General features: G+C 58.9%; 56 protein-coding genes and 10 pseudogenes (2 of these 66 only partly in view). 18 read left to right on the top strand and 48 right to left on the bottom strand.

Going from position 1 to position 55,801, the window contains the following annotated elements; translation table 11 throughout:
* The 6 genes from ACSMDR_RS07400 to ACSMDR_RS07375 all read left to right on the top strand — a co-directional run.
* Positions 1-76 carry the final stretch of a LysR family transcriptional regulator gene (locus ACSMDR_RS07400; RefSeq protein ID WP_436467794.1) on the top strand. It extends 824 nt beyond the left edge of the window, so the window shows 76 of its 900 coding nt (coding positions 825-900); the start codon falls outside the window, past its left edge; the stop codon is at positions 74-76.
* Between the two features lie 66 nt (positions 77-142).
* On the top strand, positions 143-439 hold the full coding sequence (locus ACSMDR_RS07395; protein ID WP_436467793.1) for a lysozyme inhibitor LprI family protein: 297 nt from the start codon (positions 143-145) through the stop codon (positions 437-439).
* Positions 370-735, top strand: a complete 366-nt coding sequence (locus ACSMDR_RS07390) for an MliC family protein (protein WP_436467792.1) — start codon at positions 370-372, stop codon at positions 733-735. The genes ACSMDR_RS07395 and ACSMDR_RS07390 overlap by 70 nt, the downstream gene beginning before the upstream one ends.
* A gap of 104 nt (positions 736-839) precedes the next feature.
* Positions 840-1,487, top strand: a complete 648-nt coding sequence (locus ACSMDR_RS07385) for a DUF2057 domain-containing protein (RefSeq protein ID WP_436467791.1) — start codon at positions 840-842, stop codon at positions 1,485-1,487.
* A 106-nt stretch (positions 1,488-1,593) separates the two neighbouring features.
* Positions 1,594-2,031 (top strand): HIT domain-containing protein, encoded by a 438-nt coding sequence (locus ACSMDR_RS07380; protein ID WP_436467790.1) that lies wholly within the window; start codon positions 1,594-1,596, stop codon positions 2,029-2,031.
* Positions 2,032-2,130: 99 nt separating this feature from the next.
* Positions 2,131-2,835, top strand: a complete 705-nt coding sequence (locus ACSMDR_RS07375; RefSeq protein WP_005892496.1) for a DUF3334 family protein — start codon at positions 2,131-2,133, stop codon at positions 2,833-2,835.
* A gap of 97 nt (positions 2,836-2,932) precedes the next feature.
* On the opposite strand, the gene ACSMDR_RS07370 is transcribed toward ACSMDR_RS07375, so the two are convergent.
* Positions 2,933-3,919 (bottom strand): DUF2860 family protein, encoded by a 987-nt coding sequence (locus ACSMDR_RS07370; protein WP_436467789.1) that lies wholly within the window; start codon positions 3,917-3,919, stop codon positions 2,933-2,935.
* Positions 3,920-4,240: 321 nt separating this feature from the next.
* Here ACSMDR_RS07370 and arcB point away from each other — a divergent pair, with 321 nt between their 5' ends.
* The 4 genes from arcB (at position 4,241) to ACSMDR_RS07350 (ending at position 10,726) form a co-directional block, all read left to right on the top strand.
* Positions 4,241-6,556 (top strand): aerobic respiration two-component sensor histidine kinase ArcB, encoded by a 2,316-nt coding sequence (gene arcB / locus ACSMDR_RS07365; RefSeq protein WP_436467788.1) that lies wholly within the window; start codon positions 4,241-4,243, stop codon positions 6,554-6,556.
* A gap of 5 nt (positions 6,557-6,561) precedes the next feature.
* Entirely contained in the window at positions 6,562-7,935 is a 1,374-nt protein-coding gene (gene dgt / locus ACSMDR_RS07360; RefSeq protein ID WP_436467787.1) for a dGTPase, read from the top strand.
* A gap of 318 nt (positions 7,936-8,253) precedes the next feature.
* Positions 8,254-8,457 carry a YjiS-like domain-containing protein gene (locus ACSMDR_RS07355; RefSeq protein WP_005892507.1) on the top strand — a complete coding sequence of 68 codons (204 nt, stop codon included), beginning with the start codon at positions 8,254-8,256 and terminating at the stop codon, positions 8,455-8,457.
* A gap of 295 nt (positions 8,458-8,752) precedes the next feature.
* Entirely contained in the window at positions 8,753-10,726 is a 1,974-nt protein-coding gene (locus ACSMDR_RS07350) for a methyl-accepting chemotaxis protein (protein WP_436467786.1), read from the top strand.
* A gap of 607 nt (positions 10,727-11,333) precedes the next feature.
* Here the strand turns inward: ACSMDR_RS07350 and rfaH are convergent.
* The 11 genes from rfaH to ACSMDR_RS07295 form a co-directional block, all read right to left on the bottom strand.
* Complete coding sequence (gene rfaH / locus ACSMDR_RS07345; RefSeq protein ID WP_436467785.1) at positions 11,334-11,834, bottom strand: transcription/translation regulatory transformer protein RfaH; 501 nt, start codon at positions 11,832-11,834, stop codon at positions 11,334-11,336.
* Positions 11,835-11,934: 100 nt separating this feature from the next.
* Positions 11,935-12,735 (bottom strand): methionine ABC transporter substrate-binding lipoprotein MetQ, encoded by an 801-nt coding sequence (gene metQ / locus ACSMDR_RS07340; protein ID WP_436467784.1) that lies wholly within the window; start codon positions 12,733-12,735, stop codon positions 11,935-11,937.
* A gap of 27 nt (positions 12,736-12,762) precedes the next feature.
* Entirely contained in the window at positions 12,763-13,416 is a 654-nt protein-coding gene (locus tag ACSMDR_RS07335; RefSeq protein ID WP_436467783.1) for a methionine ABC transporter permease, read from the bottom strand.
* The gene (gene metN, locus ACSMDR_RS07330; protein ID WP_005892513.1) at positions 13,397-14,440 is read right to left on the bottom strand and encodes a methionine ABC transporter ATP-binding protein MetN; all 1,044 of its coding nucleotides are present in this window, start codon (positions 14,438-14,440) and stop codon (positions 13,397-13,399) included. The genes ACSMDR_RS07335 and metN overlap by 20 nt, the downstream gene beginning before the upstream one ends.
* Positions 14,441-14,691: 251 nt before the next feature.
* Positions 14,692-15,936 (bottom strand): tetratricopeptide repeat protein, encoded by a 1,245-nt coding sequence (locus tag ACSMDR_RS07325; protein WP_436467782.1) that lies wholly within the window; start codon positions 15,934-15,936, stop codon positions 14,692-14,694.
* 11 nt (positions 15,937-15,947) lie between these two features.
* On the bottom strand, positions 15,948-16,583 hold the full coding sequence (locus ACSMDR_RS07320; protein WP_005892518.1) for an energy transducer TonB: 636 nt from the start codon (positions 16,581-16,583) through the stop codon (positions 15,948-15,950).
* A 15-nt stretch (positions 16,584-16,598) separates the two neighbouring features.
* Positions 16,599-17,006: an ExbD/TolR family protein gene (locus ACSMDR_RS07315; protein WP_436467781.1), complete on the bottom strand. Its 408-nt coding sequence runs from the start codon at positions 17,004-17,006 to the stop codon at positions 16,599-16,601.
* 64 nt (positions 17,007-17,070) lie between these two features.
* A complete protein-coding gene (locus tag ACSMDR_RS07310) occupies positions 17,071-17,598 on the bottom strand; it encodes a MotA/TolQ/ExbB proton channel family protein (RefSeq protein ID WP_436467780.1) in 528 nt (175 codons plus the stop codon).
* A gap of 10 nt (positions 17,599-17,608) precedes the next feature.
* Positions 17,609-18,982: a MotA/TolQ/ExbB proton channel family protein gene (locus ACSMDR_RS07305; protein WP_005892529.1), complete on the bottom strand. Its 1,374-nt coding sequence runs from the start codon at positions 18,980-18,982 to the stop codon at positions 17,609-17,611.
* The gene (locus tag ACSMDR_RS07300) at positions 18,979-19,743 is read right to left on the bottom strand and encodes a DUF3450 domain-containing protein (protein WP_436467779.1); all 765 of its coding nucleotides are present in this window, start codon (positions 19,741-19,743) and stop codon (positions 18,979-18,981) included. Before ACSMDR_RS07300 ends, ACSMDR_RS07305 begins: the two co-directional genes overlap by 4 nt.
* 105 nt (positions 19,744-19,848) lie before the next feature.
* Complete coding sequence (locus tag ACSMDR_RS07295; protein ID WP_436467778.1) at positions 19,849-22,461, bottom strand: TonB-dependent receptor plug domain-containing protein; 2,613 nt, start codon at positions 22,459-22,461, stop codon at positions 19,849-19,851.
* Positions 22,462-23,203: 742 nt separating this feature from the next.
* On the opposite strand from ACSMDR_RS07295, the gene ACSMDR_RS07290 reads away from it, so the two are divergent.
* The 5 genes from ACSMDR_RS07290 (at position 23,204) to ACSMDR_RS07270 (ending at position 29,320) form a co-directional block, all read left to right on the top strand.
* Positions 23,204-24,229 carry an ABC transporter permease subunit gene (locus ACSMDR_RS07290; RefSeq protein WP_005892537.1) on the top strand — a complete coding sequence of 342 codons (1,026 nt, stop codon included), beginning with the start codon at positions 23,204-23,206 and terminating at the stop codon, positions 24,227-24,229.
* 109 nt (positions 24,230-24,338) lie between these two features.
* Positions 24,339-25,382 (top strand): ABC transporter permease, encoded by a 1,044-nt coding sequence (locus ACSMDR_RS07285; protein ID WP_436467777.1) that lies wholly within the window; start codon positions 24,339-24,341, stop codon positions 25,380-25,382.
* Positions 25,383-25,480: 98 nt separating this feature from the next.
* The gene (locus ACSMDR_RS07280; RefSeq protein WP_436467776.1) at positions 25,481-27,298 is read left to right on the top strand and encodes an extracellular solute-binding protein; all 1,818 of its coding nucleotides are present in this window, start codon (positions 25,481-25,483) and stop codon (positions 27,296-27,298) included.
* 13 nt (positions 27,299-27,311) lie between these two features.
* Positions 27,312-28,307 (top strand): ABC transporter ATP-binding protein, encoded by a 996-nt coding sequence (locus ACSMDR_RS07275; protein WP_436467775.1) that lies wholly within the window; start codon positions 27,312-27,314, stop codon positions 28,305-28,307.
* Entirely contained in the window at positions 28,304-29,320 is a 1,017-nt protein-coding gene (locus ACSMDR_RS07270) for an ABC transporter ATP-binding protein (protein WP_436467774.1), read from the top strand. The genes ACSMDR_RS07275 and ACSMDR_RS07270 overlap by 4 nt, the downstream gene beginning before the upstream one ends.
* Before the next feature lie 212 nt (positions 29,321-29,532).
* On the opposite strand, the gene ACSMDR_RS07265 is transcribed toward ACSMDR_RS07270, so the two are convergent.
* From ACSMDR_RS07265 to ACSMDR_RS07190, 16 genes and pseudogenes are all read right to left on the bottom strand, one after another.
* The gene (locus ACSMDR_RS07265) at positions 29,533-29,655 is read right to left on the bottom strand and encodes a hypothetical protein (protein WP_436467773.1); all 123 of its coding nucleotides are present in this window, start codon (positions 29,653-29,655) and stop codon (positions 29,533-29,535) included.
* A 326-nt stretch (positions 29,656-29,981) separates the two neighbouring features.
* Positions 29,982-31,433: an aminoacyl-histidine dipeptidase gene (locus ACSMDR_RS07260; protein WP_436467772.1), complete on the bottom strand. Its 1,452-nt coding sequence runs from the start codon at positions 31,431-31,433 to the stop codon at positions 29,982-29,984.
* A 1,140-nt stretch (positions 31,434-32,573) separates the two neighbouring features.
* Positions 32,574-33,719 (bottom strand): phage late control D family protein, encoded by a 1,146-nt coding sequence (locus ACSMDR_RS07255; RefSeq protein ID WP_436467771.1) that lies wholly within the window; start codon positions 33,717-33,719, stop codon positions 32,574-32,576.
* Entirely contained in the window at positions 33,719-34,210 is a 492-nt protein-coding gene (locus tag ACSMDR_RS07250; protein WP_436467770.1) for a phage tail protein, read from the bottom strand. Before ACSMDR_RS07250 ends, ACSMDR_RS07255 begins: the two co-directional genes overlap by 1 nt.
* 11 nt (positions 34,211-34,221) lie before the next feature.
* Entirely contained in the window at positions 34,222-36,669 is a 2,448-nt protein-coding gene (locus ACSMDR_RS07245; protein WP_436467769.1) for a phage tail tape measure protein, read from the bottom strand.
* The gene (locus tag ACSMDR_RS07240) at positions 36,666-36,797 is read right to left on the bottom strand and encodes a GpE family phage tail protein (protein ID WP_024943529.1); all 132 of its coding nucleotides are present in this window, start codon (positions 36,795-36,797) and stop codon (positions 36,666-36,668) included. The genes ACSMDR_RS07245 and ACSMDR_RS07240 overlap by 4 nt, the downstream gene beginning before the upstream one ends.
* Positions 36,798-36,805: 8 nt before the next feature.
* Positions 36,806-37,090 carry a phage tail assembly protein gene (locus ACSMDR_RS07235; RefSeq protein ID WP_436467768.1) on the bottom strand — a complete coding sequence of 95 codons (285 nt, stop codon included), beginning with the start codon at positions 37,088-37,090 and terminating at the stop codon, positions 36,806-36,808.
* 65 nt (positions 37,091-37,155) lie between these two features.
* Positions 37,156-37,674 (bottom strand): phage major tail tube protein, encoded by a 519-nt coding sequence (locus tag ACSMDR_RS07230; RefSeq protein ID WP_436467767.1) that lies wholly within the window; start codon positions 37,672-37,674, stop codon positions 37,156-37,158.
* A 9-nt stretch (positions 37,675-37,683) separates the two neighbouring features.
* Positions 37,684-38,862: a phage tail sheath protein gene (locus ACSMDR_RS07225; RefSeq protein ID WP_436467766.1), complete on the bottom strand. Its 1,179-nt coding sequence runs from the start codon at positions 38,860-38,862 to the stop codon at positions 37,684-37,686.
* A 194-nt stretch (positions 38,863-39,056) separates the two neighbouring features.
* Positions 39,057-39,341: a hypothetical protein gene (locus tag ACSMDR_RS07220; RefSeq protein ID WP_436467765.1), complete on the bottom strand. Its 285-nt coding sequence runs from the start codon at positions 39,339-39,341 to the stop codon at positions 39,057-39,059.
* Entirely contained in the window at positions 39,338-39,667 is a 330-nt protein-coding gene (locus ACSMDR_RS07215; RefSeq protein WP_436467764.1) for a hypothetical protein, read from the bottom strand. The genes ACSMDR_RS07220 and ACSMDR_RS07215 overlap by 4 nt, the downstream gene beginning before the upstream one ends.
* Positions 39,668-39,676: 9 nt before the next feature.
* Entirely contained in the window at positions 39,677-40,795 is a 1,119-nt protein-coding gene (locus ACSMDR_RS07210; protein WP_436467763.1) for a phage tail protein, read from the bottom strand.
* Positions 40,792-41,424, bottom strand: coding sequence for a phage tail protein I (locus ACSMDR_RS07205; RefSeq protein ID WP_436467762.1), 633 nt, complete (start codon positions 41,422-41,424; stop codon positions 40,792-40,794). The genes ACSMDR_RS07210 and ACSMDR_RS07205 overlap by 4 nt, the downstream gene beginning before the upstream one ends.
* Positions 41,421-42,325: pseudogene (locus tag ACSMDR_RS07200) on the bottom strand (baseplate J/gp47 family protein). The gene ACSMDR_RS07205 and the pseudogene ACSMDR_RS07200 overlap by 4 nt, the downstream one beginning before the upstream one ends.
* Positions 42,326-42,476: 151 nt before the next feature.
* Positions 42,477-42,569: pseudogene (locus ACSMDR_RS07195) on the bottom strand (GPW/gp25 family protein); the annotation flags it as partial.
* Between the two features lie 104 nt (positions 42,570-42,673).
* Positions 42,674-42,751 carry a hypothetical protein gene (locus ACSMDR_RS07190; RefSeq protein WP_436468219.1) on the bottom strand — a complete coding sequence of 26 codons (78 nt, stop codon included), beginning with the start codon at positions 42,749-42,751 and terminating at the stop codon, positions 42,674-42,676.
* A 38-nt stretch (positions 42,752-42,789) separates the two neighbouring features.
* Between ACSMDR_RS07190 and ACSMDR_RS07185 the strand changes: the two genes are divergently transcribed.
* Positions 42,790-43,209, top strand: a complete 420-nt coding sequence (locus tag ACSMDR_RS07185; RefSeq protein WP_436467761.1) for a hypothetical protein — start codon at positions 42,790-42,792, stop codon at positions 43,207-43,209.
* Here ACSMDR_RS07185 and ACSMDR_RS07180 read toward each other — a convergent pair.
* The 19 genes and pseudogenes from ACSMDR_RS07180 to ACSMDR_RS07090 all read right to left on the bottom strand — a co-directional run bounded on the left by ACSMDR_RS07180 (position 43,148) and on the right by ACSMDR_RS07090 (position 50,455).
* Positions 43,148-43,570 carry a phage virion morphogenesis family protein gene (locus tag ACSMDR_RS07180; protein ID WP_436468218.1) on the bottom strand — a complete coding sequence of 141 codons (423 nt, stop codon included), beginning with the start codon at positions 43,568-43,570 and terminating at the stop codon, positions 43,148-43,150. The two genes, ACSMDR_RS07185 and ACSMDR_RS07180, sit on opposite strands and share 62 nt — an antisense overlap.
* 24 nt (positions 43,571-43,594) lie before the next feature.
* Positions 43,595-43,915, bottom strand: coding sequence for a hypothetical protein (locus tag ACSMDR_RS07175; RefSeq protein ID WP_436467760.1), 321 nt, complete (start codon positions 43,913-43,915; stop codon positions 43,595-43,597).
* 4 nt (positions 43,916-43,919) lie between these two features.
* Positions 43,920-44,063, bottom strand: coding sequence for a phage tail protein (locus tag ACSMDR_RS07170; RefSeq protein ID WP_436468217.1), 144 nt, complete (start codon positions 44,061-44,063; stop codon positions 43,920-43,922).
* A 128-nt stretch (positions 44,064-44,191) separates the two neighbouring features.
* A complete protein-coding gene (locus ACSMDR_RS07165) occupies positions 44,192-44,314 on the bottom strand; it encodes a hypothetical protein (RefSeq protein WP_436468216.1) in 123 nt (40 codons plus the stop codon).
* Positions 44,312-44,405, bottom strand: a pseudogene (locus ACSMDR_RS07160) (hypothetical protein); the annotation flags it as partial. The pseudogene ACSMDR_RS07160 and the gene ACSMDR_RS07165, both read right to left, overlap by 3 nt.
* Before the next feature lie 71 nt (positions 44,406-44,476).
* Positions 44,477-44,800, bottom strand: a complete 324-nt coding sequence (locus ACSMDR_RS07155; RefSeq protein ID WP_436467759.1) for a hypothetical protein — start codon at positions 44,798-44,800, stop codon at positions 44,477-44,479.
* Between the two features lie 446 nt (positions 44,801-45,246).
* The gene (locus ACSMDR_RS07150) at positions 45,247-45,465 is read right to left on the bottom strand and encodes an N-acetylmuramidase domain-containing protein (RefSeq protein WP_436467758.1); all 219 of its coding nucleotides are present in this window, start codon (positions 45,463-45,465) and stop codon (positions 45,247-45,249) included.
* A pseudogene (locus tag ACSMDR_RS07145) lies at positions 45,377-45,952 on the bottom strand (N-acetylmuramidase domain-containing protein). The gene ACSMDR_RS07150 and the pseudogene ACSMDR_RS07145 overlap by 89 nt, the downstream one beginning before the upstream one ends.
* Before the next feature lie 411 nt (positions 45,953-46,363).
* Positions 46,364-46,690: a hypothetical protein gene (locus ACSMDR_RS07140; RefSeq protein WP_436468249.1), complete on the bottom strand. Its 327-nt coding sequence runs from the start codon at positions 46,688-46,690 to the stop codon at positions 46,364-46,366.
* A gap of 55 nt (positions 46,691-46,745) precedes the next feature.
* Positions 46,746-46,832: pseudogene (locus tag ACSMDR_RS07135) on the bottom strand (hypothetical protein); the annotation flags it as partial.
* Between the two features lie 9 nt (positions 46,833-46,841).
* Positions 46,842-47,071, bottom strand: a pseudogene (locus tag ACSMDR_RS07130) (TraR/DksA C4-type zinc finger protein).
* Positions 47,072-47,073: 2 nt separating this feature from the next.
* Positions 47,074-47,277: a tail protein X gene (locus tag ACSMDR_RS07125; protein ID WP_392445334.1), complete on the bottom strand. Its 204-nt coding sequence runs from the start codon at positions 47,275-47,277 to the stop codon at positions 47,074-47,076.
* Complete coding sequence (locus tag ACSMDR_RS07120; protein WP_436467757.1) at positions 47,277-47,732, bottom strand: head completion/stabilization protein; 456 nt, start codon at positions 47,730-47,732, stop codon at positions 47,277-47,279. Before ACSMDR_RS07120 ends, ACSMDR_RS07125 begins: the two co-directional genes overlap by 1 nt.
* 114 nt (positions 47,733-47,846) lie before the next feature.
* Positions 47,847-48,564 (bottom strand): annotated as a pseudogene (gene gpM, locus ACSMDR_RS07115) (phage terminase small subunit).
* Positions 48,565-48,673: 109 nt separating this feature from the next.
* Positions 48,674-48,817 (bottom strand): annotated as a pseudogene (locus ACSMDR_RS07110) (P2 family phage major capsid protein); the annotation flags it as partial.
* 38 nt (positions 48,818-48,855) lie between these two features.
* Positions 48,856-49,152, bottom strand: a pseudogene (locus ACSMDR_RS07105) (P2 family phage major capsid protein).
* Complete coding sequence (locus ACSMDR_RS07100; RefSeq protein WP_436468215.1) at positions 49,097-49,399, bottom strand: P2 family phage major capsid protein; 303 nt, start codon at positions 49,397-49,399, stop codon at positions 49,097-49,099. Before ACSMDR_RS07100 ends, ACSMDR_RS07105 begins: the two are co-directional and overlap by 56 nt.
* Before the next feature lie 85 nt (positions 49,400-49,484).
* A pseudogene (locus tag ACSMDR_RS07095) lies at positions 49,485-49,619 on the bottom strand (P2 family phage major capsid protein); the annotation flags it as partial.
* Between the two features lie 11 nt (positions 49,620-49,630).
* On the bottom strand, positions 49,631-50,455 hold the full coding sequence (locus ACSMDR_RS07090) for a GPO family capsid scaffolding protein (protein ID WP_436467756.1): 825 nt from the start codon (positions 50,453-50,455) through the stop codon (positions 49,631-49,633).
* Positions 50,456-50,603: 148 nt separating this feature from the next.
* Between ACSMDR_RS07090 and ACSMDR_RS07085 the strand changes: the two genes are divergently transcribed.
* Both ACSMDR_RS07085 and ACSMDR_RS07080 read left to right on the top strand, forming a co-directional pair.
* Positions 50,604-52,367, top strand: coding sequence for a terminase ATPase subunit family protein (locus tag ACSMDR_RS07085; RefSeq protein WP_436467755.1), 1,764 nt, complete (start codon positions 50,604-50,606; stop codon positions 52,365-52,367).
* Entirely contained in the window at positions 52,367-53,443 is a 1,077-nt protein-coding gene (locus ACSMDR_RS07080) for a phage portal protein (protein ID WP_436467754.1), read from the top strand. The genes ACSMDR_RS07085 and ACSMDR_RS07080 overlap by 1 nt, the downstream gene beginning before the upstream one ends.
* Before the next feature lie 1,083 nt (positions 53,444-54,526).
* Here the strand turns inward: ACSMDR_RS07080 and ACSMDR_RS07075 are convergent.
* A protein-coding gene (locus ACSMDR_RS07075) for a DUF6056 family protein (protein ID WP_436467753.1) crosses the window boundary here: on the bottom strand, positions 54,527-55,801 show its 3' portion. Its footprint extends 480 nt past the window's final position; only the last 1,275 of its 1,755 coding nucleotides appear in the window; its start codon lies off the right edge, out of view; it ends in the stop codon at positions 54,527-54,529.

The following is a 55,801-nucleotide window of genomic DNA, read 5'->3' as shown; positions in this document are numbered from 1 at the left end:
GGTGCCGCGCAAGATCAAGCTGTTCAAGCAACTGTTGCAGGCGTGGTTTTATGAGCGCCCTCACTATCTGGTTTGAGGGCGCGCAAGGTCGGGCGGCAAAAAGGGGCATAAGCTCTACGCACTCGGTGCGGGGAGATGAAAGGTGAACAGAGAGAAGCATGGCATGAAGCAGGTGCTGGCGGTGGCCGTTTTGCTGGCCAGTCCACAGGCAATGGCTGCCCCCTCATTTGATTGCCGCAAAGCCAATGACAAGGTCGAAGCCCTGATCTGTCAGGATGCAGGGCTCATGGCCCTCGACAACACGCTGGCCAAGGTCTACTCAAAGGCGCTGGCCGACATGGCGGCAGAGGACAAGCAGCGGGAAAAGCGATGCAGCGGGGCTGGATCAAGGGGCGCAACGAGTGCTGGAAGGCCGATGATCTTCGTCAATGCGTACTGACCAACTACCAGCAACGCATCACCGAACTGCAGATAAAAGGGGGTCAGATGATGGTGCCATCCCCCGTCATCTATCAGTGCGGTACTGTCCAGGTGAGTGCCTACTTCTACGCCGACACCGAACTGCCAAGTGCTGTCATCAACCAGGATGCCAATCCCCCTCTGCTGACCTATGGGGTGAGCAGTGGCAGTGGCGCCAGGTATGAGGAGCCGGATCTGAGCTTCTGGAACAAGGGGGATGAGGGAGTCCTGAGTCGCTATGGCGAAGAGGACATCCGCTGCACTGTGCGAAAATAGCCGCGATCCCCGGACATTGCGGCCCGCCTTGGGGCTGTTATCTGCTTGTCACAAAGGCTCGCTAAGGTAGCGGGCCATGAGTGCAACAGATAATGGATGACGAGATGAAAAGAGCATGGGGCCTTGCCCTGTTATTGGGCGCAGGGTCATGGAGTGCGGCCGCGCTGGCCGAGGTCAAGGTATCGGTACCCGCGCCGTTTCAGCTGCTGGCGGTGCAAGAGGGCAAGCTCCTGGATGAGCACAGCGCCACAGTGAAGGAGGGCGTCGCCCAGCTGCTGGTTCGCTATGACGGCGTGGAAGAGAGTCGCACCAGCAGCGACAACGACACCCATCATATTTCGCAGCCGCAGGTGGTGCGGATCGAACTCCACAGCGGTCAGCTGTTGCTTCTCCCCGAGGTCGCAGCCGCTGGGCTGAGCAGCGGTGAGCAGATGGCCGCTTTTGCCAAGGAGCCAACGCTCGATTTGCGTGATGGCCAAGGCCAGCCAGTCGCCTTTACTCAGGATGAGCTGGCCAGCAAGGGTCTGCAACTGGGCATCGATTGGTCCGAACGTTTGGCAGATTACAACCGTGATGGCGGCGCTGCGGCGCTGGCACTGGTTATTCCGGCCCTGGCCGCGGGAGGCGAGCAGGCAGGAAAACCTCAGTCCCAGGGTGCCACCGGTCTGGAAGCCCAGTTGCAACAGCTGTTCTTGCAGGCAGATCCGGCGCTGCGCAAGCGCTTCATCGGCTGGGCCGTGCCCCAGCTCTAGCAGTCAAGTGACTGCGCTTGCCATCGCGGGTCTCCCGCTTTCCTTGCCGAAGCGCTTGCAGTAAGGTGGGCACATTCCAGTGCCCCTTCATCGCGTCGAGGTTTTCATGTTCGAACTGCATCCCCGTCTGGCCGCCGATACCCTAGTGCTCGGCGATTTGCCCCTGTGCCGTGTCTTGCTCGCCAAGGAGAGTCAATACCCCTGGCTGATACTGGTGCCCAAGGTGGCGGGATTGCGGGAAATCCATCATCTGACGACCGGGCAGCAACAGCAGCTGATGCTGGAGTCCTGCGCCGTCGCGGCCTTGATGGAGCAGTGCCTCAACCCTGACAAGATCAATGTGGCGGCCCTTGGCAATCTGGTTCCCCAGCTGCATCTGCATCATGTGGCACGTTTCAGCGGCGACAAGGCCTGGCCAGGTCCGATTTGGGGGGCGCACCCCGTCATCGCCTATGAACCACAAGTTTTGGCCCGCGAGGCCGATACATGGCAGATGCAGCTCGCCACCCTCGCCAATTTCATCCCGGCCAATGCTGATGAGTGACACAAGAGGGTGCTGGCTCCCAGCTTGATGGCAAGGAGCAGTTCGCGCAGCCGAGTTGTGCTATAGATAAGCCCATTTTTCGCCGTTCAGGAAGAGACCATGATAGTAACGAGAGCCGATGACGATACCGTGTTGACCACGGAAGATGTACTACTGAGCCTGTGCAACTCGGTCACCAAGGTGTTGAGTGCGGCCAGCCAGAGTCAGGTGCGCTTCTCCGGCATGGTGCAGAAAATCAGCAAAACTTGCCTCAAGCCCGACATCGGCTGCTTCGTGCTGTTCGATGGTGGCTTCTCCGGCCTGGTGGTGATCAACTTCTCTGCCGCCGCGGCCATGGAACTGTACGAGAGTTACATGCTGAGCATGGGCCTCTCCAGGGAGGATCTCGCCATCTCCCACACCTCGGATGAGGTGAGCAACGTGATGGGCGAATTGATGAACCAGATTGTCGGCAACTTCACCCACAAGGTGGGCCGCGATTTGGAGACGCACATCACCCAGAACCAACCCAAGATGCTGGCCCTCAACAAGCAGGTCATGCTGAGCGTCGATACCAACCTGGACAACCCGGAATCGCGCCGGGTGACTTTCTTCACGGCCCGCAACAACATCTTCTATCTGGAGCTGGCCATGGACAAGGCGGAGTTCATTCGTCTGCACAACGAGGGACGGGATCAGGAAGAGCTGAGCCCGGACGAGCTGATTGCCCTCACCAAACAGGGCCAGGTGGCGCCGCCGAGCGCCGTACCCAAGGCCGCAACGGCCAACGATCATGACGATCTGCTCGACTCCCTCGGTCTCTGAGTTCCGGGTCTGCGAGTACTCGCCAGCATGAGCGGCAGGTTCATGTCTAATGCAAGAAGGCCACCCTGGGGTGGCCTTCTTGTTATGACGCCAGCGCTCAGAAGTTGTAGAGCAGACCGGCGCTCAGGGAGCTGGCGTTAGCGTCGTAGAAGCTGATGTCCGAGTCGGCCTTGGCGTAGCTGGCGCTCACCACCCCGGACAGGGGGGCGACCCCGAACAGCTGGTGCCAGAAGAAGGAGCCACCGAGGGCGAACTCTTTGGCATCGGCGCGTCTGCCAAAGATGGGCTGGACGGCATCGTAGTTGCGCTGGCCGAGATAGAGGTTGCTGACCAGGGACCATTGGCTGCCCTTGACGCCGTAGCTCAGCTGCACCCCCGTGCTGTCATAGCTCTCGGCGCGGCCATCGAGATCCGCCTGCTTGTAGACCAGGGCAGGCTCAAGCAGCTGACCCGGGGCAAAGCGCCACAGATAACCGAGTTCGAACGCATATTCATGGCCGTTGCGATCCAGCTGGTGGGCGACATCGTGGCCATAACGTTCGCCGCTGTGTTCGTTGTCGATATCAATCTTGCGCACCGTTGCCTTGCCGTTGAAATTCGAGCCCCAGATCTTGTCCCAGCTCAGACGCATGCCACGGGAGCTGCGATCCGTGGTCTCTCTGTCTACCCCGGTGGCGAAGGGATCTTGCCACTGTTCGGTGGGCAGGGCACTGAACACGTAAGAGCCGGCGATGATGCCCTTGTCACCTATCTGCTGGCGTACCCCTAACTGCTGGGTGAAGTCAAAACGCACCGCATCCTGGATAAGGTTGCCCAAGAACAGCTGGGTGCGGGTATCTGCGAAGGTGTAACGCAGATCCGCATTGATCAGGGGCGTCAGGCCATCGGAGCGCTCGGCCGAGCCCAGATTGTCGATGCGGTCATGACTGTCATGTCCCTTGTAGAAGTTGGATTCGTAGCTGCTGGCGTTGATGCCACCGAGCAGGAAGCCTGAGAAACCGGACTGGGCAGGGATCTCGATGATCTCGGCATGAAGGGGACCTGCGGCCAACAAGCCCAGTCCGAGCAACAGACTCTTGTGCATTTCTAACTCCTCAAACGAGAACATTTCAAACCTATAAGCGGCTGGCATTATAGAGCGGTGGTGGCCTGCTGTCTGCGCCAATGGCGGCTGTTTTGGCCAAGGCATGGCTTCGCATATTACTGAGTTTTTTGTCAGATGATGCTGCGGGAGCCGGGTCCGGGGTTACTAAGCGCGCTGACCAGGAGCAGAACCCTGGCTTGACGCCAGTGGGGCTTGGCTCACAAAGGCGAGGGGCGAGGCGCAATCCTCGCGAGGGAGGGCAAGCGTTCCTGCGTTGAGGCTGGTATTCTGGAAAGCGAATAACGGGGAGAAAACAACGAGATGAAGCAGATTAAATCCTGGGCCCAGTATTATGTGGATCTGATGACCAAGCTGGGGCTGGTGCGATTTAGCATGTTCCTGGCGGCGGCCATCATAGTGCTGGCGGTGTCCATCCAGATGGGGGTTACCCTCTTTCTGCGCGGCACCATCGACGTGGTCGATCTGGTGCGATCCGTCTTCTTCGGTCTGCTGGTCACTCCCTGGGCCGTATACTTCCTTTCCATCGTGGTGGATCAGCTCGAGGACTCCCGGCAAAGGCTGAGCCGCATGGTGCGCAAGCTGCAAGAGATGCGCGAGCGCGACCTTGAACTCAACAGCCAGCTGCAGGAGAACATCAGTCGACTCAACGTCCAGATAGCCGAGACCAACAGGGCCGAGACCCTGCGTCAGCAAGCTATCGAAGATCTGGAGAACGAGGTGTTTCAGCGGGAGAAGGCCCAGCTGCACCTGGGGGAGCGCACCGCCCTGCTGCGATCCTTCATCGACTGCTCCCCTGATCTTGTCTATTACCGCAACGAAGACGAGCAGTTCTCCGGTTGCAACACCGCCATGGAGCAGCTCACCGGCCGGGTAGAGGCTGAGCTCATCGGTCTCACCCCGTTCGATGTCTACAAGCTGGATATTGCCAATAAAGTGGTGGAGACCGACCGGCAGGTGTTCGCCACCAATGAGCCCATGACTTATGAGCAGTGGCTCGAGTATCCCGATGGTCGCAAGGCTTATTTCGAATTGCGCAAGGTGCCTTTCTTCGACCGCTTCGGCAAGCGGCTCGGCCTGCTTGGTTTTGGCCGCGACATCACGGAGCGCAAGCAGTATCAGGACAAGCTGGAGAAGGCGAGTCGTGACAAGACCACCTTCATCGCCACCATCAGCCATGAATTGCGCACCCCTCTCAATGGCATAGTGGGTCTGAGCCGCATGCTGATGGACACGCCGCTCTCCCCCGCCCAGCACCAGCAGCTCAATACCATTCACCTGAGCGCCGTGACGCTTGGCAACATCTTCAACGACATCATCGATCTCGACAAACTCGATCGACGCCGACTGGAGATAGTGCCGACGCCCATCGATCTGCCCGCCTTCCTCGATGAGCTGGAGACGCTGTCGCGCATCCAGGCCGAGCAGAAGGGGCTCTATCTCCATTTCGACCGGGATGGCGACATGCCGCAGTTCGTCATGGCCGATGGTACCCGCTTGCGTCAGGTGTTGTGGAATCTGGTCGGCAATGCGGTCAAGTTCACCGATGAGGGCGGCGTCACCATTCGCTGTCTCGCCCATGAGGCCGAAGCCCCGGGCAAGCTGGCACTGCACTTCGAGGTGGAAGATACCGGCATCGGCATTCCCCGTCCCCAGCAGGAGAAGATCTTCGCCATGTACTATCAGGTGGAGGGGCAGAAACATGCCACTGGCACGGGGATTGGCCTGGCCGTCTCTCGCCAGCTGGTGCAGTCCATGGGGGGCCAGCTCTATGTGGACAGCGATGTTGGGGAGGGATCCTGCTTTACCGCCGAGCTGGAGGTCGCCTGGGTCGAGCCGGTGAGCGAACCCGAGTCGCCCGACAGTGGTCTCACCCTCGACATACTGCTGGTGGAGGATGTCGAGCTCAATGTTACTGTTGCCTGCGCCCTGCTCGGTAAACTGGGGCATGAGGTCAAGGTGGCCCGTACCGGCAGTGAGGCCATCGCCATGGCCAACCCGGATGATTTCGATTTGATCCTGCTCGATATCCAGCTGCCGGACATGACGGGGTTCGATGTCGCCAGCACTCTGTTGAGCCAGTATGGCGACAGCCTGCCCCCCATGGTGGCCCTGACCGCCAATGTCACCGGCGATCGTCAGTATTATCTCGAGCGCGGCATGCAGGATGTGATCAACAAGCCCCTGCGTTCCCAGGCGGTGCGAGCCGTCATCGCTCACCTGTTTGCCGATCTTGCCGATGAGGAGGACGAGGCCGCCAGCGAGCAGATGCAGCAGAACGACTTGTTGGATCTGGGCTTTTTGACTGACTACGCCGACACCGTCGGCAAGCCTGTTCTGCTGTCGAGCGTGGACTTGTTCGAGAAGATGATGCCCGATTACATGGCGGTGCTCGATTCCAACATGATTGCCAGGGATCAGGCGGGGGTGGTGGAAGAGGCTCACAAGATCAAGGGGGCTGCTGGCTCAATCGGCCTGCGCCGCCTGCAACAACTGGCCCAGCTCATTCAGACTCCGGATCAGCCCGCCTGGTGGGAGAATGTGGAAGACTGGATTGAATCGCTGCGCCGTGCCTATCCCGGCGACATAGCCCGACTACGAACTTGGTTGCAGGAGTGAATCCCATGTACCAGACCCTGATCCCGGCCCTGCGCATCCACCCCCGTGTTTTGCCCCAGGGGGAGGAGAGCCTGCTGGCGGCGACCGAGTTTGACCGGGCTCGCATCGTGCAGGCGGCGCCGGTGCGCCGCTTGCAGCAGAAGACTCAAGTATTCCCTCTTGACGTCAAGGCATCGGTGCGTAGCCGATTGACTCACTCCCTGGAGGTGCAGGAGACGGGCCGTCAGATCAGCCGCCAGATTTTAGGGGCACTGCCCCCTGATGCCGTCTGTCCCTGGTCTTTTATCAATCTGGTGGAGATGGCCTGCCTGCTCCATGACGTGGGCAACCCGCCATTTGGCCATTTTGGCGAGCAGGTGATGGGGCAGTGGCTCGGAGAACAGCTCGATCCGCTGTTTGCTGCCGCCGTGGGGCAGGGGAGCGAGCAGTGGCCGCTATTGCGCGCCGATCTGCTCGGCTTTGATGGCAATGCCCAGAGCCTGCGTCTGGTGCACAGCCTGCATGAACTCAACCTGACCCTGGGCCAGCTGGCGGCCTTGTGCAAGTATCCGGAGCAGCTCAGCCACACCGGGGGGCTCGCCCAGCACCACGGCTGGGCGACCAAGCGCGGCATCTTCTTCAGTGAACAACCCCTCTATGCGCAACTGAGTCTGAGCTTGGGGTTGGCGCCTGGTTGCCGCCATCCGTTGGTCTACATCATGGAGGCGGCGGATGACATCTCCTATTGCATCGCAGATCTCGAAGATGCGGTGGATAGACGCATTCTCAGTCAGAGCGAGCTGATGCGCGCGTTGGCACGGGCGGATGAGGGAGACTATATGCAGGCCCTGTTGCAAGAATCCCGACAGGCGCCCGAAGGATTCTTCCCCCACTTTAGGCAGCGACTGACCGATGATCTGGTGGCCCTGGCGGCGCAGACCTATCTGGCCGAGCATGAGGCCATTCTCTGCGGCAGTTATCCCCATGCGCTACTCAGTGGTCAGGCCCCGGCGGCACGGGTGCTCGAGACCCTGAAACAAGTGGCCCGTGAACAGGTCTTCATGCGCCCGGAGGTGGAAGCGCTGGAGCTCGAAGGCTATGCCGCCCTGCGCGGTGTGTTGTCGACCTACTCCTGCTTGCTGGTCCTGCCCGAGCCCCAGTTTGAACGCTTGCTGGCAGGGGCGGGGGGAGCCGAACTCTTCTTCGCCCGCCGCCTGTTCCACCGCTTGTCGGCGCGTCATCTCAAGGCATACCGCCTGGCGGTGGCGCACCCGGACACCCGTTTTCAGCGCCGTGCCGAGCAGGAGTGGTACTACCGGATGCGGCTGCTGCTCGATTACGTCAGTGGCATGACGGATACCTATGTGCTGGAGGAGTACCGGCTGCTGTCCGGTATCTGAAGTGGTTATCCCCGCAGTGACAGGCTGAAGTGGTCACCCTCCCCAGATGGGGGTGAGAGCAAGGGGGATAGTTGAATTGAATCCGCGGCTTTTTTACACTCTCGACACTTGTTCCACTTTTCACCCTAAGGAGACGAATATGCAACAGCCAATGTTCAACGTTGCGACTCGACACGGCACTGACCGTGTGTCCATTCGTACCCTTTTGCCGCGTGGAGTGAGCAGGTAACTCTGTCACTATTTATCACCCGCGGTTCTTCCGCCGGGTGAATTTCCCCGCTCTTCGGGAGAACTGCAACGTTCAAACGGAGAGATCATATGTCTATCGAACTGACCCTGCTGCGTGGCGCTGCGCGCCTCATCGAGTTTCGTATCACCCGTATCGAGCAGCGCCGTACCCTGCTCAATCTCTCGCCCGCCCTGCTCAAAGACATTGGGCTGGAAGGAGAGGCCGTGCAGGTTTCCCACCTGCGCGAGCGGGAATACCAAACCGATTACCGGCTTGGGAATCGAATAACCTGATGGATGGGGGCAAGGTCCCCATCCCGGCTAACAGCGGGCCCCCAGGGGCCCGTTTCGCCGAAAGTCACCCACTCTTCCCCGGTATTTATCCTCATGAACCCTAGCCCCACGTCCGATAAGTCCTAAAGGGCCATCTGGTAGTGAGGCCAGTGGCTGCCCCTGCCAGCAGTGTCTGTGATAATCTCGAACCTGGTTGGCAAGGATCCACCCAGCCATCAGTAGATGGTTGCTACAGGTGGCATCCCCTGGTCGCCAGACTCAGCGCTCAAGCGCTCTCCCCGGAACAAGGATGTTCATGAAAATTGCCGCAAAACTGTTACTCGCCTTCGGCTTTGTCAATCTGCTGATCCTGCTATCAGCCGTACTCATTCATCATCAACAGAACAAGATAGGTGCCTCGGAGCAGGCATTGATGCACCAGGCACTGCCCGCCTTACAGCGAGATGAGGCGAGCCAGAAAGCGTTGGTGGCCACCGTCTCAGCCTTGCGTGGTTATCTCATCCTCGGTGAGGATCCCGGTCAGGCGCAGCGGCTCAAGCAAGAGTGGCAAGCTGCCTGGCAGCTTATCGAGGGGCAGACCATGGCCCCGGTGCTGGGTGAGCGCTTGGCCGCCTTCAAGCTGAGTCAGCAACAGCTGTGGGAGCTGGCTCATACCGACGACAACTTGCCGGCCCATACCCTGATGTTGCAGGAGGCGGGCCCCCTGGCGGAGGCGGCCCTCGATCAGTTGCAGTCGTTCACCAACGAGGAGGTGGCGAGAGAGGAGAGCCAGTTGCCCGGAGACAGACGCCGCCTGCTCAAACAGGTAGGTGATGCCTATAACGGTCTCTCCAATGCGCTCTCGGCACTGCGCGACTACCTCATCTCGGGGGAGGGGGACTATCGTCAGAAGTATCAGGATTACTACCAGTTCCATCGCCAGCGGGTTGCGGAGATCAAGGGGCAGGCTGCCGACTTCACCGAGGCACAAAAGAGGCTCTGGGATCTGTTCGAGGAGATGTCGACTCCCTTCAGTGACCTGGTCGAGCAGGTGATCGCCAAGCGTCAGGCACCGGACTGGAACCGAGCCAACTATCTGATGGCCAAAGAGATAGAACCGGCGCTGCACGAGCTGGCCGCTCAGCTTGCGGAGCAGGTCAGTCAGACCCATGCCGAGGTGGAGCGAATGGGCGCGCAGATGGATGGTGCCAGTAGTCGCATTCGCACCATGCTGCTTGTCTCCACGCTGGCGGTTTTGCTGCTCAGCACCCTGGTGGCGATCTGGATCAGCCGCCATCTGACGACGGACATCCGGCTGCTCGAGCGCCGTGCCAGTCTGGTGGCATCCGGCTGCTTGCCCGCCGAACCATTGCCGCTGCATCGCCGGGATGAGCTGGGCGGGCTGACCGGCTCTCTCAACCAGATGTCGGCTCAATTGCGCCAGCTGGTGGCCGATATTCAGGAGGCGGTCAACCGGGTGGAGGGCGCTTGTGGTGACGTGAGCAGCACGACCCGCACCATAGTGCAGGATCTCGCCAGCCAGCATCAGCGGGTGGATAGTGTCGCCGCCGCCATTGAACAGATCTCTGTCACCAGTGAGGATGTGGCGGGCAATATAGCCCAAGCCGCTCGCGCCGCGGCAGATGCCGAAGTGCAAAGCCGGGCGGGGGAGCAGGCACTTGGCCAGATGGTGGACACCATGGGCGCCATCGCGACCATGATAGCCGAGGCCAATGGCGCCATGACGAGGCTTAGCGAGCAAAGCGAGCAGGTGGGCAGAGTCACCGAGGTGATCGCCACCATCGCCGAGCAGACCAATCTGCTGGCCCTTAATGCCGCCATCGAGGCAGCGCGGGCCGGGGAACAGGGGCGAGGTTTCGCCGTGGTGGCTGATGAGGTGCGCCAGCTGGCCAGCCGTACCAGCCAGTCCACCGCCGAGATCAGTCAGACCATCGCCAGCATCCAGCAGCAGACCCGTCAGACCGTGGCCACGGTGAGCGGTGGTACCTTGCTGGTGGAGGAGGGGAGCCGGGCGGTCGGCAGCGTCAGTCAGACCTTGCAGGGGGCCATCGGCCAGGTACAGGCGCTGTGCGAGCAGCTTGCCGCCATAGCCACGGCCACTGAGCAGCAATCGCGCACCGCCAGGGAAGTGGCCGGCACTGTGGAGGAGATAGCCGGGCTCAGCGCCCAGTCAAGCCGCCATAGCCAGCAGGGGGAGGCCATCGTCGCCCGCCTGTCTCAAGACACGGGCCGCCTGAGTTTGGCGATCAGCCGCTTCGAACTGCAATGACGTGACCATCGATAAGAAGGCCCCGCAGCCTGTTAGGTTGCGGGGCCTTTTGCATTGTCTGCTTACGAGCCGGCGGGGAACCGTATCAGTCCAGACGCCGGAAGGTCTGGTTGTCGAAGCTGCTGCTGGTTTCCTGATTGAGCAGGCTGACCAGCAAGAAGGGGGCGCTTCTCGCCATCGGGAGCCAGCTCAGTCCAGGCGACGGAAGGCCTGGTTGTCGAAGCTGCTGCTGGTTTCCTGATTGAGCAGGCTGACCAGCAAGGAGAGTGTGCTTCTCGCCATCGGGAGCCAGCTCAGTCCAGACGCCGGAAGGCTTGGTTGTCGAAGCTGCTGCTGGTTTCCTGATTGAGCAGGCTGACCAGCAAGGAGAGTGTGCTTCTCGCCATCGGGAGCCAGCTCAGTCCAGGCGACGGAAGGCCTGGTTGTCGAAGCTGCTGCTGGTTTCCTGATTGAGCAGGCTGACCAGCAAGGAGAGTGTGCTTCTCGCCATCGGGAGCCAGCTCAGTCCAGACGCCGGAAGGCTTGGTTGTCGAAGCTGCTGCTGGTTTCCTGATTGAGCAGGCTGACCAGCAAGGAGAGTGTGCTTACGTGCCGGCGGGGAACCGTATCAGTCCAGACGCCGGAAGGCCTGGTTGTCGAAGCTGCTGCTGGTTTCCTGATTGAGCAGGCTGACCAGCAAGATAGCCCGCTTCTCGCCGTCCGGCTCCAGATAGATGGCCTCGAATCCGGCCAGGGGGCCTGACTCGATGAGTACCTTGTCGCCCTGGCTCGGCAGGCAAGCGTAGCTGGCTCTCGCCTCATCGCTGTCATCCTTGCTCATCAGCTGATAGACGAGCTGACTGCTGATGGGGGTCCACTCCCGACCGAAGTGGATGATGCGGCTGATGCCCCGGGTCGATTTGAGGGTGACGGGGGTCACCTCCTCGAGGTCCACGTAGATGAACAGGTAGTTCGGGAACATGGGCTCGCGCACCGGTACGCGTTTGCCACGGCGCAGCTTTTCGACTTCCACCATGGGGTAATAGGATTCAATACCTTGAGCTGCCAAATGGACTCGGGCGCGCGCCTCTTCCTTGGGTTTGCAATAGGCCAGATACCATAGTTTCATGTTTCTTATTTCTTATCGTCATCGTGCCCGAGGCTATGATAGCGGCAGAGATAAAAAAGGCCACGTTGACGTGGCCTTTTTTGCTGGTGTGGCGGGTGGCTTACCAGCCCTTGACCAGTCCACCGTTGAACAGCGCCATGCCTTTTTGGTAGACCTCATCGGTCTGGAACGCTTGGACGAACTGTTTGACCTTCTCGTCATCCTTGTTGTCTTCACGGGCGACGATCAGGTTGACGTAGGGGGACTCTTTATCTTCAACAAACAGACCATTCTGGGTCGGGGTCAGCCCAATCTGACCGGCGAAGGTGTTGTTGATGATGGAGAGAGAGACATCTTCCAGGGAGCGCGGCAGCTGAGCGGCTTCCAGCTCAACAATCTTGAAGTTGCGCGGATTGGCCGTGATGTCCAGCACTGTCGCTTCCAGACCCGCGCCCTCTTTCAGGGTCAGCAGACCCTGTTTTTCCAGCAGGATCAGGGAGCGACCCAGGTTGGTCGGATCGTTCGGGACGGCAATCTGGTCGCCATCTTTCAGTTCGCTCAGCGCTTTGATCTTTTTGGAGTAACCGGCAATCGGGTAGACGAAGGTGTTGCCTACCGGCACCAGCTTGAAGCCACGATCACGGATCTGGGCATCCAGGTACGGCTTGTGCTGGAAGGCGTTGATGTCGATGCTGCCATCGTTCAGGGCCACGTTGGGGGTGACATAGTCGGAGAAGGTCACCACTTCGACGTTCAGGCCGTATTTCTCCTTGGCGATCTTGGCTGCGGTCTCGATAAGTTCAGTCTCGGGACCGGCAATGGCGCCTATCTTCAGGGTCTTGCTCTCTTCTTTCTGGCCGCAAGCGGTCAGAACCAGACCAGCCAGCAAGGCCGCCGCGATGGATTTAATACCTAATTTCATAAAAACCTCCTGTTTAGAAATCGATGCTCAGCGATGATCGCATTGCTTGACCAGACGCTCACCCGCGCTCTGGATGAGTTGAACCAGTACCACCAGAATGGCCACTGTTACCAGCATGACGGTCGGGTCGAAACGCTGATAGCCGTAACGTATGCCCACGTCTCCCAGGCCACCGCCCCCGATGGCACCGGCCATGGCGGAGTAGTTCACCAGTGTGACGAGGGTAATGATGACGCTGTTGAGGATGCCGGGCAGGGCTTCTGGCAGCAACACCTTGATGATGATCTGCAATGGCTTGGCCCCCATGGCCTTGGCCGCCTCGAGCAAGCCATCCGGCACTTCCATCAGGGCCCCTTCCACCAGACGGGCGATGAAGGGGATTGCACCTATGGTCAGCGGCACTATGGCGGCTATGGTGCCGATACTGGTGCCGACGATGAGCCGGGTCAGCGGTATGATGGCGACCAGCAGTATGATGAAGGGCACTGAGCGGCCTATGTTGACCACGATGCCAAGCAAGCGGTTCAGCAGCGGGTTAGCCAGGATCTGACCCGGCTTGGTCACATAGAGGGCGACGCCCAAGGGCAGGCCGAGCAGGCAACCGAACAGGGCGGAGGCTGACACCATGATCAGGGTGTCGCCCAGGGCCGTGATGAGCAGATTAATCATGGCGTCGGACATAACCCATTACCTCCAGCTGTATGTGGTTGTCGATGAAGAATTGTTGGGTGGCCGCACACTGGGCCTCGTCCCCAAACACCTCTGCCAGCAGGAAGCCGAACTTGACCCCTCCCGCGTATTCGATGTCCGCCGCCAGTATGCTGACGTCTATGTTGAAGCGGCGACTCGCCTCGGAGATGAGCGGGCTGTCGACGCTGGCTCCGGTGAAGCCGAGCTTGAGCAGCGGGTAGCTGTTGGGCTCCCGGGTCGGAGTCATCCTGTCCTGATACTCCTGGGGCACATCCAGGTGGATGGTGGAGTGGATGAAGTCACGGGCCAGCTGGGTTTTGGCATTGCTGAAGAACCAGGCGACCTCGCCCTGCTCTATCAGGCTGCCGTCGCTGATGATGGCGACCTCATCACAGATGCCTTTCACCACGTCCATTTCGTGGGTGATGAGCAATATGGTCAGTCCCAGCTTGACGTTGATCTCCTTGAGCAGGGTCAGGATAGAGCGAGTGGTCTGGGGATCCAGGGCCGAGGTGGCTTCATCGCACAGCAATACCTTGGGAGCCGGAGCCAGAGCGCGGGCAATGGCAACCCGCTGCTTCTGGCCGCCGGAGAGCTCGGACGGATAAGCATGGGCGCGGGCCTCAAGGCCAACCAGCGCTAGCAGCTCATCGACCCGTCCCTTGATGCGGGCCTTGTCCCAACCAGCCAGCTCCAGGGGGAAGGCCACGTTGGCGAAGACGCTGCGCGAGGAGAGCAGGTTGAAGTGCTGGAAAATCATGCCAATCTGGCGGCGTGCCAAGGTCAACTCGGCGTCGCTGAGGGCGGTCAGATCCTGGTCATCGACCACCACCTTACCGTTTGTGGGGCGTTCGAGCAGGTTGACGCAGCGAATGAGGGTGCTCTTGCCGGCACCGGAGGCACCTATCACACCGAAAATCTTGCCCTGGGGTACATGCAGGCTCACGTCACGCAGGGCGTGTACGGCATCACTGCCTTTCCCGTAGACTTTGTTGAGGGCATTCAACTTGATCATGGATTCTTCCGTGCCAAAGCCTTAAAGCACAGGGCGCTACAGGCGGGTAAATTGGGCAGAGGTTACACTGGGTTTGCTCTGTCATCATGGTTGATGATGCTAAGATGTCTGGATGGCTATGTCAATGTGTGTTTCTACGTCTAGACGTCTAAAATATGGATATCAATAGTCGGATATTCCCTATAAAAAAACCGCTCCGAAGAGCGGTTCAGGTCACCTGGATCAGGTGAGAGGGGCAATGCCCTCCGGGGCTATTGGGTCTGGCTGTTATTGGCCTCCTGGCTCTGCTCCTTGAGGAAGCTGATCCAGGGGGTGGCCCGGCCGCTGACCTGGCCATTCTGGGCGGCCTGGGTAAACGCGGTGAGTGCCTCCTTGGGGCGGTTTTGCTCGAAATAGGCAACCCCGGTCAGGAACTTGAGGTCAGCCCGCTGCTCGCCGCTGGCATTGCCCGCCGGCTTGCCCGTCAAGGCGACCAGATCCTGATAGCGCTTGCTCTGGATCATCATGCGCGCCATCTTGAGCTGCAGCTCGGCATTGGGCGCCTGGCGGTAGGCCGTCATCAGGGTATCGATGGCCGGGTTGAGCTCCTTGGCCTGATGCCAGTAGTTGGCCAGGGTCTTGAGGTTGGCCACGCTGCCATCTATCTGACCCGCCTTCATGGCCTTCTCCAGTACGCGGGCTCCGCGATGGGGGATGCCGGCGAAGGCGAGGTAGTTGGCCAGTCGCAGCAATTCGGGCTGCTCGGTCAACATGCCAAGTCGGTAGGCACTCTCAAGGGCCGCCAGCGCCTTGGCGTCATTACCCGCCTGCATGTACATGGCCGAGAGCTGGGTCCAGTACTTCTTTTTCTCCGGGAACATGCCGACCAGGGTGGTCAGTACCTCGGTGGCCGGCTTGTACTGTTTCAGCTCGTAGTGCGCCCCCATCTTGAGCAGATACCAGGACTCTGGCGCCTTGCCGGCGGAGAGTTTTATTGCCTGATCCACTGCCGGAATGGCTTCCCGATACTGCTTGAGCTGGACATGGGCGTTGGCCAGGGTGATGTAGGCATGAGGTGTTGGCTTGTCATCCTTGCCAAGGTTGGCAAACCACGCCTTCATGGTCGTCACAGACCCGTTGAAATTGCCATCGGCCATATAAAGCTGGGCCAGGTTGTAGCGCACCTGCTGGGCCACGGGTTGGGGAAGACCGCCGGTCGCAATGGCATCGGCGAAGTACTTGGTCGCCTTGCCGTATTGATCCTGCTGCGCCGCCACAAAACCCAGGGTTTGCAGTATCACCCCCTTGTCATAGACCTTCTCGCCAGCCCCCGACAGGGCTTCTTGCAGCTTGGCATTGGCCTCGCCATATTTCTTGGCGGCAATCAGCTCCTGGGCCTTGTTGACCGCGCGGTAGGCACGGTCAGACAGTGAGGGTTGCTCGGCAGCCCAACTGGCGGTGCTCATCAACACGGCCAGGGCGACCGGGGCCAATATCCCCTTGTGTAACTTGTTCATCGCCACCTTCCTTAGTTGACCGCGAATTCGATCTCTTGCTGCATGCGACTCGCCTGCGGCTTGCCATCGACCATGGCCGGTTTGAATGTCCACTTGGCCACCGTCTTGCGCGCCTCTTTGCCGAGGTCATAGCTACGGGGCTGCTCCTTGACGACCCGCACATTGCTGACGGTGCCGCGCTCGGTGACGGTAAACTCCAGCAACACCTTGCCAGATGCCAAGCCCGCCAGAGCGGCCTTGCGCGGCATCATGGGCTCGAAGGTCGCCAGTGGTATAGCGCCGTTGTTGCCGCCCATGCCACCGCCGCCCCCCCCAGTGCTGTAGGCGCCAAGGGCATTGCCCCCCGCGATGTTGACCGGCAAGTCCAGCTTGGGCATGTCCATGGCCATGGTCTGCATCTGCGGCTTGTCCGGGCTTGACACCTCCATCTCGGGAGGCGGTGGCGGTCGCTTGGGTGGCGGCGGTTTGGGCAGTTCTCTCTGCTTCTCTTGCAGCGTCTCCTGGGGCTTGAGGCGGACAAAGTCGACCATGCTGACGTCGTCTTGTTCCAACAGCTCCCGGCGATCCTGGTTAACCAGCTTGTCCATTCCCCAGAACAGGCCGAATACCACCAGAAAAGCGGCTGCGAAGGATATCAGGTATCTCATTGGTGACCCCTGGCATCAGCCTTCTTTGTTGGCCGCGATGGAGATGTTCTGCACCCCGGCCATGCGGATCTGATCCATGACTTCCACCACGATACCGGACTTGGATTCGGTATCGGCCTGGATCACCACGGCGCCCTCCGGGTTCTCGGCACGCAGTCGCTCGATGTTGGCACGCACGGCGCCCACCTCGATCTGACGCTTGTCGACCCAGACCTGACCGTTCTCACGTACGGCCACCATGATGTTGCCTTTCTTGACCGTTTCGGCGGTATTGGCGCTGGGGCGATTGATCTCGACCCCGGCCTCCTTGACGAACGAGGTGGTGACGATGAAGAAGATCAGCATGATGAACACTATGTCCAGCATGGGGGTCATATCGATCGCCGCCTCGTCTGCGCTGCTCGCGCTGTGACGCTTTCTCATAGCAAAAACTCCTTGCTTGTCGCGGGTGGCAAAGTCGGGCTTTGCCACCGAATCATTCCCTGACTCAACCGTGCTTCAGGCTGTCTTCCAGCTTGTCGACCGCGAGCTTGGCTTTATGCTCGAGGCGGCTGGCGAAGAACAGACCCGAGAGGGAGGCCACCATGCCAGCCATGGTTGGAATGGTGGCCTTGGAGATACCGGAGGCCATGGCCCGTGGCGATCCCGTGCCCGTGATGGCGAGGGTGTCAAACACCTGTACCATGCCAACCACAGTGCCAAGCAGGCCCATCAGCGGGCAGAGGGCGATCAGCACCTTGATGACTGGCATCCCTTTGTCCACCGCCAGGGCCACCCTGGACACCAGCTCACGCCGGATCTGCCTGGCAGACCAGGATCTATGGTCACTGCGGGCCAGCCAGCTCTGCTGGGTTCCCCTGGCTTGCTGCGGATAGACGGTCAGAAAATAGATCCAGCGCTCGAGCAACAAGGCCCACATCAACAGGGTGAGGAAGAAGATGGCGACCAGCACATCTCCCCCCATGCCCAGAAAGCGCCGGATGGATTCCACTTCCTCAATCAACCAGAACCACATGGAAGACTCCTTAGGCTGCGGCTTTGGCGGCGTGCAGACTTTCCTGATAACGGGCCACGAAACCCGCGCTCTGCTCTTCCAGCACCTGGATCAGGCGACGGCTCTGGGTCTGTACCACCGTGTAGAGGAACAGCATGGGCACCGCGACCACCAGGCCTTGCATGGTGGTGACCAGGGCCTCCGAGATGCCGCCGGCCATCAGCTTGGGATCGCCGGTACCAAACAGGGTGATGGCCTGGAAGGTCGCAATCATGCCGACTACCGTACCCAGCAGACCCAGCAGGGGGGCGACCGAGGCGATCAGCTTGATGATGCCCACGCCCTTCTCCAGGGTCGGCACATTGCGCAATATCACCTCGTCGAGCTTGGACTCCAGATCCTCGATGTTGTCGCCCTTGTGACCTTGATAGGCGGTCAGCATTTCACCCAGCGGGTTGCCCTTGATGATGGCGTCCGACTTCATCTGCTTGCGCATGGCGCCGCCGATGAGGGAGAGACGGGCACCGCAGAACAGAGCGATCAGCAAACCAACGGCGCCCAGCGCCAGGATGACGTAACCGACCACGCCGCCCTGATCGATACGCTCGGCCAGGGTAGGGGATTGCACCAGCAGCGAGAGGATGACGCCGCGAGAGGGATCCACGTAGATGGGTTCAAGCCCGGCCCCCCCTTTCTCGAAGTCGGCGATGAGGGAGGTCATCTTGCTGTCCGGTTGACGGGAGAGCTCCTCGAACTTGCCGGTTTCGGGGACGAAGTTCAGGTACTTGCCATCGGCAACCGTGTTGAACTCGCCAATCTGGGTGACAGTTTTATCGGCCTGGCTACCCTCGCCATAGACGACGGTGGCCGGGATCTGACTCACTTTTCCTGCATCGACCATGCGACTGAGGATGGTGGTCCAGAAGGCTTCCAGCTCCTGGCTTGAGGGCAGCTCCTTGCTATCAGCCAGTTTGGCCAGCAGCGGGGCCTGATCCGGATGCTCGACCCGCATCGGCGAGGCATTGAAGATGCCCTTGAACTCACCGGCGAACTGACGCACCACGCCGAACATCTCCCCCATGTTGCCGGAGCGCTGGCGCAGGGTCTCGGTCAGCTCGGTGAGTTGCTTGTCGTTGGCATCGAAGCTGGCCTTGAGCTGATCGCCTTTGGCTGTTTCGGCAGCCAGGTCGGCCTTGGCCTTGGCCAGCAGGTTGGCCTGCTCGTTCTTGTCGGCCAGGAAGCGGGCCTCCCGCTCTTTGTTGAGCTGGGATTCGGTCAGGCTGTCGGCCTTGATTTGGCTGAGCAGGGCATTGAGATCCACCGGCTTCTCGGCGGCGGTGACCGGCAGGGTGAACAGGGCGGCACCCGCTATCAGCGAGGCGATCGTGAGTCTGAGTCCTTTCATGATGCTTTCTCCGCAGTTTGAACCGGCAGCTTGATCAGGGCAGGGGGGGCCTGCTTCTTGGCGATGCGAAGGCCTTGTTCAACTGCACTGCGATGCTCCTGGGGCAGCGCTTCCCACTGGCGGGTCTGTTTGTTCCATACCCCTGTCTCCATGCCGTCCGGGGATTGGTAGAGCAGGGCGATGCGGCCGACGCGCAGGAATTCATAGGTCTTCTGGGCGCCATCTTTTTCCAGACTGGCCTTGTAGGCTTCGATGGTGCGACTGAAGCCCTCTTCGATCTGGTAGGCCTCGAGGATCTTGCGGTATTTTTCCGAGATGGTGACATCGGCCCTGTCCATCAGGTGGGTCAGGGCGGCGACCCTGTCTTCACGCTCCACTTTCTGGAACGGCAAATCCAGGCTCACGAACTGGTCGAGGGCGTCAATCATCTTGAGCATCAGCGGCACCACTTCGGTGCTGGTCTGATCAATCTGGGCTATCTGGCGCTGCATCGAGGCCAGCTCGCTGCTCTGGGAGTCGACCATCTTGCCGACCTGTTCGTTATAGACGTGCAGGCTGTCGAGCTGACGCAGGCTCGCCTTGTACTGGGCCAGGGCTGATTCTGCGGTTTCGGCGTAGCTATCTATCTTTTGCTGAGACACTTTCGAGGCATTGTCGGTGGCTGCCTGAGTGTCCACGGCTTGTCCTGCGGTGGCAGCACTCAGGTTGAAGCTGGTCAACAGAGCGGCCGATATCAGGCTGCCCAGAAGCGCTTTCTTCATTGCAATAGTCCTTGTTTTCATAGGATTACCCTATCTCCGTTACTTCCTTGGGACCTTGGGTAAAGCCGGCCCGAAGGCCGGCTCACTGTGATGTCAGCAAAAGGATTAGAACTTCTGGGTGTAGTCGAGGTAGTAGATGCGACCGTCGATGCTGTAGATGTCTTCGTCATAGGTGAAGCCATCGCTCTCGAGAGACGGAATACGGTTGAACATGTTCTTCACACCGGCCTGCAGCTTGCCATCCCAGGGGGTATCGACCCCGACGTTCAGATTCCAGGTGGTGTTGGAGGCGATGTGGCCCGTCTCTTCACCGCTGTCGGCGAGATAATCCTGGCTCTGGGAGTCGATGTAGTTCGCGCTCAGGTAGGTATCCATGTTCCACCACTGCGGCACGTTCACGCCTATCCCCGAGTTGAAGCGCAGCTGCGGCTTGCCGTTCTGGCCTATCTTGTCAATCTCTGGGCCACCGGCGTAGAGACCTTCCTTGTACTCCAGGATGTAGGTGCTGCCGAAGTCATAGCGGATGGTGGCGAAGTTCAGGTCGTAGCGATAATCCGCCTTGAAGTCCAGACCGCTGGTGTTGAGATCTCCCAGGTTGACCATGGGTGCGGTGACCGAGCGGATCTTGCCATCACTGCGACGCTCGACCAGGCTGGAACCGCCGTTGTTGAGCTCGTCATAGATGATGGACTGGGTGGAGTTGAGCTGGATGACGTCCTCAATCTTGATGATGTAGTAGTCCAGGGAGAAGTTCAGATCGTCGACTGGGCTGTAGCTGGCACCGAAGTTCAAGGTGTTGGCCGTCTCTTCCTTCAGCTCCTCGTTGGAGGTACGGACCGTGGTGTACTGCTGGTTCGGGCAGTCTGCCGCAGAGATGCCGTTGTTCTGGCAGTAGACGTAATCCTTGGCCCAGTCCGCCGAGTCAGCATTCGCCGCATAGAGATCCTGCAGGCTGGGGGCGCGGAAGGACTGCGACCAGGAGGTGCGGAACATCAGGTTGTCCAGGGGCTGATAGCGCACGCTGGCCTTGGGCGAGAAGGCGCTACCAAAGTCGCTGTACTTGTCATAACGACCAGCGATGCTCAGCTCGACCTCGTCCAGTACCGGGATCAGAGTCTCCAGATAGACGGCGGTGACGTTGCGATCGCCGCCCGAGGAGTTGCCGGAAGAGCCTATGATGTTGCCCGCTTCGGACTGGGCATCATATTTGTCGGCGTAGACCCAGTCGTTGTACTCGGCCCCCGCGTACCAGCTGACCGGACCGGCAGGCAGCTCGCCCATGTCCCACTGCACACCGGCATACCACTGGTAGAAGTCCATGGTGGCGCGGCGGCTGGTGTCGGCCGCCATGGAGGCGGTGGTGCCGGCATCAAACTCGCCGTTGACGAACTTGCCATCGGCCACGGCCTGCTGGGCGGCGGGGGCCAGCACGTAACCGGTACCGTTCTCCTTGTTGTCGGTTTTGGAGTACATGTAACCGGCGTTCCAGATCAGATCGCCGACGGCTTCGGTGGGCAGGGTGCCCTCGAACGCCAGGTTGAGGCTGCCGGTGGTATCTGTGACCAGATTGTCACGGGTGCCGACGTTGTTGAAGCGGTAGTAGACGTAGGCGGCCTCGCCCAGGCTCTGGGTGGCGCTGGCATCCAGGCCGTTCTGGTTGTAGAAGTTGGCATTTTTCGGGTTGGCCGCATCCACGGTAAAGGCGCCAGCTGCCGGGGCGAAGCGCCCGAAGCTCTCAACCCGGGAGGCGACTATCTGCGGCACGAAATCGACGCTGTCGTTGATATGGTAACGGCCGTTGAGGTAGAGGGTATCCCGGCTGCGCGAAGCCGTCTTGGCGGCGACCTGACCGTAGTCATAGTTGCAGCCGCCATCGAAATTGGTGAAGGGCTCTTTACAGGTGCCGTTGGCATCCGTGGCGCCTGCCAGGGGGCCATATGTCCACTGGGCATCGCCATTGCCATCGACACCGGTGATGCCTTCGACGTTACGGCCATATGCGCTCGGTGACTCCTTGCCCTGCTTGACCAGATAGTCGCGATCCCGGGAGTAGATGATGTCTTTTTGGTCGTGCTCATAGACGGCCATCAGGGAGCCTTTCTCCCCCGAGATACCGGCCATCACGGAGCCGCTCTTCTCGTCACCGCCGTCTTCAGACGGGCTACCGAGGCGCCCCTGGAACTGCAGGCCCTCGTAGTCCTGCTTCAAGATGACGTTGATTACGCCGCCGATGGCATCGGAGCCATAGATGGCGGAGCCGCCGTCCAGGTTGACTTCGACCCGCTCAACGGCCGCCATGGGAATGGTGTTGAGGTTGATGGCGGTGCCACCCATGGTGGGGGAACCCGCGACCCGCTTGCCGTTAAGCAATACCAGCGTTCGCTCTGAACCCAGGCCACGCAGGCCGACGGTGCCCTGTGACTGGAAGGAGCTGCCCGAGGAGGGGGAGACGCCACCGAAGGAGTTGTAGGAAGCCTGCTTGAGGTAGTCAGCGACGGTTTGCTGGCCGGATTGTTCTATCTGGGCCTTGCTGACGGAGACGACAGGGGTGGAGCCTTCGACATCGACGCGGGAGATGCGTGAGCCAGTGACCTTCATTTTCTGCAGCTGTTCAACGGATTGGCCCTCTCCTTCGGCATAGACAGAGGGGGCAACTACTGCGGCAGCGCTCGCCAACGCGAACGCGATGGCAGCAGAGATCCTGCTTTTCCTAAGCATCGCTTATATCCTTCCTGGTTGTTTATTGTTTGCTTCCTGAACCGCCCTCGTTGGAGCGGTGCGTAAGGCTTATCAAGTTTTGGCGGCGGGAGTCAATTGATGGTCACTGTATGGGGAGTGCATGCATTTTGGCGGCGCAATATTAAATGCATAACGTTTTCTTGGTTATATATTCTGACATTGCGCAAAATACAAGGTTAATATTGTGTTAATTTCCTTATTTGTGAAGTATTTGATTGATGCTGAACTTATTGATGACGATGAGGTCTTGCTGGTTTTCATCTCACTTTTCCAGCCCTTTACGATATTTCACTCTGCTGGATCGTGAGGTTAACCCGATAAGTGCATTGACTGGTCAGATGAGGTGTTCGTTTATTGCTTCTTTATAGTCACTTAATTGGCTGTATGTTAAATGGTTGATTTTTATGTGATTAAATTAAAGCCCTACACAGTTAAAACAAATTTTAAATGTTTTGAATATTTTTTTGATTAGTGGTTTTTTATTTCGAATTTAGGTTTTCAGCAAAAAAAGTGCAGAGGTTTACGCTGCATGCGACATGCAAGGGGATGGCCTGAGAGCAAGGGTTCGTTTTACTTGATTTTTGTTGCAGAGGTTTTACAGTGGCCGAGCGGATTGTTTGTCAAATAGCCAGTCAATCCAGCTTGTCGTGCCAGGAAGGAGAGGTCAGCCACAGGAAATGACTGACCAAACAATAACAACAAGGACGAGGTTTAACCCACCATGCTGTCGTATTTCTTACGTCGGATGCTTTTGATCATCCCGACGTTTCTGGGCATCACGCTGCTGGTCTTCACCGTCACCCGTTTCGTGCCGGGCGGCCCGGTCGAGCGCATGCTGCTGCAGGCGCAGGTCTCGCAAAATGAATCCGGGCGTTCCAGTGGCAGCAAAGGCGGCCAGGCTCTCTCCGACGAACAGATCGAGGAACTCAAGGCCTTCTATGGCCTCGACAAGCCGATGCTGATCGCTTATTGGGAGTGGCTGCAGAAGCTGGTGGTGCTGGATTTGGGGGAGTCGACCCGTTATTACGAGCCTGTCTGGGATCTCATCAAGGACCGGCTCCCCGTCACCGCCTTCTTCGGGCTGGCGACCTTCCTGCTCAGTTATGCCGTCTCCATCCCTCTCGGGGTTGCCAAGGCGCTCAAGCACAACAGTCGCTTCGACTCCTTAAGCTCCATGCTCATCTACATGGCCTATGCCTTGCCCGCGTATGTGGTGGGGATCTTCCTCATCACCGTCTTTGCGTTCCACCTGGAGTGGCTGCCCATGGGCGGCTTCCCGGGCGACGATTATGAGTACATGGAGAGCAGCTGGGACAAGATGGTGGCCGTCTTCTCCCACGCCTTGTTGCCGCTCATCGCTTATGCCATCGGCGACTTTGCCATCCTCACCATGACCATGAAGAACAGCTTGATGGAGAACCTGTCGGCGGATTATGTGCGTACCGCCGTGGCCAAGGGGCTGCCGTTTCGCAAGGCGGTGACCGACCATGCCATGCGTAACAGCCTGATCCCCATCGCCAGTCACCTGGGGTCGGTGCTTACCGTCTTCTTCGGCGGTTCCTTCCTCATCGAGACCATCTTCAACATTGACGGTATAGGTCTGCTCGGTTACGAGGCCATCGTCGAGCGGGATTACCCTACCGTCATGGGCATACTCGCCATCACCTCCATGCTGATGCTGGTGGGGAATATTGTTTCCGATATCTGCGTGGCCCTCGTCGATCCCCGTGTGCGGTTTGGAGAATGATCATGAGCCTTGTCCTTAATATCATGGCGATGCCGAGCGGCATGACCCTTGCCGATATCTGCGTGGTGATGTCGGCCGTCGATCCCCGCGTGCGGTTTGGAGAATGACCATGAACCTGAATCCGGTCACCCTGAAGAAACTCAAGCGTTTCAAATCAATCAAGCGGGGCTACTACTCCTTCATCATCTTTTCAATCCTGCTGATCCTGGCGTTGCTGGCCGAGCTGCTGGTCAACAGCCGGGCGCTGGTGGTGAACTATCAGGGGGAGCTCTACTTCCCCACCTATGGTGACGTGATCCCCGGTCAGTACTTCGGGCTGGATTACCAGTACGAGACCAACTATCGACAGTTGCAGACCCGTTTCGCAGAAGCGGGAAAAGGAGACTGGGTGCTGTTGCCCCCGGTGCCCTGGAATCCCTACGAGCAAGACTTCAAGCAAGATGTTTACCCCCCCTATGCCCCCAGCTTGGCGGATCGCCACTTCCTCGGCACCGACACCAGCGGTCGGGATGTGCTGGCGCGACTGGTATACGGTTTTCGCATCGCCATCGGCTTTGCCTTCATCGTCCTGGTGGCGAGCTATCTCATCGGCGTCAGCATTGGCTGCATGATGGGGTTTCTGGGTGGCAAGTTTGACCTTTTCTTGCAGCGTTTCATCGAGATCTGGTCCCAGGTGCCTTTCCTCTACGTCATCATGATCCTGGTCTCCCTGGCCAAACCCAACTTCGGCCTCTTCGTCGGCATCAACGTGCTGTTCGGCTGGATGGGGATCACCTGGTACATGCGTACCCTCACCTACAAGGAGCGGGCGCGAGACTATGTCATGGCGGCGCAGGCCCAGGGGGCCAGCACCAAGCGGATTATCTTCAACCACATACTGCCCAATACCCTGGTGATGATAGTGACCTTGGCCCCCTTCGCCGTGGTCGGCAACATCTCGACCCTGACGGCGCTGGATTACCTCGGTTTCGGGTTGGCGCCGCCGACGCCCAGTTGGGGGGAGCTGCTCTCCCAGGGCATCAACAATCTGGATGCCATCTGGATTGTCAGCTCTGTGGTGGTGGCGGTGAGTCTGGTGCTCATCATGGTCTCCTTCATCGGGGAAGCGGTGCGTGAAGCCTTCGATCCTCGCAAATTTACCCGTTATCAATGAGTGGTCGCCACGCCTGTGCAAGAGGCGGGCGCACCTTGTGAATGTTACCCGTTATCAATCAGTGCCCCGTGCAGGGATGCAGTGACCAGGAGATCAAGATGAACAACAAGATGAAATGGATAGGGGCCCTCTTCCTGCTGGTAAACGGGCAATGGGTGTGGGCGGCGACACTGCCCCAAGGCCTTGTCTGGGAGACCAATGACAAGGATCCCCAGTTTGCTTCTGCCAAGGCGCTGCCGGGCGGCACCTTCAATATGTTTGTGGACAGTTTTCCGCTGACGTTTCGCACCGTGGGGCCCGATTCCAACGGCGCGTTTCGCTCCTTTATCCTGGACAATCAGCTGCGCCTGATCAGTTTTCATCCCAATACCGGCAACCCCATCCCGTCGCTGGCGACCCAGTGGGCCATAGCGCCGGACAATCAAACCGTCTATTTCAAGCTGGATCCGAGGGCCAAGTGGTCCGATGGCAAGCCGGTCACCGCCGATGACTACACCTTTGGTTACGAGATGATGCGATCCAAGCACATCAAGGGCCCCTGGTTTAACAACTACTACACCACTGAGGTGGTGGCGGTAGAGAAGATTGATACCCACACCATTCTGGTCAAGGCCGGTAACCCCAAGGCCAAACTCGACTTGCTCAATACCACTGAGCTGTGGCCCCAGCCCAAGCACTATTACACCCTCGATGAGAACTGGGTGAAGAAGTACAACTGGGCCGTGGTGCCGACCACCGGGCCCTATGTGATGACAGAGGTCAAGAAGGGCAAGTCAGTCACCTTCAGCAAACAGAAGGCGTGGTGGGCCCAAAGCGATCGTTACAACCAGCACAGATTCAACGTCGATACCATCAAGGTGCAGGTCATTCGTGATCGCAACATCGCTTTTCGCCACTTCCTGAAGGGGGAGTTCGACAGCTTCGAGATGTTGTTGCCGAACTGGTGGCACGAGAAGGCCAACACCCAGGAGTACAAGCAGGGGCTGGTCAAGAAGGTGATGGCCATGACGGACACCAAGCAGGGGGCCCAGGGGCTGCACCTCAATATCGCCAATCCCAAGCTGGCCGATATCAATGTCCGGCTCGGTATCCAGCATGCCCTCAACATCGACAAGATGATCAAGACGGTGCTCTATGGCGACTATCAGCGCTCCACCACCTTTGATTCAGGCTTTGGTGCCTTTACCGATGTTGCCTTGCCCGAGCGTACCTATGACATCAACAAGGCCCGAGACTACTTTGCCAAGGGCGGCTTCGACCAGGCTGGGCCGGATGGAATACTGCAAAATGGCAAGGGGGAGCGGCTTAGTCTGGCCATCACCTATGCCACCTCGGAGCACACCAAGCGTCTGACCGCGCTCAAAGAGGAGGCCAAGAAGGCGGGTCTGGATCTGGAACTCAACCTGGTGGATGGCGCCACCGGCTTCAAGGTGATGCTGGAGAAGAAACATGAGGCGGCCTGGCTTGGCTGGGGGGGCGGTGGCCTCTATCCGCAATATTGGGAGTTCTTCCACTCGGACAACGCCAACAAGCCCCAGACCAACAACTTCTTCAATGTGGCTGACAAGGCGCTCGATGCCCTGATCGATGCCTATGGCAGTGAGTTCGACACCGACAAGCGTGCCACGCTCTCCCAGCAAATTCAGCAGCGCATCTATGATCTCGCCATCTTCGTGCCTGGTGCCCAGCTCAACTATGTGCGGGCCAGCGCCTGGCGTTACGTCATGCTGCCCGAGGTGCCCGCCACCAAGAACTCGCCGGATCTGCTCTATTGGCCCATGGACGGTTACCCTTATAGCAGTGGCGGCTTGCTCTGGCTCGATCCCAAGGTAGAGGAAGAGACCAGCAAGGCCAGGGATGCGGGCGAGAGCCTGCCCTCGCAAGATATGGTCGACAAGACCTATGCACGCAGTTGAGAGGGGCGGTCAGATGTCGATAAGCAAGCAGCCTATCCTGGAGGTTCGGGATCTTGAGGTGGAGTTCAGCGTCGATGATGGCAAGATCAAGGTGCTGGACGGCGTCAGCTTCTCGGTCGCCGCGGGCCAGACCTTGGGGATCGTCGGCGAATCAGGTTGTGGCAAGAGCGTCACCTCCCTGGCCATCATGGGGCTGCTGCCCAAGCCCCATGGTCAGGTGGTGGCTGGTTCCATCAGGTTTCAGGGCGAGGAGCTGCTCAGTTTAAGTCCGCAGCAGATGTACAAGGTGCGCGGCAATCGCATCTCCATGATCTTTCAGGAGCCGATGACCGCGCTCAATCCGGTCAAAACCATAGGCGCTCAGTTGGTGGAGGTATTCACCCTGCACAGACCAGAGTACAGCAAGGCCCAGCGTTTCGATGCGGCCATCGCCATGCTGCGCAAGGTGGGGATGCCGGAGCCCGAGACAAGGTTCAACGTCTATCCCCATAATCTCTCTGGCGGTATGCGCCAGCGGGTGATGATCGCCATGGCACTCTCCTGCGAGCCGGACTTGCTCATCTGCGACGAACCGACCACGGCGCTGGATGTCACCATTCAGGCCCAGATCCTGGAGCTGATGAAGGAGTTGCAAGCCCAGACCGGCATGGCCATCCTCTTCATCACCCATGATCTCGGGGTCGTGGCCGAGTTGTGCGACGAGGTGGTGGTCATGTATGCCGGGCGCGCGGTGGAACGAGCCCAGGTGTTCGACCTGTTCGAGCAGCCCCATCACCCTTATACCCATGGTCTGCTGAGCTCCATTCCTCGCTTGGAGGATGAACCAAAGACGTTGCTCAACACCATCAAGGGCCAGGTGCCGGCGCTTTCCGATATGCCCGCTGGCTGCCGTTTTTCCAACCGTTGCCCCCATGCCAGCGGTATCTGCGTGAGCCAGGTTCCGTCCATCGAGTTGCTCCACAATCGGCACGCCGTGGCTTGCCACCATTGGAAGGAGATCCGGGTATGACGTCACTGTTGAGTGTCAAAGGGCTCAAGCAGCACTTCGTCATGGGCGGAGGCTTGTTGCAGAAAAAGTACACCGTCTATGCGGTGGATGGCATCAGCTTCGATCTCAAGCAAGGGGAGACGCTGGGCCTGGTAGGGGAATCCGGCTGTGGCAAGTCGACGCTTGGGCGCTCCTTGCTCAAGCTGTTCGAGCCGACGGCGGGGCAGATCTGTTTCGAGGGGCGGGACATCACGGCGCTGAGTGCCCGGGAGATGCGCTCCTTGCGCCAGGAGATGCAGATCGTCTTTCAAGATCCTGCGGAATCCCTCAATGGTCGCCATACCGTGGGCCAGATCCTGGAGGAGCCCTTCATTATTCACGGCAAGGGGAGCCGCAGTGAGCGCCAGTTGTGGGTGCGAGAGCTGCTCGGCAAGGTGGGACTGCCCGAGACGGCGGCGGATCGTTTTCCCCATGAGTTCTCAGGGGGACAGCGTCAGCGTATCGGCATCGCGCGCGCCATTGCGCTTAAACCCAAGCTACTGGTCTGCGACGAGGCGGTGTCGGCGCTGGATGTGTCCGTTCAGTCTCAAATCGTCAATTTGTTGCTGACCTTGCAGCGGGAGATGAACCTGGGTCTCATCTTCATCGCCCACGACTTGTCGGTGGTCAAACACATCTCGGATCGGATCGCCGTCATGTATCTGGGACGCATTGTCGAGATAGCGCCGGCCCAGCAGCTTTACCGTAATCCACGCCATCCCTATACCCAGGCGCTGATTTCCGCCATCCCTGTGCCGGATCCCCGCCGGCGCAATCAGCGTATCTTGCTGACGGGGGACGTACCCTCTCCCATCTCGCCGCCCCCCGGCTGCCATTTTCATCAGCGCTGCCCCCATGCCGGTGAGCGTTGTCGCAGTCAGTCCCCTCAGCTCGAGCCCTGTGCAGGAGAGGCTCATCAGGTGGCCTGCCACTTCCCCTTGCCCCAGGAGGCGCCAACGCAGGCCGCAGTGGTAACGCTAGGAAAGGCTATTTGAATGCAAGTGGCGCCAGGGCGCTAGTCGCTGGGTTGCAGCCGGATTAAAAAATGGGGCCCGTGGGCCCCATCTTCATTGGTAGCGTTCAGGTTCGGCCTGGGGGGCGTGAGCACAAAGGCCTTGGCAGGACTGCCTTGCCGGATGGCATGGCGGCTGTGTGTGGTATTTTTATAGATGTTTGTTGGTTAATAACGACATTGTTGTCGCCGTGGTTAGGCACCGTAACGGAAGTAGTAGTTACGAGTAGACGGGGCGTAGGTGTCTTTTTCAACACCGCCTCTTTTCTTGCTGGTGGCACCTTTAAGGTGGAACAGCACGGCCAGGTTCTCAAACATGATTCACCTCGTTGCTCTGTTGTTTATCGCGTTTTTTGTGACTCAAGTCACAGTGCAATCCTAGCGATTAATGTGATGCAGATCAAATTTTGAGGTAATTAAACAACATAACTCATGGAAAAGGTTTTCCTGTGCAAGTCGGCTTATGGATAGGTTTTCAGAAAGCGGTTGCAGGCAGGCTCTGGACCTAAATGCGGGATAGCGGGGCATCTGCGGCGGTGAATTCGCCATGCAGAATAAGAGGGGAAGGCAGGGAAGGGGTAGGAATAGCAGGGGGGATGACATCATGCCCCGCACAAGGCGGGGCATGTTGGACTGCCTGGGTCTTATTTGGCAGGGATCTGCTCGAGCACATGCACCAGCAGCTGCCAGAAGCGCTCGACTGCCGGGATATGGACCCGCTCGTCCGGGGAGTGGGCACCGCGAATGGTCGGCCCGAAGGAGACCATGTCCCAATCCGGGTAGGCGCCCTTGAACAGACCGCATTCCAGCCCAGCATGGATCACCATGACATTGGGCAGGTCGCCGAACAGGGTCTGATAGCTGTTGCGCACCAGTTCCATCACGGGAGAGTTGACGTTTGGTGCCCAGCCTGGATAGGCGCCGGTGAACTCGCAGCTGGCGCCAGCCAGGCTGAACAGGGAGCGGGTCATCTGTTCGACGCTCTCGCGGCCCGAGTCATGGAGGGAGCGGATCAGGCACTGAACATAGACTTCGTTCTCGAGGGTCTTGATGACCCCCAGGTTGGTCGAGGTTTCGGTCACCCCCGGAATGGCATCGCTCATGCGGATCACGCCATTGGGGCAGGCCATCAGGGCGTCGAGCAGGCGGCGCTGCAGATCGTCAGAGAGTAACTGACTTGGAGCATCCTGCTCTTGCAGCAACACCGTCAGATTTGCCTCGACGGCTGCCAGCTCAGTCTGGTAGATACCGGCATACTGGTCGACCAGGGCTTTGAAGTCAGCGACACTGGCAGTGGGCACCAGCAGCTTGGCACGGGCTTCACGGGGGATGGCATTGCGCAGGGTGCCGCCGCTGATATCGCTAAGACGAACTCCCAGCGGATCGGCGGCCTTGAGCAGGCGTACCAGCAGCTTGTTGGCGTTGCCACGACCACGGTGGATGTCGACCCCGGAGTGGCCGCCGCGCAGCCCCTTCACTTGCAGTTCGAAACCTGCGCCCTCACCGGCAGCAACCTGCTCCAGGGGGAAGCGGATATTGGCATCCACGCCACCGGCGCAGCCCATGTAGACCTCGCCATCTTCTTCCGAATCTGTATTGAGCAGGATCTCGCCTTCCAGCCAGCCTGCTTCCAGACCGAAGGCGCCGGTCATGCCGGTCTCTTCATCCGTGGTCAGCAGCACTTCCAGCGGACCGTGCTTGATGTTCTTGTCGGCCAGCACGGCCAGACAGCCGGCCATGCCCATGCCGTTGTCGGCGCCGAGGGTGGTGCCACGGGCGGTGACCCACTCACCCTCTATATAGGCATCGACGGGATCGGTGGCGAAGTCGTGCTGAGTGTCGGCATTGGCCTGGGGCACCATGTCCATGTGGGCTTGCAGCACCACAGCTTTGCGGTTCTCCATGCCCGGTGTGGCCGGCTTCTTGATGATGAGGTTGCCCACGGTATCCTGTTTGACCGCCAGACCTTCACTCAGGGCCCAATCGGTGATCCAGGCACTCAGTTTGGCTTCATGCTTGGAGGGATGGGGAATGGCGCAGATCTGTTCGAAGAAGTGCCAAATCAGTTTGGGGGATAGAGAACTAAGAGGTGCCACGTCAGACTCCTTACCAGCACGGGAAATAACCGGGCCCACCAGGGCCTGATGAAGAGGGTAACGATAATACAGTCAATCCCGTAAAACTGTGAGCGATCAGCACAAATCATGGCCGTCACACGCTTTGGCCAGGCTGGCAAGCTGGCGTTACTATGAAATCTGGTGATTTATTTTTGTGACTTGAGTCACAAAAATATTGAGTTTTGCGATGGTGCTGGTAAATTGTCCTCCGTGGTCTCCACCACCGTCAGGACGACGAGAAGTGCCTCCAAGGAACCGAAGCAAAGCAAGTGCGCCTCCATGGAACCGAGTATCAGCTTAAGGATTAAAGCCCGCATTAAGGTTCGTAACTTGTTAAGCAATCAGGAGTTTATATGTCAGGCAGTAGCGCAACTTATTGGTTTACCCCCTCTCTCTACACCCAGGGCTTCAGCTATCCGAATGCCTTTGTCAATCGTCGTTAAGAGGCGATAGGGCCCAACGGCGACATCCATGGGCTCAAGTAGAGAAAACAGCAGGCGTGAGGTTTCCTCCACCTGCTTTTTTTTGCCCGCAAGTTACCTCTTCTTTCTCTCATGCCCTCTGGCGCTTCATCCCTGCGCGATGGGCAAGCTGGCAGAACACCTCGCGCCTCGCGGGTCACTGGCCAAGGGAATCAAACGATACTCATCAACAGCTTTCCTGATAAAAAGGCATACGTTTGCCACCCTTTTCAGCGGAAAATGGTGCTAACATAGCCGCCCAATAGCCTGTCCATGCCCATCCCTTGCGATGCGTCGTCATGGCGAGCCCAGACTGCCCCTCTATTTTTGTTCGTTTCCAGCCCGGCTCACTTAGCCCGAGCGGGATTAAGTGCAAGCTAAATTTGGCGCAGGAGAAGGTGGTATCACCCAGGGGACAAGCGCTGGCAGGCAATAAATTTCAACTGTTCACCTGTTTTAAAATAACTTGTCGAGATCGATAGCATGCCTAAGAAATTCTACGCTCTTTAGGATTCCTTGTTGGCTTTAGTTATTTCCTTTATTTTTCATGTTGTTATGAATATATATAAAGAGCTGCATATTTGAATGGCGACAAAGTGGCGACAGGTTTTTTTGATGATCGAGAATGGCGGCAGAGTTTAGGCTCTGTCGCCATTTTTCATTCTGGCAGTTCTTCCAGCTTCACTTCGAGTTGCAGGCGGTTGGTGTAACCCTGATTGGTGAGGTCATGGACCACCTGGGTGAGTAGCCAGGGAGCCGCGTCGATGTCGGGTTTGAAACCCCTGACGGTGGTGGGTTGTTCCGGGTAGAGCTCGGGGCGTCCCTTGGCCAGGGTGATGTTGAACTCGGCCACCCCACGCTGGATCCGTTCCCACTCTGCACGGGCGGCCCGCATGGCGTTGGTCTGGTTGGCATAGACGTGGCGCAGCTCTTTAACGTTCTCGCTGTCCCCGACCAGCAGTTCATGTTCCTTCTTGTTGACGACGACACCCGGCGGCAGAGGCCGTTCCGGCTTCGGCTTGGTCTTCTTCTTGCGCTTCACCTCGATTTTCTTTTTCTCGGCGGCTTTGTGGTCTTGCCAGTAGGCGGTCACGCCGGTGTAAGCGTCGCGGTCTGCTACAGAGAACCTGTGCTGATCGCCATCTTGGCGGCTGATGGTGATGGCCGGCAGCGGCTGGCCACTGGCGGTGGTGCCCTGGCCCGCCTTGATGAACATCAGTCTGGCAGATTTGACGGTGGCGATGGCATCGCACTGGCCAGCCAGGCGGGTAAGGAAGGCGAGATCGCTCTCGTTGGTCTGGTCGATGTGGTCGATCATTTGCCCCTTGAGTGAGTCACCGACGCAGGGCGTGAGCAGGTAGGGGGCGGCGAGCTGTTCGACGATGCTGCTGATGGTGGTTTGATGCCAGCTGCGCTCGCGTAGTTTGTTCATGCCGCCGCGCAAGTCGGCTGACTTGCCCCTGATGGTGAGCACATCGGGGGCGCCGTTGTGTTCTACCTCGTCAATTTTGTAAGTGCCCTTGTCGACCAATGCGCTGCCCTGCCAGCCGATTAAGGCGCGAAGGGTGGCCCCTCGGCGTGGCATGTCGAGCTGGCCATCGCTGTCATCGAGGGTGATTTCGATAGTGTCGGCCGAAAAGCCCCGGTTGTCGGTGATGGTCATCGACATCAGGCGCGGGCGGATGGCGGCCGAGATGTCACGGCCATCAACCAGCACCTGGTAAGCCGGTACCGGATGGCCTTGGCGCAGGGCGTCGATCTGGCCACGGAAGCGGTTCAATTCACCTTGCAGTACATCAGCCATCAGAACAGCCCCCCGAGTTTGTTGCCGACACTGCCCATCAGCTTACCCACCCCTAGGCGGCCGAACAGGTTGCCCGCGGTGCGGCCCAGCAGGGTGTTGCCGAGGGAGCTGTCGTTGTCATCGACCCGCTTGAGCTTGATGGTGAACTCGATTTTTCGGGCGGTGCCATCGGCAAAGAACTCGCTCCTGGTGGTGCTGATACCCTCGATCACGAAGGAGCCGCGCATCACGCCGTCGCCCTGGATCAGGGGGAAGGCCTGGCCGCTGTCGCCCATCTGGTTGAGCATATCGAGGGAGACGGGGCCGCCGGTCAGCTCGGGGAGTAACACCCCGCTGAAGGTGGTGGTTTCGTCATCCGGGCCGAGGTACTGATAGCCCGGGCGAGCACCGATCCGGTTATTGCCCGGATGGCGCCATGCCCGGTCGTCTTGTTGTGAGAGGGGGGCGAGGGTCGAGCGCATAAACACGAACCAGCCCAAGGTCATCATCATGGCGTTTCTCCTTAGTTGCGATCACTGAAACCGGCACGGCCAAGCGTTTTGTTGGCGCGTTCTTGCTCTCTGATTTTGTCTAGGGCAATCGAGGCCACTCGTGATTCATCCATCCCTGGTGCGGCGTTAACGGTGAGCTGGTAGAACGGCTGACTGTTGATGGTTGTGTTGGCTCTGGGCTTTATTTGTGGCGTTTCTACAATGCGGGGTCCAGTCCCGTAGGTGTAAGCCGAGGAAAGTGCCGGGGTCCCAAAGTTGCCATTCAGATAGCCTGGCGTGTTGGCTGTCGGAATATCGAACTTCGGGATTTTCTTGGTTTCGAGGATGCCGAGCGATTCGAGCAGCCATTCGATCCCTTTCAGGAAAGCCTTGAGCGGGGTGAGGGCCAGGTTGAAGGCTTCGCCCAGGATGCGGCCGACGAACTGGCCGGCACTGCCGAACCCTTCCAGCGTTTCCTTGGAGAACTTGAGTGGTTCGAGCAGGTCGCCAAACCAACCTGATAGCGCTTTAACCCCGGTGCCGATGCCATCAATCAGCGGGGCGAACGGTTTGAAGGCCTCAAAGACGGGAGCCAGCCCGGTCATGATGCCCTGCCATAGCCCGCTGAAAAATGCGCTGATGGGTTCCCAGAATTTGACGATAGCAATACCCAGCGCGATCAAGGCTGCGATGGGCACCAACACCGCGGTGATCGCCCCGAGCATGCCGCCAAAAGTGACCCCCAAGATCCCGAACGTCAGTTTCATGATTGCCATAGGGCCAAGCAGGGCGGCGACTGCCAGTGACAGGCCACCGAATGCGATGGTGACGACCGACACAATGGCGCCAATCTTCATCAGGGTGTTGGATAGTTCAGGGTTTTTCTTTGCCCAGTTGCCGAGGCGCTCGGACAGGTCACCTATCCACTGGGTGATGGCTTTAATCTCTGGCGCTATCGCTTCACCAAAATTGACCATGGCGTTGGTGAAGGTACCAGTGGCGGCATCCCACAAGCTGCCCAGGGTTCCGAGCTGTGCATTGACCCGCTCTTGCAGGGCGGCTTGGTCTGCCATTTTCTTCTGGGTGGCTCGGTAGCCGTCCATACCTTTGCTGATGATCAGCTCCAGCACCTGCAATGTTTCAGCATCGTCGCCGTAGATGCCCTTCAGGACTTGCAGGCGGCGCTCGGTGTTCACCCCCTTCAGCTTGGCGAGCTGCGCAAACATGTTCTCCATCCCTGCGAATTCCCCCTTGCCGTCGGTGAAATTCAGCTTCAACCCGGTGCCTTTTGTGGCTTTGGCAATCTTGCCGGTGTTCATACTCATCTGGAAAACTTTGCGGTAGGCGTTCCCTGATGACTCACCCGCCATGCCAGCCTGATCGGCCATGATGACCAGCGGGGCCAGCACTTTGGCTGCCTCAAGCCCTGACTTGCGCAATATGCCCATTGCTGGGGTGAGTTTGGTGAAGGCGCCCAGCATGTTGCCGCTGTCAACGCCGAGGTAAAACGAGCGCTGGATGGTATCCATCAGCCCCATCATGTCTTTCTCGGCGGTGCCGGTGGCGTCTTGCAGCTTGGCCGCAAACAGCGCCGCTTGGTCGAACGGCATTTTCAACTGCACGCCGAGATAGGCGGTCGCTTCGCCCAGACCTCCCAAGATGGATTTGGCGCTCATACCCTGCTGGATCAGCGTGCTCATCATGTTCTGGAAGTCGGCTGTGGTGCCCGGCAGTTTGTTGCCGAGCTTAGTGGCCAGATCGCTGATGGCTTGGAACTCCTGCCGCACTTGGCCGCCTTTGCCCATCATGGACACCTTGAGGTCAACGACTGATGTTTCGGCTCTAGCGAATTCGATGACAGGTTTCAACGTTGTCATTCCCACTGCTGTACCAGTGGCAAGAGCGGTTGCACCGTGGCCCGCGATCTGGCCGCGCAGTTCTTGGGTTTTCCGGTAGTTGGCTTTTACCTGGTTGAGGCGCTTTTGCTGGTCGGCCAGTTGGCCCAGTTTGGTTCGCTGAGAGTCGAGCACGGTGTTGGCTGCGGCCAAGTCTGTTTTTAGGCGGCGCTGGCTTTCACTGAGGTTACCGGTGTTGATGCCAGTCTTACGCATCGCATCACCCATCTGACCGTGACGGGTGATCATCTCCCCCTGTTTAGTCTTGAGCTGGTTGAAGGCTTTTTCGGCCTTGTTGAACTCATTGATCATCAGCCGGGTTGGCTTGGGGGTATCGGCAATCTTGCGTTGCAGTTCGCTGAACGACCCCTCGGCCTGCTTTAACTTAGCTTTGGTCGCACCAATCTGGGCACCCAGCGTTTTGTAACCTTCGATTTGACCCGCTTGGGTTTCGAGGTCGCGGATTTTTTTCTTGGTGTCGACCAAGTCTTTGGCGGTGAGGCGGCTCTGGCCGCTGACTGCTTTGAGGGGGGCGGTGAGCTTGTCGACCGCCCCGAGCAGGATTTGAAGTTTGAGAGGGTTCATTGTTCTTCGGCCCCGTTGATGCGGTTGTGAGTCTCAACGAGGCGTTGGTGCCAGCCCATCAGCTCGCTGATTTCCATGGCCGCCATCTCGGACGGCGGCCAGTGGGCGATGATGGCAATCTCGGCCATCAGGTCATCTATGCAGTGAGGTAAGCCTCCTGCTGCGAGCCCATCAAAAAACCGACCACCACTACCCCGGCCTTGAGCAGGTCAGCCGGAGCCATGTCTGCCACTTCGGTTTCACTCAGTTCGGTGATGCGTGGCAGCAGTTTGATGAGGGTGTCGACGTTCATCTGCACGATGTCCATGGTGTTGAGGCCGCGCAGGTGGCCCGCTTTTTGGGGGCTGCGGATGGTCAGCTCTGTGATGGTGCTTTCGCCGCGTTGGATCGGGGTATCGAGGGTGACTGTCTTGTTGTCCATGGTGTTTGTTCCTGATGTTGATGTGGTGACGGGCGGCATGGCCGCCCGTTGGGTTGTTGGATGGGTTAGAGGCCGATGGCTTTGCGGTGTTCGGCCATGAGGTCGACGCCGTCGGGGCCGATTTCGACCATGTTGATCAGGTCAATCTCATGCACCACCTGGCCGTTGACGGTCTCCTTGTAGTAGGTGTTGACCATGCTGACCTTGGCCTGGGTGTTGTCGCCCGCCTTGAGGGTTCCCCGGTCGAGCTCTTTGAAGCGGCCACGACAGACGATTTCGACGGCCATGACTTCACCGGTGTCATCACGTTGGGTTGAACCCGCAAAGCGCAGGCTGGTGCCGTCAGCTTTGGGTTCACCCATGCAGCGCAGGAGCTGGTCGCCGTAGCCGCCAAAGGTGAAGGAGACGTCAAGGGCGCTGTCATCCAGTCCCATGTCGACATTGACGGCGCCGCCCATGCCGCCGCCGCGATAGGCTTCGAACTTGCGGGAGAGCTTGGCCGGGGTGAAGTCTTCCGCTTCACCGACCCAGTTGTCGCCATTGAGGAAGACGTTCAGGCGTTTGATTTTGCGTGGCAGTGCCATGGGGGCTCCTTATGCGGCGGCCGCGACGCGGGCGCCAAAGTCGATCAGGTAGGAATCGGTGATGCGCTGCTGGAAGCCGAGGTCTTCGAGCGGCGGTACCGGGGTGTAGTCGTAATCGATGCGCAGCTTGCCAGCCTTGAGGGTGTCTTTGTCGTTGAGCTCCTCGTTGTACCAGCAGTCGAAGCCGAGCAGGTACCCGCCGGTGACCAGTTCGCGTCCCTTGGCCTTGATGCCCTCGATGATGTCTTTCACCAGGGTGGGGGTCATGGGCTTGTCGACGGCCCACATGTGCGCCTCGGCCATTGTGTCGGCCAGGATCTGGGCGGTGCGGGTGTAGTTCTCGAAGGCGAACAGGGGATCGTCCGAACAGGTGCGGTTGCCCCAGTAACGGAAGCCGTCCGCCCGGATGAGGGCGGTGATTTCGTTGGCGTTGAGCAGGCCGACCTCGGTATCGGGGTCTTGCAGATCCCAGAACAGGGTCTTGGTCATGCCGTCGACCCCGGTCACGCCGACGTTGGACAGGGTCTTGTGCCAGCCGATCTCTTTGTCGATGAATGCCCGCAGGGCGGCCGCCTTGAGGCAGGCATCGAGCTTGATGCTGGCATTGGCGGTGGTGTCCCAGGCGATCCAGTCGCCGTGGATAGGCATCAGTTCGCGGCTGGAGAAGTTCTCGCGGTAGGCCAGCGCCGCTTCGACGGTGTCGGCGATGGTCGGCACATAGGCGAAGGCGCGCAGCTTCTTGGCCGCACCCGCCAGGGCGGTGGCGATGGGCAGGGTGCAATTATCCGGCACACAAAGGATGCGGGGCTTGACGGTGGTGACCGGGGCGGCCCGCTCCAGCGCCTTGAGGCCGGTATAGCTGCCATCGGGCTTGATGGTGCCGATGATGTTGCTGGTCAGTTCTGCTGCATCGGCACCTGGTGCGACCCGAACCACGATGACGATGGTGTTGACGGTGTCATAGATGGTTTGCAGCGATTTTTTGAGGTTGCCCTCGCTGCCTGCTTTGGCAATGGCTGCTGGCAGGTTGGCAATCAACACGGGTTTGTCGAGGGGGAAGTAGGTGGCGTCCGCGTCTTCGCTGGTGCAGACCATGCCGATCACCGCCGTGGCGACGGTGCGGATGGTGCGGGTGCCCTCGTTGGCTTCCACGACGCGCACGCCGTGGTGAAATTGGTCCAGTGCCATAGGTTCTCCTGTTGTCCGGACGGAGCATTCTTTGCGTAGGTAATGCAAGGTGATGTGAGCAGGGTCAGGATGCAGGGGCAGGGGATAGCAGGCGAGCGGCGGCCAGTGTATCTGTCGTGGATACACTGGATGGGCGGTGACAAGGCGGTGATGGACGGCAGCAACGAAACACCCCGCACTGGGCGGGGTGTAAATTATTTTTTCAAATCGGTTAGCCAATCTGGTTCAGGTGGCATGCTGATTTCTGGCCAGCCTACTCTCGTGGGCCAGTCGCGCAGGGCTTGCTGGTAGGTGAGCAGTTCGGTGTACTGCTCAGGGGTAATACTGGTCTTGCCCCCCAACTGAACTTGCCCACGATGACGTTCAACTATCCACATGGCTGACGCTATGCAGGTATCGCGCTGTGTCCTTGCGTTTACTGCACGCTCGACTGCGTGCATGGTGGGCGTGATGGTTTGGCCCCAATCGATAGTGCTCACGCTAAAGCCTCCTCGCTCGATTTATAGGGCGGTAGCGGGACGATGCCATTGCTCACCGCTATCGGCACGTTATAGGCCGTAGGAAAGCGGGTTTCGTAAGGCGATGTCGGTACGCAGGGCAAGCGCAGGGTCAAGCAAATTTCCCCGGCGTGGCGCGTCACGGCGTCAGCAATCACCCATGGGTTACCGACCGCCTCAGCGGGCAGTGAGGCGCCTTCCTGCATGGGTGAAAAATCCAGTGCAACACTGTTCACGGTCAGCACATCGCCAGTCACACGGGCAACCAGCGGCTCGTCACCAAATACCGGGGAGAGTTTTATTTTCATGTGGAGTCCTTAGTACCAACGACCGATGGCTACATGCCGACTCGTCACAGGCAGACCGGTGAAAGCGATCATGGAGCAGGCATACGTGGTTAGTGAAGTAGGGAATATGCCTGGGTGGCCAGCAGTGAACATCAGCTTACTTGATGCGGAATGCGTCACCGCCACACTCGTCGGAGTGGAGGCAAAAGGGATAGGGAAAGTCCACGGTACCATCGCGGAGTGAGCCCCATCTGGTTGACTCGATGTAAGGTTCCCGTTTGTTATAAAGGCGCAAATCAACGTGCCACCGGCCAGCTTTATGTACTCGCCGTTAGCATTGCTGCCATATTCGATAATGGCGCCGGTAGGTACACCGGCAGATTGCAACACTGCGCCAAGAATGTTTGATCGTTTGTAGTGGTCTACCAGTTTTTTCGGCGTTACAGCCACGTTATCCGCCGTCCCCGCTTCGGTTTGCGCCTGCGTCGCCACCTTCATCATACCGAGCACGGTTTCACTGGCCTGCTTGACCCATCCCCACAGCTTTTTCACTGTCACCACCACATCATCTTTCTGATTGGCAGGGACGGTTTCATTGACTTGTACCTGGGTGGCCAAGCTGGTGAAGCCTTTGGCCGTTTCGCTGGCATCCGGGTGATCCCGGCTGAGTTTATGTGTTGCCATCACATCATCGACATATTTGCGCGTAGCCAGCACCACGGACGGGTCAATCTTGAGTTGGACGGCACTGGTGTCGCTAACGATCAGCACCATGCGGATAACCTGGGTGCGGCCGGCACCACTGCTCAGCAGCGGCTTATAGGTTTCGGGGGTATTGGCGATGGCGATCAGGGTGCCATCTTCCGAATAAATACCGGCTTCTCGGATCCACCAATCGCCGACATCTTCCGGGAGGATCTGCTCGGCCACCAGTTGCGACTGGTTCAAGGGGTCTTGAAACAGGGTGTTGAGCGGGGCGCGGCGTCTTTCCCCTACCAGAGCAGTCTGGGTTGCGTTTGGCGTGACTGGTTGGCCGTTACCATCGCCGACGGCCATGTGGGTAATTTTCAGTGGCACGCCCAGTGCGATGGCGTTGGCGATTTTGGCCTGACCCGCATTGGTGGGAATGGCGAAATAGATGGCGCTCAAGCGGCACCTCCTGTCGGTTGCGGTTGAATGGTCATGGTGTCGAGGGTGTGCAGTGCGCCGCCGTGCCACTGTCGGCCACGGATCTCGATGGCTTCGGGGCTATAGGGATAAATGGTCAGCTCGTCGCCCAGGTAACAGGCTGCCCCCAGATAAAGCGGGCCACGGGTTTCCATGCTGATGGCAAGGCCCGTCAGGTGGCGGGTCATGGGTTTGGCGTCGGCGATCAGCCGTTCCAGCTCCTGATACATGGCTTCGGTGATGCCGGTGTCGAGCACGCCGATGTCGAGCTTGAAAGTGCCTGGCGTGGCGGTCGGGGTCTCTTGCCACCACTCCAGCACCTTGATCAGATAGCCGAGCGGTTCGACCACCCGGCGAATGGCGCCGATTGTGCCCTTGCGGCTGTGTACGAAGTAGCTGTTGGCGATGACCTGGCGTTTGGTGTTCTCCGGCCAGCTTTCATCCCAGCGGTCGACGCTCCAGCTGGCGGCCAGATAGGGCAGCAGGTGAGCGGGGCAGGTCCAGGGTGACCAGAGCGAACGAAATGGGATCGGCAACTGCTGGGCGTAGGCGCCTGCCGTGGCCAAGTGGCGTTCGGTGCGACTGGTGCTGGGTGGCAGGATGGAACTCATGGCGCCCGCTCCACGGTGAAGCCGGTGCAGTAGGCGGCCTGGGAAGCGCTGGGGGTGATGTCTGCCCAGCCAATCAGGTCGACCTTGCGCACGCCCTGCACATGGAGGACGGCATCAATGGCAGAACGCGGCACCTCGACCCCGATTCGGCGGCGTGGGTTGATGAAGGCGGCGAGCTGGGCGCGGGCGGCTTGAAGGATCACCTCGGCCTCGGCCCCCTGGCTGTCGATGTGCAGCTGGGCGTTGATGGTGTAGTGGATGATACCGGAGCTCTGCACGGTGAGCCGGTCGGCAACCGGGCGGCGGTCTTCGTGGCTCAGCGCCTTATCCACCTTAGCAATCAGCGCCGCGTCGGCGGTGCCGTCCCCCTCGGTGCTGAGGATGGTGACGATGGCCACGGCGCCCGATGGGCTGGAGCCTTTGGCATCGGCCACCTTGCCATCGGCAGAGAGGGCGAAATACTCATAGGCCCCGGTGGGACCGGCGACGCTGAGGCCATCCCACGCCATCAGAGCGCGCAGGATCAGCGCCTCGTCATCTTCCTTGATTTCGGGCACCGGCGGGGTGGCGGTGTCATCACCCGGCTGGATGGTGAGGCGGGTGACGTTCCAGTTTGCCACCAGGTTGTCGAGGTCACCCCCCTTGGCCCACGCCAGCATGTTGGCGACGGCGGCATCGTTGATACGCTGGCGCAAGATCAGCTCACGATAGGCATTCTCTTGCAGCAGCTTGGTGATGGGCTCGGATTCGAGCGCCAGGGTGGCGGCGATGGCCGCCTGCTGGTCTGCCGGGTAGTAGCCGATCCTCGGGGTGGCCTTGCGTTCGGCCAGGATAGTTTCGAAGTCGAGGGTTTTTCCGCCGCCGATGGCGGCGGGAACTGGGTTAAATCCACGTTGCTCAATTGGCGGCTCCTGTGGGGATGGTGATGCTTGCTGATTCAGGGGCGCCGCCATTCTTCGCTGCCAGTCAACTTGATCAGTCATGAGCCATCCATGCCGCCGCTCCACATCGACTTTGGTGATGCGGATACGCGGCTCCCAGAGGGTGAGCGCCTGCACGGTGGCGGCCATCAGGCGCAGGCGGGTTGCGCCGTGCTGGGGCTGATCGATGAGGCTGAATATCTCGCTGCCGTAGTCGCGGCGCATGACGCGGGTGCCGATGGGGGTGATGAGGATGTCGCGCACCGATTGCAGGATGTGGTCGGTGGCGCTGATGGCGCGGCCATTGGCGGCATTCATGCCCTGCCAGTTCATGCCGGGCCCCCTGTGGTGCCGCCGCCAGTGCTGACGCCGCTGTGCTTGTGGGTGGTGACCTCAATGTTGCCCACCTTGGCGGTTTCGCTGTAATTTTGCGACGCGGTTGGCCTTGAGCAGTTCTGAGCGCCTCGGCAACCAGCGGGGTGATCAGCTTGACCGCCACGCTGGCGGTGATGGTGGCAGTTTTGATGCCGGTGGCGGTGAGTTCACCGGTGGTCGGGTTGTATTCGATGACCGCGCCATCTGGGTATTCGACGCCATCGAGATCGTCGTTGTCATCGTCGGCCAGCGGCTCTGGGTGGTGGCGTTGAGTGAGCCGATGATGTACGCATTGCGCAGGTCACCGCTGACTGAACAGGATGACTTGCTCGCCGACACTCAGGCGGTGACGGCGGCGGGTGCGACCAGCACGCAGCACCAGATAGGGCCGCCAGTTGGTGTGGTTGCCCTTGGTTTTGACGCGGCATTCACCGGATCTCACTTCGGTCACGGTGCCGATGCGGATCAGGTTGTCGATTTTGCTGAGTAGCTCGATGATGTTCATGAGGGGGCCAGTGTGTAGCGGCGTCGTTTGCGCTGACCAGCGGCGGCTTTACACAATGAGGCGGCGCTACACACCCGCGCTTGGTGAGGTGTTTAAGCAGGGCGTCTTCAACGCGGTCAATGTCGGCGTCGGTGATGCCCAGCAGTTGACGCTCTGGGTATTGGATATCTTTGCCCCTTGATGCGGTCTTTGAGGCCGTAGTGGTGGATGGTGGCGAGTCGGTTGGCGGTGCCGACAAATTCAACGCACGGCCTGCTGTTTGACTGGCGCGGGCCTTGAGCCAGGTGCAGGCTTGACCACCTTGATGAACATCTTGCGGCGAAGGTGCGCCCCGGCGATTCTTCAGCCTTGGGCTGTGGCTTGCGCGGGGTCATGGTGGTGTGGTATCCGGCTGTTTGTTGGCGCGGATCCGCTGGGCCTGGCTGGCCCGCATGGTGCGGGCCATCTCAGCCTCTTTTGCCAACTGACGGCGGGGCGCTGAGTTGCTGGAGCAGGCGGCGGCCCAATGGTCAGGCGGTTGCTGGAGGGCGTCGGCGGCCATGGCTGATTGCCCCCGTTTGATGAAGAGTTCCCAGGTGATGCCGTCATAGGGGTCTTCCGGCGGTTCCGGCAGGTGCTGCCAGCCGATCCCCTCTTCTTCTGCCAGACCCTGACCCGCTCGGTCAGCTTGACGGTGATGATGAGGTCGCATCAGGTCATTGGCTGCAGTTCAGACTCGAACCTTGATGGCGTTTTCCGCTTGTCGGGTTGGTCATCAGCTCGGGCTGGTGTTGGCGCAGCCATGCCAGCAGGGGCACGACCAGCTGATCCGGGTGGCCGGCAAAGTCGATGATGCCGATGGTGAGCGGGTATTGCCACTCAAACGAGAGTGACGGGCGCCGGTGGCAACCGACGTTGCCCGGGTACGACGAATATCAGCTTGTCCGGGTTGGTCTTGCGCCAGTTGCGGCAGCAGCGGGTCAGTACGTCACGGATTGCGGCTTTTCCAGCCCTCCCTTGTTCTGGTGCCGTTGCTGGCAGGCGATGACGTATCGACCTTGGCGGCGCAGGTTGCCCAGGCGGCCTCGGTCTGGGTCAGCAGGTCGAGCAGGTCGCCGTTATTGAGGGGGCCGGCCGGCGGCAGCTGGCAGGGGGCCGGAGCGGGACCTGACCAGCCTGATAATCTGCGGCGCCGGTGATGGCGGGGCGCTGGAGCAGCCTGACAGCAGGAGCAGGCAGAGGGCGATCAGCCCAAGACTTAAGTTCAGCATTTTCACGTTTGAGCCTCTTGATGGTGTCGGCACGGGTGGCGGCGGTGGTGGTCAGCTCGCCGAGCTGGCGTTGCAGCTGGCGGCGGCGGTTGCCTGGGCGTCAGCTCGCCGGTGAGGGTGTTGATGGTGACCCCGTCTTTGGTCTTCTCCCGCCGCTCGGCCTCTTTGGCCTTGTCGTCGGCGGCCTTGAGGTCGCTTTGCAGGGTGGTGACCTGCCCCTCTGCCTTGGCGGCAGAGCGGGCCGACCAGCCCCAGCCGCCCAGGGCAATGGCCAAGGCCAGCAGCAACCATGTGAGGGGGGAGCGCAGCAGGTTACGCCAGCACAATCAATCCCCAGAAATCCATCGGAATCGGTTCGTCACGATGGCGAGTGTGACGGGGCGTGATGATGATGGTGTCGACGTTGGTCTGATGCATCTTCATCGACTTGGCGATGGGGAGTTACCCGTTGGTTGGTTTCAAGTTATTTAAATGGCGGCCTTCACGTAGTGTAGTAATACCCATTCGGACAGAATATTGATAACGCTCTGGTTATCAAACAAGTCGAACTCGTCAACGTCGATCGCATCGTGGTTGGTGTCGAGTTCTTCAAACCCGCGTTTTTTCGTCAGGTATTTGTCGCCGTTGACCCACGCGCCCGGGCACCCCTTATCCAGTCATTCCGTCATCAAGCCAGGAAATCCAGCAGACAATCACCACCTACCTGCCCTGGCCATAAACTGGTTTGCAGCTGCCATAAGCCGTTCAGTTTTCCCTCTGTCTGCCAGTGATTTCAATGTGCATCCGCCACCTCCTTCACCGGGTAGACCTTGGCAAAGTGGCTGTATGCCTTGGCCAGCTTGGTATCGTAGTCATTGTCCTTAAACGCCGGGCCGTTGTAGCGGCGGGCGAAGTCGGCCCATTTACGACCCTGCAGGGCCTTGTGCATGGCCTGGTCTTGCTGGATGAAGTGGCACAGGGCGGTGAGGTGGTCGACCTCGCTGTGCTGCATGGCGGCCTGCCAGCCGCTGGCCGAGGCGAAGCCTCAGCGCCTGCCAGTGAAAGCCCATGATCTGGAACATCCCCCAACTTGCCGACTCGATGGCGGCCTCCCGGGGTGCAGGCTGATGGCGAGTTGCAGCCGCTCCCACTCGGCCGCGCCCCCTGCGTAACCACCGCGCTTGGGGTTGACCAGTAGGGGTAACGGGCGGCCATCTGGTCGGCGGTGGCCTTGCCCAAGTGCTGGGTGAGCTGCTTTATAACACGTGCCGCTCAAACAACACCACGGGGCGCATGTCAGTGGTGAACCCCTCGCCGATGCTCTCGACCTGGGCGACGGTGGCCATGGTGGCCAGCGGCAGGCCCAGCAGGTCAGCGCCTTCCTGCATGTCGCCGATGCGCAACTGGTTGCCCCGCTCGCTGCCGAGCAGGGCGGCCATGGTGCGGGGGCCAGCCTGACCGATGGCGACAATCATGTAATCCCGCTGAAAGGCGAGCAGGGCGCGCTCTGTGGCATCGCCAAACCAGCCATCCGGGATCCAGCGGATAACCGGCTTTGGTCAGGCGACGCTGCAAATCGGCCACGGCGGTACCAGTATCCCCTTTTTTCAGGCTCATGGTTGCCTCCTCTCGGTTGTGCGGTAGTGCTTTTTGCTGCGCAGCAGGTGGTAGACGGACCCCCGTCACTCCACACGGCGGTCGAGCAGGAAGGCGGTGATGATGACGGAGGCGAGGTCGGGGACGAGGATGGTGCGAGACACCAGCATGGCGGAGTGGCACCGATGCCGTGGCGACACAGATGACCCAAGACAGCCAGGCAGGAAGGAGCCTGATAGCGTCCATCCCGGCTGTCAAAGAACATGACACGCAGGCAGATGGCGGTGCAGATCATGGCATAGATGGTCAACATGTCAGCCCCCTTGCATGGCGTAGGTGGGGTTAGTGGGGGTCATCTTTCCCCTTCCAATGCGACTGAACAGGGTTTCGAGGCGTTCAGGGGTTAAATGGATCGCGTTCATCGCAAACTCAACCAACATCGACAACAAGCAGACCGCAGCCCATTGCCATGCTTCACCTTTCAGCCAGACCTTGGCTGCGGCCACGATGGCACCCGAGGCCACCCCCTTGTTGATCTCGATACCTACCGGCAGCAGCTTGGTCAGCATCTGGACGGTGAAATCTGCGGCGAGCAGCCCGCAGATGAAGGCGGATAAACAGAAGGATGACTCGTCCGGCAATCTTCTCGGTGGTGAGCCCAAAGAGCAGTGCCCCGGCGAATGAGCCAAGCAGGATGATGGGATCGAGCCAAGGCGCGGTGGAGGCCAGCGCAAGGGCGAGCGCTACGCCATTGGCGGTACTGGCTGAAATGGGTTCTGGCATCGTGCTCTCCTATCGTTTACTGCCGTAGTGGCGAGCGGTTTGAAATTCGTGATGGTCTGGCACTCGGTGCAGCGCTCGCAGCCCCTGATTGCCTCGCGGCGCTCCTGGGGGATTGGGCTGTCGCAGTCGATGCAGTAGTGGGGGCCGGTGCCGCTGATACGGGCGGCGTGGATGCGGGCAGCGATTTGCTGCTCGCTGATGTTGGCCAGTCGTTCGAGTTCGTCGTCGAGGCGGCTCATGGTCAGTCCCATAGCTGGATCAGCGGCTGCTCGGCCTGGGTGGGGGCCGCTGGCATGTTGATGAGGGTCCCGGTCGGGATGATGGGGCCGAGCGAGGCCAAACCGGGGTTGAGGTTGAGCACTTGCTCGGTGATGCCTGCTGTGTAGCCGTAATGCCGGAACAGGATGAGGTCGAGGGTGTCACCCTGTTGGCTGCGCAGCTCCATTAGATCAGCTCCACTGTGTTGTGGGTGGTGCCGAGGATGTCGCGAATGGCAAAACGGGCATCCCGGTAAAGGTCATCCGAGCTGATGACTTTGGCATCTGCCCCTTTGACGCCGTCACCGGTGGCGCTGTAGTCGGTATAACGTTCGAGCAGGCTGGCTCGGGTCATGGCGTAGACGGCGCGCCGGTAGCTGTGCAGGTGCAGCGATTCGCTGTCGATGACCTCGCTCGGGACGCCGGCCAGGGTAGCGACCCCTTCTGCCTCACGGGCGCGGCGCCAATCCGCCAGATCCCGGTTGACGCTGGTGATGGCGTCGACCACGGCATGCTTGAGGCGGGCCGTGGTGACGGTGCCATCGAGCCGGACGGTTTCACGCAGGTCAGGCAGCGAGATCGCCGGCCAGAAGGGGCTGTTGGCTATCACCCCTTCATCTGGCGACGGTCGGGGCTGTGGCAATGAATCCGTTACTCATGGTGCTCCTATTCCGCTTGTTGGGCGGTGGTCGGGCCGTCTGGTATGCCGCAACGCATTCGTCAGGCCCGAGCCGCCCAGGGTGCGGGGTTCGCTCGGTTAGCTGCCGCCGCCAGTGGCGTCGGGCTGCTTGACGACGAAGTTCTTATTGCTCAGTTCACGCTCGAGCACTTCGAGCTCTTTCTTGATGCCCGCTTCAAGCGGTTTATTGTCGTGCAATTCGAGGGCGCGGCGGTAGTGCTGGGCGGGCGATAGTGCTCTGCGGCTCCTTGAACCCTTCGGCCAGTGCGGCGCGGCCCACGGCCTTGTGCAGCTTGGCGCGCACCTGGTCGAAGATGTCGCAGTGGGTCAGCAGCTCGAGGTAAGCGCACAGCAGGCCATAGCTGGGCCGCCTGCCTCTTGCTGCTTGATGCCGGTGTCGGCGACCTCTTCGGCGATCAGGGTGGCGGCGGTGCGCTGCGTAGCGATCGGGGGTGCTCAGGCCGTGGCGGATCACGTAGTCGGCCATGGTAAAAGCCCCTTCGAGATCGCCGGTGTCGAGGTGCCAGAGCATGACGGTCACCAGGACGTCATCTTGTCCGCCCCGGTTGGCGGCCAGCACGCCATCAATCCAGGGTTTGTAGACTGCCAACATGGGGCGCTTGGCCTCGATCTTGCGCTCGATGCTCTGGATGCCCTTGAGGGTGCGGCGGTGTTCGGCCAACTGCATCAACTGCAGCTCGTAGGCGTTGGCGCGTTGTTGGTCGAACTGAGGATTGGCCGCCCCTTGCAGGGCGGCCAGTTTGCGTTCGCGGTTGCGACGGGCAGGTGATGTCATGTCTTCCCCCTTTACCCAGCCGGAGCCGGTTCAACGAGCTCGATGTGCTGGCCAGTGCGGCGCCTTCGTAGTCTTCGACCACATAAGCCTCGTTGACCGATTCGGTAGTTGACGATGCGGTCGCGCTTGGCGTTGTCGAGGATGGTGCGGCGGCGGGCGCCCTCCTGCCAGTCATGGAGAGGTTATCCAGCCGGGTGACCAGGATGGCGTTGTCCGGGAAGCTGGGGACGCGCACGGCAGGCAGGCCGCCCATTCGCTTCTGGCTGATGATGACGTCCGACCGCCATCTTTTCAGTCGTTGTCATGGTCTTTGTTGACCATGGGGAAATACTTGTCGTGCAGCAGTTTGCGACCGACGATGGCCACCAGTTCGGTGTCATCACGGTAGGTGGGGCCCAGCAGCTCGGTCAACGGCATCCATCACCAGGGCGTCGAGGTTGTTGTAACCATCGTCCAGGGTGATGCCAGAGCCGACCTTGATGACGACGCGCCAACCCTCTTCACCTCATCCAGCACGTTCCCCGGCTTGTCTTCACGGATCTTCTGCAGCCAGCCCTTGTTGACGTCTTGCAGCAGGGGGTTGTTCACCCTGTTGGATTTGGCGGCACGGGTGACGCCGTAAAACCCGATTGGTCGTGTGGTCGAGCGCCTGACGTTGCAGGATGGCGTCGCGGATACGGGTCTGGAAGTCCTTGAACTTGGCCCAGGCGTCGATCTTGGCGTAGCGCAAGGCTGTGTCGAAGTTGGTCTGCTCGCAGCGGTAGCGGTTGCCAGTCAGATCGGTCGGGTCTACCGCCTGGCGATCTTCCTTGGTGGTGTCGGTAGTACCGGCGATGGTGTTGTTGATACCCAGCCCCCAGTTTCTCGCCCTCCTGCTCCGGCACGCCGACCACGTTGATCATTTCCAAGAACTTCACCGACTCCTGCATCTTGGTTTCTAGGGTCTGCTGGACGCTCGGCTGCACGTTGAACTGCACTATGGCGCTGGTGATGGCGTTGAGCTTGGCCACCTGGCTGGTGAACTCGTTAAACTTCTGGCGGGTTTCGTTACGCATGGATGGGGTCCTTAGCAGTCGGTTTCGATGGTGGTGCCTTGGGCGCCGGTGGCGGGCTGGCGCTTGTGGCTAAACTCTTCCTGGCCTTCCAGCTTGGCGGTGAGGTCAGCCAGTTCTTTTGCGGTGGCTTGCTGCTGGCTGGACAGTTCGGTGATGGTGGCGGCCTGTTCGGTGAACTTCTTCTGCATGCCGGTATCGAGGCTGGTGACCTCGGTGGCCACGGCTTCGACGGCCTGATGCACATCGCTGAAGTCAGCGCCGGATTGCTTTTTGTGGGTGGAGAACAACGCGGTGACCCGCTCCAGCAGGCCAGGGCTTTTTTTCTGCTCGTCTTCGAATTCGATGATGGTTTCGAGCCCTTCGGTGAACAGGCTTTCTTTGTGCTGTTTGCGAGCAGCAAGTGGGGAGTTTTCACCCGCCCCGGCGCAGAACTGGAGCAAATCGGTGCCCAAGCTGGCCGGGCTGTCGGTGATAGCGAGCCCCGTCAGGTAGGCGCCTTTACCGTTGAGGTTGGGGTGGATCTCGACGGAGGTGTATACCTTCTGGCGCTTCTCGTTGAGTTCAACCAGCGCCGGGGTTGGGTCAATCTGGACGAACAGTGCCAGACGTTTTTCGCCCTCGATGGTGATCTCTTCGGCCTTGGCTGCGGTGATGTCGCCATACATCTTGAACAGGCCTTCCGGATCGAAACCGCGATAGTGCTCCATGTTGACTCGGGCACCGTAGGTTTGCGGGTTATAGCGCTGGGCCATCTGCTCGACCCATTCGCGGGTGATGGTGCGGCCATCGGTCGTGCCCCCTTCGACGGCAACACGGAAAAACTTGGACTTAGCCATGGGTTGGGATCCCTTTGGTGATTGGGTGGTGATGTCGCGGTTATGGTCTGGGTGAGAGGCGGGATCGTGCAATCGGCGGCCAGTGTATCCACGGTGGATACACTGGCGCGGGCGTCAGGGTGCTTGTCTTGGTCGGTAGACTGGCGCCATGACTACAGCACCCTTACTTTTTCCCCATATCGAGCCCCGCAGACAGGCTATGCACCTGTATTTTCAGGGGTACAAGATCCGAGCTATTGCGGAGCTGCTGGCGACCCCTGAAGGGACGATCGGCACATGGAAATCCCGTGACGGCTGGGAGGACATCAAACCGATTGATCGGGTCGATTTTGCGCTTGAAGCGCGGATGTGCCAGCTGATCGCCAAGGAGATGAAGACCGGCGGCGATTTCAAGGAGATTGACCTGCTGGGCCGCCAGTTGGAGCGGGTCGCCCGGGTCAACAAGTACAGCAACGGCGGTAATGAAACCGACCTGAATCCCAAGGTGGCGAACCGCAACAAGGGGCCGAAGAAGGCGCCCGAGCGCAATGTGGTGGAGCCCGAGCAGCAAGAGCGCCTAATCGAGCGGTTCGAGTCGACCATGTTTGGCTATCAGCGCACCTGGTACGAGGCGGGCAAGCAGCACCGGATCCGTGATCTGCTCAAGTCGCGCCAGATAGGGGCCACTTACTTCTTTGCCTTCGAGGCGTTCATTGATGCCCTGGTGACCGGGCGTAATCAGATATTCCTGTCAGCCAGCAAGGCGCAGGCCCATGTGTTCAAGCAGTACATCATCCAGTTTGCCAAGGATGAAGGGGTCGAGCTTAAAGGCGACCCCATGGTGCTGCCGAACGGGGCGCACCTCTATTTCCTTGGCACCAACGCCCGCACCGCCCAGAGCTACCACGGCAATATCTACATGGACGAGTATTTCTGGATCCATGGCTTCCTTGAGTTTCGCAAGGTGGCGTCCGGCATGGCGATGCACAAGAAGTGGCGCCAGACCTACATCTCCACCCCATCCAGCCTTTCCCATCCCGCCTATGCGTTCTGGTCCGGTGCCAACTTCAACCGGGGCAAGGCCAAAGCTGACCGGGTCGAGATTGACCTGAGCCACGCCAATCTGTCTGGTGGCAAGCTGTGCGCCGATGGCCAGTGGCGGCAGATTGTCACGGTCGAAGATGCGGTGCGCGGCGGCTGTGACCTGTTCGACCTGGATCAGCTGCGCAGTGAGTATTCCGATGATGAATACAGCAACCTGCTGATGTGCATGTTCATGGACGACACGGCCAGCGTGTTTCCACTGGCGATGCTTATGCGCTGCATGGTCGATAGCTGGGAGCTGTGGGATGACTACAAACCCTTTGCGATTCGGCCAATGGGCAACCGGCCTGTGTGGATCGGCTATGACCCTGCCAAGGGCGGCAAGGGTGATAGCGCCGGATGCGTCGTGCTGGCCCCGCCTGCGGTACCTGGCGGCAAATTTCGGGTGCTTGAGCGCCACCAGTGGAAAGGGATGGATTTTGCCGCTCAGGCCGAGGCCATCCGCCAGATGACGCTCCGTTACAACGTGGCGTATATCGGCATTGATACGACCGGGATCGGGGAGGGTGTTTATCAGAATGTGAAGCCATTCTATCCGGCAGTTACATCCATCCAGTACAACCCGAGCGTCAAAATTCAGATGGTGATGAAGGCGCTCGACGTGATGAACAAGGGGCGGCTGGAGTTTGACAGCGGTTGGAATGATTTGGCCGCCGCCTTTATGAGCATCCGCCGGGGGGTTACCGCTGGCAAGATGCCGACCTTTGAGGCCAGCCGTTCCGAAGAGACCAGCCACGCAGATATCGCCTGGGCAACCATGCACGCCCTTTTACATGAGCCACTGGCAGGCGCCAACGGCACCAATACCGGTTCTATGGAGTTTTTCTAATGAGCAAACGTCGCAATCGTCGCCCCTCTTTCAACCCGACACCGCCAGTGGCGGCAACCCAGCAATCCGGTGGCGAGGCCATCGAGGCGTTCACCTTTGGCGAGCCGGTGCCGGTCTTATCGCAGCGGGAGGTGTTCGATTATCTTGAGTCGATGCACAACGGCCGCTGGTATGAGCCGCCGCTCTCCCTCAATGGGCTGTCGCGGGTCTATCGGGCCGGGGTGCATCATGCCTCTGCCATCCAGGTGAAGCGCAACATCTTGCGATCGTGTTTCATCCCTCATCCGAAACTGAGTCTGGCGGGCTTCACCGGGTTGGCGCTGGACTATCTTATTTTTGGCAACGGCTACCTGCAGGCTGTGCAGAACAGGCTCGGCGGCGTGCTGCGCTATGACCATCTGCGCGCCAAGTACACCCGGCGCGCTCTGGATATGGCCACCTATTGGTGGATTGCCCAGCCTGGGCAGGAACAGGAGCTGCCCGCCGGTCGGGTTGGGCACGTGATGGAGAGCGACATCAACCAGGAGATCTACGGCATCCCCGACTACGTTGGCGGATTGAATTCGACCTTGCTGAACGAGTCGGCCACCCTGTTTCGCCGCCGGTACTATGAGAACGGCAGCCACGCCGGTTTCATAATGCACATCACGGACCCGCTGCAGAATGAGGGGGACATCACCAAGCTGCGGGAGGCGCTACGTCAGAGCAAGGGCCCCGGCAACTTCCGCAACCTGCTGCTCTATACCCCTGGTGGGAAGAAAGACGGGGTGCAGCTGATCCCGGTGGCAGAGGTAGCGGCCAAGGATGACTTCTTGAGCATCAAGAACGTGAGCCGGGATGACCAGCTGGCCACCCACCGGGTACCGCCCCAGCTGATGGGGGTGATGCCGAACAGCACTGGCGGGTTTGGCAATGTGACGGAGGCCGCCCAGGTGTTCGACGTCAACGAGATCGACAGCATCAAGGCCAGCCTGCTGGCGATGAACGACTGGGCAGGGGAGGAGATTATCCGATTCAATCCGTACAAGCTGGCCGCCGGTACCGAGCAGGCCGCCCAGGGTGATCAGCTGCGCTGACCCGGGCAACCCATCCCGACCACCCCGCCATCTGGCGGGGTTTTCTTTTGCCCCTCACCTGGTCGCATCAGCGGCCCGCTGCGGCATCGCCAGTGCGACCCACCCTTGCACCATCGCGGATCCTTCCGCGAGCACCCGGAGCGACTGGCGCAGCCTGCCGCCCCCCGGCCAGCACCGCCAGCGCGCAATCGGAACCCCGCCCCGCCTGCCCGCTTTATGTGTGGAAAATCATGCAGGTGAACGACAGGGGCAGGGGAGCGGCTCCTCGCGCCAGCACTGGCCGCGTGCGGGATACCGGATCCTTTTTGTGATCCTTCATTTTCTGCCAGTTTCTTTCACTCTAAATAGCTGTTCCGAATAGTAGACCACTGTACTCGTACAGCTTCTATAAGTGGCATGGAGCACGCATCGTTCGCTGAGTTTTGTCACTTCAGGCTTTGCCACCAGATTGCACAAATGCCTTACGCCACTAGGTTTCCGGCAAGATGTAGCACTATTGGGATCAGTTATTTAGAAGGGAAAATTGCCTTTTAGCTGTGGTCATTGTTGCTTATCATTTCTTTGTTCGTCCAACAATGCGGCCTTCATCAAAAAACAAACTCAAATTAGTCCCGTAGGTTTCATTTTACTCACTACGTTGATGCGTGTTTGATACCATTCTCATCCGACACTATTTTCTTTGTTAACGACAACCGAAGCATATCTGATAGTTGTTATGCCGCGTACATTAATAGGCTGCCATGCCAAATGACGGAACTCCCGTAAAGGGAGTATAAGGTCACGCCCGGATTGGTCGGTCAACACCTCTTATATCATTCAAAAAACGTTCGCGGTCTTACCCTGATCCTTTAGGCCACCTAAAATGTCATCCCCCGAAAAACTGGGTGCTCACAGCCTGCGCTGCCCGTCAAACAGGGCAGGAATGCTCAAAAAATGTTCGCATTCTCGCCCTGACTGGGATTGGCTCTAACTTGGGCATTAACTCTTGGTCGATTTAGATAATAATCTACCTCATATTACGAGTTAATTTTTCATGGATGATGATGATGCAACCAACTAAACCTCTCCGTCTTAAGCGATACCTTAAAAATCAATAAGAATATCACTATCCTTGCCAGTGTTATTGTAAACGCCAAGTTGTACGCTTTTTACTTTACCATTTAGTGCATCATCAGGTAATGGATGAGCATAATAGAATTTATTTCCAATCTTTGCAGTATGTGGTCTTCCCATATCAATTTTAATTTCTCCCGCATGATTGGAGCTTTTAAAATTGATAAATATTTTTCTATCTTTAGTCAAGATAAAAGATGGCTCTGCATTAAATTCAAATAATGCCCATTGTGAATTTTTAAAGAAGGGTTGGTTCGGTTCTGAATAAAATATGATCTTATTCAAAGCTAGTTTATTATATATTTCTTTGTTGATGGGTAATTCATAATTATTTTCAATTATTGCACCATAGTCAAACCAAATGTTTGATATAGTTATATCTTTTAGGTGGCCGCCATGATATCTGGCCATCATAGGGCCGTTATGATAAAGGTCAAACCTATCATTAAATTTGATAAGCCTTGAAAATTTAAAGTCTGGAATTGATACAGTTGTTGCGCCAGACTTAATAGCATCTGCGATTAAAATATTTCTCACCTGTTCTTGATAATGAGTTCTTTTCATTGAGAAATGGAGGAGATAATACGACGGAATAAAATAGACTAGCGCAAAAGAAAATACCACCCCATAATAGGCTAAGCAAGCGCCACCTTTAGTAAACTCTCTATTGTGTGAATGCATTAATAATGACGCTGCTATCAAAAATAAAACTAGAGTGCCATTTCCTGTCCTAGGTGGTGGAGCTGGAGCACCTACTAGCATTAGGCTAGATAAAAAACCACAAACTAGGAAAAATAAAAACCATCGACCTAATACATTTGGTTTTTCTATGCATAGTCTATCATCAGAAGTAGGCTTTAAATGTTTTGGCGATGTAAATGCCATTTGCAGCGCCAAAATTAAAACAATCAGAATGAAAGCAAAAATATAACTACTCAAGATGTTTGGCAGTCTATAATACAAATGTATATCAATCCTCTCAAGAATCCCCTTTGAGTACCATTCTTGGAACCTATTTGCTCTATTGATATTCCCTGGGGAAAGAATAAGAACTAGCCATCCTAACAGGCCACCTAAAAAACCTGACGCATATATATAACGCATCTGTAGCTGGTTTTTATCAAATCGGTGACATAGATAGCTGAACAAAACAAACGCAAATGCTGTCCATCCAGTATGCTCATTTGTTATACCACCAGCGAAACCACATAAAAAAATGACTGGGATATATATCTTTCTCGCACT

This window comes from Aeromonas molluscorum (genome assembly GCF_051376105.1).
Lineage (GTDB): Bacteria > Pseudomonadota > Gammaproteobacteria > Enterobacterales > Aeromonadaceae > Aeromonas > Aeromonas molluscorum.
The sequence above is the reverse complement of the archived record's forward strand: the minus strand, read 5'-3'. Positions and strand labels throughout refer to the sequence as shown.

Coding starts and splice junctions, on each gene's coding strand:
- ACSMDR_RS07150 (WP_436467758.1), bottom strand. CDS start 45,465: ATGCAGCACAGCGAGGTCGACCACCTCACCGCCCTGTGCCACTTCATC.
- ACSMDR_RS07320 (WP_005892518.1), bottom strand. CDS start 16,583: ATGAGATACCTGATATCCTTCGCAGCCGCTTTTCTGGTGGTATTCGGC.
- ACSMDR_RS07300 (WP_436467779.1), bottom strand. CDS start 19,743: ATGAAGAAAGCGCTTCTGGGCAGCCTGATATCGGCCGCTCTGTTGACC.
- ACSMDR_RS07305 (WP_005892529.1), bottom strand. CDS start 18,982: ATGAAAGGACTCAGACTCACGATCGCCTCGCTGATAGCGGGTGCCGCC.
- ACSMDR_RS07375 (WP_005892496.1), top strand. CDS start 2,131: ATGATAGTAACGAGAGCCGATGACGATACCGTGTTGACCACGGAAGAT.
- ACSMDR_RS07085 (WP_436467755.1), top strand. CDS start 50,604: ATGACTACAGCACCCTTACTTTTTCCCCATATCGAGCCCCGCAGACAG.
- ACSMDR_RS07205 (WP_436467762.1), bottom strand. CDS start 41,424: ATGAGTTCCATCCTGCCACCCAGCACCAGTCGCACCGAACGCCACTTG.
- ACSMDR_RS07325 (WP_436467782.1), bottom strand. CDS start 15,936: ATGAACAAGTTACACAAGGGGATATTGGCCCCGGTCGCCCTGGCCGTG.
- dgt (WP_436467787.1), top strand. CDS start 6,562: ATGTACCAGACCCTGATCCCGGCCCTGCGCATCCACCCCCGTGTTTTG.
- ACSMDR_RS07255 (WP_436467771.1), bottom strand. CDS start 33,719: ATGGCTGATGTACTGCAAGGTGAATTGAACCGCTTCCGTGGCCAGATC.
- ACSMDR_RS07175 (WP_436467760.1), bottom strand. CDS start 43,915: ATGCGACCTCATCATCACCGTCAAGCTGACCGAGCGGGTCAGGGTCTG.
- ACSMDR_RS07080 (WP_436467754.1), top strand. CDS start 52,367: ATGAGCAAACGTCGCAATCGTCGCCCCTCTTTCAACCCGACACCGCCA.
- ACSMDR_RS07245 (WP_436467769.1), bottom strand. CDS start 36,669: ATGAACCCTCTCAAACTTCAAATCCTGCTCGGGGCGGTCGACAAGCTC.
- ACSMDR_RS07270 (WP_436467774.1), top strand. CDS start 28,304: ATGACGTCACTGTTGAGTGTCAAAGGGCTCAAGCAGCACTTCGTCATG.
- ACSMDR_RS07390 (WP_436467792.1), top strand. CDS start 370: ATGCAGCGGGGCTGGATCAAGGGGCGCAACGAGTGCTGGAAGGCCGAT.
- ACSMDR_RS07380 (WP_436467790.1), top strand. CDS start 1,594: ATGTTCGAACTGCATCCCCGTCTGGCCGCCGATACCCTAGTGCTCGGC.
- arcB (WP_436467788.1), top strand. CDS start 4,241: ATGAAGCAGATTAAATCCTGGGCCCAGTATTATGTGGATCTGATGACC.
- ACSMDR_RS07250 (WP_436467770.1), bottom strand. CDS start 34,210: ATGATGATGACCTTGGGCTGGTTCGTGTTTATGCGCTCGACCCTCGCC.
- metN (WP_005892513.1), bottom strand. CDS start 14,440: ATGATCAAGTTGAATGCCCTCAACAAAGTCTACGGGAAAGGCAGTGAT.
- ACSMDR_RS07230 (WP_436467767.1), bottom strand. CDS start 37,674: ATGGCACTGCCACGCAAAATCAAACGCCTGAACGTCTTCCTCAATGGC.
- ACSMDR_RS07265 (WP_436467773.1), bottom strand. CDS start 29,655: ATGTTTGAGAACCTGGCCGTGCTGTTCCACCTTAAAGGTGCCACCAGC.
- ACSMDR_RS07370 (WP_436467789.1), bottom strand. CDS start 3,919: ATGCACAAGAGTCTGTTGCTCGGACTGGGCTTGTTGGCCGCAGGTCCC.
- ACSMDR_RS07215 (WP_436467764.1), bottom strand. CDS start 39,667: ATGAAAATAAAACTCTCCCCGGTATTTGGTGACGAGCCGCTGGTTGCC.
- ACSMDR_RS07225 (WP_436467766.1), bottom strand. CDS start 38,862: ATGGCACTGGACCAATTTCACCACGGCGTGCGCGTCGTGGAAGCCAAC.
- ACSMDR_RS07355 (WP_005892507.1), top strand. CDS start 8,254: ATGTCTATCGAACTGACCCTGCTGCGTGGCGCTGCGCGCCTCATCGAG.
- ACSMDR_RS07240 (WP_024943529.1), bottom strand. CDS start 36,797: ATGGCCGAGATTGCCATCATCGCCCACTGGCCGCCGTCCGAGATGGCG.
- metQ (WP_436467784.1), bottom strand. CDS start 12,735: ATGAAATTAGGTATTAAATCCATCGCGGCGGCCTTGCTGGCTGGTCTG.
- ACSMDR_RS07335 (WP_436467783.1), bottom strand. CDS start 13,416: ATGTCCGACGCCATGATTAATCTGCTCATCACGGCCCTGGGCGACACC.
- ACSMDR_RS07275 (WP_436467775.1), top strand. CDS start 27,312: ATGTCGATAAGCAAGCAGCCTATCCTGGAGGTTCGGGATCTTGAGGTG.
- ACSMDR_RS07125 (WP_392445334.1), bottom strand. CDS start 47,277: ATGGAGCTGCGCAGCCAACAGGGTGACACCCTCGACCTCATCCTGTTC.
- rfaH (WP_436467785.1), bottom strand. CDS start 11,834: ATGAAACTATGGTATCTGGCCTATTGCAAACCCAAGGAAGAGGCGCGC.
- ACSMDR_RS07280 (WP_436467776.1), top strand. CDS start 25,481: ATGAACAACAAGATGAAATGGATAGGGGCCCTCTTCCTGCTGGTAAAC.
- ACSMDR_RS07295 (WP_436467778.1), bottom strand. CDS start 22,461: ATGCTTAGGAAAAGCAGGATCTCTGCTGCCATCGCGTTCGCGTTGGCG.
- ACSMDR_RS07385 (WP_436467791.1), top strand. CDS start 840: ATGAAAAGAGCATGGGGCCTTGCCCTGTTATTGGGCGCAGGGTCATGG.
- ACSMDR_RS07350 (WP_436467786.1), top strand. CDS start 8,753: ATGAAAATTGCCGCAAAACTGTTACTCGCCTTCGGCTTTGTCAATCTG.
- ACSMDR_RS07285 (WP_436467777.1), top strand. CDS start 24,339: ATGAACCTGAATCCGGTCACCCTGAAGAAACTCAAGCGTTTCAAATCA.
- ACSMDR_RS07290 (WP_005892537.1), top strand. CDS start 23,204: ATGCTGTCGTATTTCTTACGTCGGATGCTTTTGATCATCCCGACGTTT.
- ACSMDR_RS07315 (WP_436467781.1), bottom strand. CDS start 17,006: ATGAGAAAGCGTCACAGCGCGAGCAGCGCAGACGAGGCGGCGATCGAT.
- ACSMDR_RS07235 (WP_436467768.1), bottom strand. CDS start 37,090: ATGGACAACAAGACAGTCACCCTCGATACCCCGATCCAACGCGGCGAA.
- ACSMDR_RS07090 (WP_436467756.1), bottom strand. CDS start 50,455: ATGGCTAAGTCCAAGTTTTTCCGTGTTGCCGTCGAAGGGGGCACGACC.
- ACSMDR_RS07310 (WP_436467780.1), bottom strand. CDS start 17,598: ATGTGGTTCTGGTTGATTGAGGAAGTGGAATCCATCCGGCGCTTTCTG.